Annotated in this window: 57 protein-coding genes and 1 pseudogene (1 of these 58 cut by a window edge); 27 read left to right on the top strand and 31 right to left on the bottom strand. The window is 70.9% G+C overall.

Annotation, left to right across the window (positions count from 1 at the left end; translation table 11 throughout):
- Positions 1–219 carry the start of a potassium-transporting ATPase subunit KdpA gene (gene kdpA / locus Msi02_RS37785; protein WP_204052575.1) on the bottom strand. 1,443 nt of this gene lie to the left of the window's left edge, so 219 of the gene's 1,662 nt are visible here — the first part of the coding sequence; its start codon is at positions 217–219; the stop codon falls past the left edge of the window.
- On the bottom strand, positions 219–308 hold the full coding sequence (locus Msi02_RS37780; protein WP_051762707.1) for a potassium-transporting ATPase subunit F: 90 nt from the start codon (positions 306–308) through the stop codon (positions 219–221). The genes kdpA (Msi02_RS37785) and Msi02_RS37780 overlap by 1 nt, the downstream gene beginning before the upstream one ends.
- A gap of 322 nt (positions 309–630) precedes the next feature.
- Here Msi02_RS37780 and Msi02_RS37775 point away from each other — a divergent pair, with 322 nt between their 5' ends.
- Both Msi02_RS37775 and Msi02_RS37770 read left to right on the top strand, forming a co-directional pair.
- Positions 631–1,077, top strand: a complete 447-nt coding sequence (locus tag Msi02_RS37775; protein ID WP_204052574.1) for a hypothetical protein — start codon at positions 631–633, stop codon at positions 1,075–1,077.
- Entirely contained in the window at positions 1,074–1,499 is a 426-nt protein-coding gene (locus Msi02_RS37770; protein WP_204052573.1) for a DUF3147 family protein, read from the top strand. Before Msi02_RS37775 ends, Msi02_RS37770 begins: the two co-directional genes overlap by 4 nt.
- A 9-nt stretch (positions 1,500–1,508) precedes the next feature.
- Here Msi02_RS37770 and Msi02_RS37765 read toward each other — a convergent pair whose 3' ends face one another.
- Positions 1,509–2,153, bottom strand: a complete 645-nt coding sequence (locus Msi02_RS37765) for an isochorismatase family protein (protein WP_204052572.1) — start codon at positions 2,151–2,153, stop codon at positions 1,509–1,511.
- A 94-nt stretch (positions 2,154–2,247) separates the two neighbouring features.
- On the opposite strand from Msi02_RS37765, the gene Msi02_RS37760 reads away from it, so the two are divergent.
- The 6 genes from Msi02_RS37760 (at position 2,248) to Msi02_RS37735 (ending at position 7,450) form a co-directional block, all read left to right on the top strand.
- Positions 2,248–2,880 (top strand): TetR/AcrR family transcriptional regulator, encoded by a 633-nt coding sequence (locus Msi02_RS37760; RefSeq protein WP_204052571.1) that lies wholly within the window; start codon positions 2,248–2,250, stop codon positions 2,878–2,880.
- A gap of 147 nt (positions 2,881–3,027) precedes the next feature.
- Entirely contained in the window at positions 3,028–4,302 is a 1,275-nt protein-coding gene (locus tag Msi02_RS37755; protein ID WP_204052570.1) for a cytochrome ubiquinol oxidase subunit I, read from the top strand.
- A 13-nt stretch (positions 4,303–4,315) separates the two neighbouring features.
- Complete coding sequence (gene cydB, locus Msi02_RS37750; RefSeq protein WP_204052569.1) at positions 4,316–5,329, top strand: cytochrome d ubiquinol oxidase subunit II; 1,014 nt, start codon at positions 4,316–4,318, stop codon at positions 5,327–5,329.
- A 104-nt stretch (positions 5,330–5,433) separates the two neighbouring features.
- A complete protein-coding gene (locus Msi02_RS37745) occupies positions 5,434–6,300 on the top strand; it encodes an MEDS domain-containing protein (RefSeq protein WP_204052568.1) in 867 nt (288 codons plus the stop codon).
- On the top strand, positions 6,293–7,096 hold the full coding sequence (locus tag Msi02_RS37740) for an ATP-binding protein (RefSeq protein WP_204052567.1): 804 nt from the start codon (positions 6,293–6,295) through the stop codon (positions 7,094–7,096). The genes Msi02_RS37745 and Msi02_RS37740 overlap by 8 nt, the downstream gene beginning before the upstream one ends.
- Before the next feature lie 111 nt (positions 7,097–7,207).
- Positions 7,208–7,450 carry a hypothetical protein gene (locus tag Msi02_RS37735; protein WP_204052566.1) on the top strand — a complete coding sequence of 81 codons (243 nt, stop codon included), beginning with the start codon at positions 7,208–7,210 and terminating at the stop codon, positions 7,448–7,450.
- A gap of 6 nt (positions 7,451–7,456) precedes the next feature.
- Here Msi02_RS37735 and Msi02_RS37730 read toward each other — a convergent pair whose 3' ends face one another.
- From Msi02_RS37730 to Msi02_RS37720, 3 genes are all read right to left on the bottom strand, one after another.
- Complete coding sequence (locus Msi02_RS37730) at positions 7,457–8,371, bottom strand: glucose 1-dehydrogenase (protein WP_308441851.1); 915 nt, start codon at positions 8,369–8,371, stop codon at positions 7,457–7,459.
- A gap of 130 nt (positions 8,372–8,501) precedes the next feature.
- On the bottom strand, positions 8,502–10,319 hold the full coding sequence (locus Msi02_RS37725) for a glycoside hydrolase family 15 protein (RefSeq protein ID WP_204052565.1): 1,818 nt from the start codon (positions 10,317–10,319) through the stop codon (positions 8,502–8,504).
- A 228-nt stretch (positions 10,320–10,547) separates the two neighbouring features.
- The gene (locus Msi02_RS37720) at positions 10,548–10,928 is read right to left on the bottom strand and encodes a winged helix-turn-helix transcriptional regulator (protein ID WP_204052564.1); all 381 of its coding nucleotides are present in this window, start codon (positions 10,926–10,928) and stop codon (positions 10,548–10,550) included.
- Positions 10,929–10,978: 50 nt separating this feature from the next.
- On the opposite strand from Msi02_RS37720, the gene Msi02_RS37715 reads away from it, so the two are divergent.
- On the top strand, positions 10,979–11,911 hold the full coding sequence (locus tag Msi02_RS37715; RefSeq protein WP_204052563.1) for an NAD(P)-dependent oxidoreductase: 933 nt from the start codon (positions 10,979–10,981) through the stop codon (positions 11,909–11,911).
- 134 nt (positions 11,912–12,045) lie between these two features.
- Here Msi02_RS37715 and argG read toward each other — a convergent pair whose 3' ends face one another.
- From argG to Msi02_RS37680, 7 genes are all read right to left on the bottom strand, one after another.
- Positions 12,046–13,494 (bottom strand): argininosuccinate synthase, encoded by a 1,449-nt coding sequence (gene argG, locus Msi02_RS37710; RefSeq protein WP_079317425.1) that lies wholly within the window; start codon positions 13,492–13,494, stop codon positions 12,046–12,048.
- A gap of 89 nt (positions 13,495–13,583) precedes the next feature.
- Entirely contained in the window at positions 13,584–14,669 is a 1,086-nt protein-coding gene (locus Msi02_RS37705; RefSeq protein WP_239109124.1) for an ROK family protein, read from the bottom strand.
- 301 nt (positions 14,670–14,970) lie between these two features.
- Positions 14,971–15,564, bottom strand: a complete 594-nt coding sequence (locus tag Msi02_RS37700; RefSeq protein ID WP_204052561.1) for a hypothetical protein — start codon at positions 15,562–15,564, stop codon at positions 14,971–14,973.
- A 150-nt stretch (positions 15,565–15,714) separates the two neighbouring features.
- Positions 15,715–18,108, bottom strand: a complete 2,394-nt coding sequence (locus tag Msi02_RS37695) for a ThuA domain-containing protein (RefSeq protein WP_204052560.1) — start codon at positions 18,106–18,108, stop codon at positions 15,715–15,717.
- Positions 18,109–18,361: 253 nt separating this feature from the next.
- Positions 18,362–19,018, bottom strand: a complete 657-nt coding sequence (locus tag Msi02_RS37690) for a phosphatase PAP2 family protein (RefSeq protein WP_204052559.1) — start codon at positions 19,016–19,018, stop codon at positions 18,362–18,364.
- Positions 19,015–20,070, bottom strand: coding sequence for a M56 family metallopeptidase (locus Msi02_RS37685; RefSeq protein WP_204052558.1), 1,056 nt, complete (start codon positions 20,068–20,070; stop codon positions 19,015–19,017). The genes Msi02_RS37690 and Msi02_RS37685 overlap by 4 nt, the downstream gene beginning before the upstream one ends.
- 1 nt (position 20,071) lies before the next feature.
- Positions 20,072–20,446: a BlaI/MecI/CopY family transcriptional regulator gene (locus Msi02_RS37680; protein ID WP_239109122.1), complete on the bottom strand. Its 375-nt coding sequence runs from the start codon at positions 20,444–20,446 to the stop codon at positions 20,072–20,074.
- 102 nt (positions 20,447–20,548) lie between these two features.
- Here Msi02_RS37680 and Msi02_RS37675 point away from each other — a divergent pair, with 102 nt between their 5' ends.
- Together Msi02_RS37675 and Msi02_RS37670 are read left to right on the top strand one after the other, a co-directional pair.
- Positions 20,549–21,001, top strand: a complete 453-nt coding sequence (locus Msi02_RS37675) for a hypothetical protein (RefSeq protein ID WP_204052557.1) — start codon at positions 20,549–20,551, stop codon at positions 20,999–21,001.
- The gene (locus tag Msi02_RS37670) at positions 20,998–22,161 is read left to right on the top strand and encodes a glycosyltransferase family 4 protein (RefSeq protein ID WP_204052556.1); all 1,164 of its coding nucleotides are present in this window, start codon (positions 20,998–21,000) and stop codon (positions 22,159–22,161) included. The genes Msi02_RS37675 and Msi02_RS37670 overlap by 4 nt, the downstream gene beginning before the upstream one ends.
- Before the next feature lie 91 nt (positions 22,162–22,252).
- On the opposite strand, the gene Msi02_RS37665 is transcribed toward Msi02_RS37670, so the two are convergent.
- Positions 22,253–23,080: an SDR family NAD(P)-dependent oxidoreductase gene (locus Msi02_RS37665; RefSeq protein WP_204052555.1), complete on the bottom strand. Its 828-nt coding sequence runs from the start codon at positions 23,078–23,080 to the stop codon at positions 22,253–22,255.
- 90 nt (positions 23,081–23,170) lie between these two features.
- On the opposite strand from Msi02_RS37665, the gene Msi02_RS37660 reads away from it, so the two are divergent.
- Positions 23,171–24,016: a helix-turn-helix domain-containing protein gene (locus Msi02_RS37660; protein WP_204052554.1), complete on the top strand. Its 846-nt coding sequence runs from the start codon at positions 23,171–23,173 to the stop codon at positions 24,014–24,016.
- 110 nt (positions 24,017–24,126) lie between these two features.
- Complete coding sequence (locus Msi02_RS37655; RefSeq protein ID WP_204052553.1) at positions 24,127–24,732, top strand: superoxide dismutase; 606 nt, start codon at positions 24,127–24,129, stop codon at positions 24,730–24,732.
- Between the two features lie 121 nt (positions 24,733–24,853).
- On the opposite strand, the gene Msi02_RS37650 is transcribed toward Msi02_RS37655, so the two are convergent.
- The 5 genes from Msi02_RS37650 to Msi02_RS37630 form a co-directional block, all read right to left on the bottom strand.
- Positions 24,854–25,483: a TetR/AcrR family transcriptional regulator gene (locus Msi02_RS37650; protein WP_239109121.1), complete on the bottom strand. Its 630-nt coding sequence runs from the start codon at positions 25,481–25,483 to the stop codon at positions 24,854–24,856.
- Positions 25,484–25,535: 52 nt separating this feature from the next.
- Positions 25,536–26,741: a cytochrome P450 gene (locus tag Msi02_RS37645; RefSeq protein WP_204052551.1), complete on the bottom strand. Its 1,206-nt coding sequence runs from the start codon at positions 26,739–26,741 to the stop codon at positions 25,536–25,538.
- A 152-nt stretch (positions 26,742–26,893) separates the two neighbouring features.
- Positions 26,894–27,196 carry an STAS domain-containing protein gene (locus tag Msi02_RS37640; protein WP_204052550.1) on the bottom strand — a complete coding sequence of 101 codons (303 nt, stop codon included), beginning with the start codon at positions 27,194–27,196 and terminating at the stop codon, positions 26,894–26,896.
- A complete protein-coding gene (locus tag Msi02_RS37635; protein ID WP_204052549.1) occupies positions 27,196–31,383 on the bottom strand; it encodes a SpoIIE family protein phosphatase in 4,188 nt (1,395 codons plus the stop codon). The genes Msi02_RS37640 and Msi02_RS37635 overlap by 1 nt, the downstream gene beginning before the upstream one ends.
- Before the next feature lie 178 nt (positions 31,384–31,561).
- Entirely contained in the window at positions 31,562–32,452 is an 891-nt protein-coding gene (locus Msi02_RS37630) for a helix-turn-helix transcriptional regulator (RefSeq protein WP_204052548.1), read from the bottom strand.
- A gap of 203 nt (positions 32,453–32,655) precedes the next feature.
- Here Msi02_RS37630 and Msi02_RS37625 point away from each other — a divergent pair, with 203 nt between their 5' ends.
- The 6 genes from Msi02_RS37625 (at position 32,656) to Msi02_RS37600 (ending at position 37,451) form a co-directional block, all read left to right on the top strand.
- On the top strand, positions 32,656–33,678 hold the full coding sequence (locus Msi02_RS37625; protein WP_204052547.1) for a zinc-dependent alcohol dehydrogenase family protein: 1,023 nt from the start codon (positions 32,656–32,658) through the stop codon (positions 33,676–33,678).
- Between the two features lie 167 nt (positions 33,679–33,845).
- Positions 33,846–34,253: a hypothetical protein gene (locus Msi02_RS37620; RefSeq protein ID WP_079317391.1), complete on the top strand. Its 408-nt coding sequence runs from the start codon at positions 33,846–33,848 to the stop codon at positions 34,251–34,253.
- 9 nt (positions 34,254–34,262) lie between these two features.
- The gene (locus Msi02_RS37615; RefSeq protein ID WP_079317389.1) at positions 34,263–34,481 is read left to right on the top strand and encodes a helix-turn-helix transcriptional regulator; all 219 of its coding nucleotides are present in this window, start codon (positions 34,263–34,265) and stop codon (positions 34,479–34,481) included.
- A gap of 436 nt (positions 34,482–34,917) precedes the next feature.
- Entirely contained in the window at positions 34,918–36,117 is a 1,200-nt protein-coding gene (locus Msi02_RS37610) for an RNA ligase RtcB family protein (protein ID WP_204052546.1), read from the top strand.
- Positions 36,114–36,809 carry a peptide chain release factor H gene (prfH, locus tag Msi02_RS37605; protein ID WP_204052545.1) on the top strand — a complete coding sequence of 232 codons (696 nt, stop codon included), beginning with the start codon at positions 36,114–36,116 and terminating at the stop codon, positions 36,807–36,809. Before Msi02_RS37610 ends, prfH begins: the two co-directional genes overlap by 4 nt.
- A gap of 9 nt (positions 36,810–36,818) precedes the next feature.
- A complete protein-coding gene (locus tag Msi02_RS37600; RefSeq protein ID WP_079317385.1) occupies positions 36,819–37,451 on the top strand; it encodes a LysE family translocator in 633 nt (210 codons plus the stop codon).
- Between the two features lie 192 nt (positions 37,452–37,643).
- On the opposite strand, the gene Msi02_RS37595 is transcribed toward Msi02_RS37600, so the two are convergent.
- On the bottom strand, positions 37,644–38,216 hold the full coding sequence (locus Msi02_RS37595) for a hypothetical protein (RefSeq protein ID WP_204052544.1): 573 nt from the start codon (positions 38,214–38,216) through the stop codon (positions 37,644–37,646).
- 238 nt (positions 38,217–38,454) lie between these two features.
- Between Msi02_RS37595 and Msi02_RS37590 the strand changes: the two genes are divergently transcribed.
- Complete coding sequence (locus tag Msi02_RS37590; RefSeq protein WP_204052543.1) at positions 38,455–39,417, top strand: GlxA family transcriptional regulator; 963 nt, start codon at positions 38,455–38,457, stop codon at positions 39,415–39,417.
- A 138-nt stretch (positions 39,418–39,555) separates the two neighbouring features.
- On the opposite strand, the gene Msi02_RS37585 is transcribed toward Msi02_RS37590, so the two are convergent.
- Both Msi02_RS37585 and Msi02_RS37580 read right to left on the bottom strand, forming a co-directional pair.
- The gene (locus Msi02_RS37585) at positions 39,556–40,653 is read right to left on the bottom strand and encodes a baeRF10 domain-containing protein (protein WP_204052542.1); all 1,098 of its coding nucleotides are present in this window, start codon (positions 40,651–40,653) and stop codon (positions 39,556–39,558) included.
- A gap of 7 nt (positions 40,654–40,660) precedes the next feature.
- A complete protein-coding gene (locus Msi02_RS37580; protein ID WP_204052541.1) occupies positions 40,661–41,623 on the bottom strand; it encodes a phosphoketolase family protein in 963 nt (320 codons plus the stop codon).
- A 155-nt stretch (positions 41,624–41,778) separates the two neighbouring features.
- Between Msi02_RS37580 and Msi02_RS37575 the strand changes: the two genes are divergently transcribed.
- The 3 genes and pseudogenes from Msi02_RS37575 (at position 41,779) to Msi02_RS43670 (ending at position 44,754) form a co-directional block, all read left to right on the top strand.
- A complete protein-coding gene (locus Msi02_RS37575) occupies positions 41,779–43,569 on the top strand; it encodes an AMP-dependent synthetase/ligase (RefSeq protein ID WP_204052540.1) in 1,791 nt (596 codons plus the stop codon).
- A gap of 65 nt (positions 43,570–43,634) precedes the next feature.
- Positions 43,635–44,396, top strand: a pseudogene (locus Msi02_RS44675) (acyltransferase family protein); the annotation flags it as partial.
- Between the two features lie 142 nt (positions 44,397–44,538).
- Positions 44,539–44,754 (top strand): hypothetical protein, encoded by a 216-nt coding sequence (locus Msi02_RS43670; RefSeq protein ID WP_239109119.1) that lies wholly within the window; start codon positions 44,539–44,541, stop codon positions 44,752–44,754.
- A 58-nt stretch (positions 44,755–44,812) separates the two neighbouring features.
- Here the strand turns inward: Msi02_RS43670 and Msi02_RS43665 are convergent, their stop codons facing one another.
- From Msi02_RS43665 to Msi02_RS37560, 3 genes are read right to left on the bottom strand one after another with little or no spacing between them, the layout of a single operon-like run.
- Positions 44,813–45,328: a hypothetical protein gene (locus Msi02_RS43665; protein ID WP_239109118.1), complete on the bottom strand. Its 516-nt coding sequence runs from the start codon at positions 45,326–45,328 to the stop codon at positions 44,813–44,815.
- Between the two features lie 6 nt (positions 45,329–45,334).
- The gene (gene lysA, locus Msi02_RS37565) at positions 45,335–46,663 is read right to left on the bottom strand and encodes a diaminopimelate decarboxylase (protein WP_204052538.1); all 1,329 of its coding nucleotides are present in this window, start codon (positions 46,661–46,663) and stop codon (positions 45,335–45,337) included.
- Positions 46,660–47,127, bottom strand: a complete 468-nt coding sequence (locus Msi02_RS37560) for an Lrp/AsnC family transcriptional regulator (RefSeq protein WP_204052537.1) — start codon at positions 47,125–47,127, stop codon at positions 46,660–46,662. The genes lysA and Msi02_RS37560 overlap by 4 nt, the downstream gene beginning before the upstream one ends.
- 306 nt (positions 47,128–47,433) lie before the next feature.
- Here Msi02_RS37560 and Msi02_RS37555 point away from each other — a divergent pair, with 306 nt between their 5' ends.
- The gene (locus tag Msi02_RS37555; protein WP_373308342.1) at positions 47,434–49,347 is read left to right on the top strand and encodes an APC family permease; all 1,914 of its coding nucleotides are present in this window, start codon (positions 47,434–47,436) and stop codon (positions 49,345–49,347) included.
- 30 nt (positions 49,348–49,377) lie between these two features.
- Here Msi02_RS37555 and Msi02_RS37550 read toward each other — a convergent pair whose 3' ends face one another.
- From Msi02_RS37550 to Msi02_RS37525, 6 genes are all read right to left on the bottom strand, one after another.
- A complete protein-coding gene (locus tag Msi02_RS37550) occupies positions 49,378–49,884 on the bottom strand; it encodes a DUF1707 SHOCT-like domain-containing protein (RefSeq protein WP_239109115.1) in 507 nt (168 codons plus the stop codon).
- Between the two features lie 8 nt (positions 49,885–49,892).
- Positions 49,893–50,696, bottom strand: a complete 804-nt coding sequence (locus tag Msi02_RS37545) for an ABC transporter permease (RefSeq protein ID WP_204052535.1) — start codon at positions 50,694–50,696, stop codon at positions 49,893–49,895.
- Positions 50,693–51,658, bottom strand: a complete 966-nt coding sequence (locus Msi02_RS37540) for an ATP-binding cassette domain-containing protein (RefSeq protein ID WP_204052534.1) — start codon at positions 51,656–51,658, stop codon at positions 50,693–50,695. Before Msi02_RS37540 ends, Msi02_RS37545 begins: the two co-directional genes overlap by 4 nt.
- A gap of 17 nt (positions 51,659–51,675) precedes the next feature.
- Complete coding sequence (locus tag Msi02_RS37535; protein WP_204052533.1) at positions 51,676–52,605, bottom strand: DUF4097 family beta strand repeat-containing protein; 930 nt, start codon at positions 52,603–52,605, stop codon at positions 51,676–51,678.
- Positions 52,605–53,138 carry a toxin-antitoxin system HicB family antitoxin gene (locus Msi02_RS37530; RefSeq protein WP_204052532.1) on the bottom strand — a complete coding sequence of 178 codons (534 nt, stop codon included), beginning with the start codon at positions 53,136–53,138 and terminating at the stop codon, positions 52,605–52,607. Before Msi02_RS37530 ends, Msi02_RS37535 begins: the two co-directional genes overlap by 1 nt.
- Before the next feature lie 213 nt (positions 53,139–53,351).
- A complete protein-coding gene (locus tag Msi02_RS37525; RefSeq protein WP_079317359.1) occupies positions 53,352–53,612 on the bottom strand; it encodes an SAV_915 family protein in 261 nt (86 codons plus the stop codon).
- Between the two features lie 397 nt (positions 53,613–54,009).
- Here Msi02_RS37525 and kdpF point away from each other — a divergent pair, with 397 nt between their 5' ends.
- From kdpF to Msi02_RS37510, 3 genes are all read left to right on the top strand, one after another.
- Positions 54,010–54,099, top strand: coding sequence for a K(+)-transporting ATPase subunit F (gene kdpF, locus Msi02_RS37520; protein ID WP_182876072.1), 90 nt, complete (start codon positions 54,010–54,012; stop codon positions 54,097–54,099).
- A complete protein-coding gene (gene kdpA / locus Msi02_RS37515) occupies positions 54,099–55,760 on the top strand; it encodes a potassium-transporting ATPase subunit KdpA (protein ID WP_204052531.1) in 1,662 nt (553 codons plus the stop codon). Before kdpF ends, kdpA (Msi02_RS37515) begins: the two co-directional genes overlap by 1 nt.
- Positions 55,760–55,975, top strand: a 216-nt coding sequence (locus Msi02_RS37510) for a hypothetical protein (RefSeq protein WP_204052530.1), incomplete at its 3' end; no start/stop codon positions are given. The genes kdpA (Msi02_RS37515) and Msi02_RS37510, both read left to right, overlap by 1 nt.

Below are 55,975 nucleotides of genomic sequence, written 5' to 3'. Positions count from 1 at the left end.
GGAGACCGCGGAGAAGGCCAGCAGGGCGCGTGCGTAGACCGCCCAGGGCTGCTCGGCGTCCGGCCGCACGCCGATCAGGCGGTAGACGAGGCGCTCGGCCGCGCTGTGGCGGGTGCCGGTGTAGACCCGGTAGAGGTAGTCGCCCAGCAGCAGGTAGACGACGGCGAGCACCGCGACGACGGACAGCACGAGCACGGCCCCTGCCGCTGCCGCGCCCATCAGAAGCGCTCCGGGAACAACAGGGCCGCGACCATGAAGACCAGCAGCGCCGCGGCCACGCCGAGACCGACGGCGTTGATCACGCTCACAGGCGCTCCACCGCCCTCACGACGAGCCCGAAAATCGTGAACACCGCGATCGTCAGAGCGACGAAGATGACGTCCGCCATCCTCACTCCTCGGTTGTGATTACGTCCGCAGGCCTACGGCGTCTCAGCACAAGCAAAGTCCGAGATCGGGGGCATTTGGCCGCTCTTGACGGGTTTCATACGGGTTCGAACCGAGTATTGACGGGCTCTGTACGCGGCCCACGCCGGGGGTTTCGGGCGTTCCCGCGCCGGAAATCAACGCGGTTCAACCGGCGAGCGGCGCCCCCCGAACATCTGTGTCGGTTCCGGGGAGGGGACGCGGCGTGGGCGAGGTGACCGACCAGATCGTGGAGGTCGTCCTGAAGGCGCTGGCCGGAGGCGTCTTCGTGCTGGCCTTCGCGGCGCTGGCCGAGATGCTGACGCCGAAACGGCTCGCCGGGGTGTTCTGCGCCGCCCCTTCTGTGGCCCTGGCCAGCCTCATCGTCACCGCGGGCATCGCGGGCGTCCCCGACGTCCTCGCCTCGGCCCGGGGCATGCAGATCGGCGCGGTCGGTTTCACCCTCTACTGCCTGATCGCCGTTCCCCTGCTGCGCAGGTGGGGCGCCTGGTGGGGGGCCTTGGCCGCGCTCGCCGTCTGGGGCGCCGCCGTGGCCGCCGGGTACGCGCTGGCGCCTCAGGGCCTGCTCAGCGTCCGGACCACGGCGGTCCCTGCTCCGCTCCCATGGCCGGCGGCTCCGGAACTCTCCCCGCCACCGGTGCACCCGTCATGAGCGCCCGTCGTGACGACGGCCCGGCTCCCGGCGACGGCCGGAAGGTGCGGCTGCGGCTCAGTGAGCTGAGGCGACCACCCCGGCGCGACTGGGCGGTCCGGTTCGCGTTCGGCATCGGAGTGTCGGCGCTCGCCGGGGTGGTGTCCGTGCTGGCCGGCCCGCGCGCGGGCGGGCTCTTCCTCGCGTTCCCGGCGATCCTGCTGGCGAGCGTCACCCTCGTCGCCAAGGAGGAGGGCGTGCGCCAGGCCGGACAGGACGTGGCGGGCGCGACCTTCGGCACCCTCGGCCTGATCGGCTTCGCCGTCGTCGTGGCGCTCACGGTGACCCTCTGGCCGCTGTGGCTGTCCCTCACGATCGCCACCCTGACCTGGGCGGCCCTCTCCCTGGCCCTGTACGCCGCCGTGACCCGGCTCCGCCGCTGAACGCCGTGTTCAGGCCGTCGTGGGCGCGAGCCGCCCCTGGTGCACACCGGCGAAGAACGTGCGGCCCGCCATCGTCATGGCCGGCTGGAACTCGGCCATCAACTGCGTGCGGTACGGCGCGTCGGCGAAGCGCGGCTCCAACTGGAACTCGGCGGCCAGCGACCACCAGGTGACCGGCACGACGCCGGACATCGTCATCCGCTGCACCGCCGCGTCGTGCGCCTCCCTGCTGAGGCTCGCCGTCGCGTCCACCACGACGTACGCCTCGTAGCCCTCGCGCAACGCGCCCAGCGCGGTCTGCAGCACGCAGCCGTCGGTGGCGATGCCGCCGATGACCAGCCTGCGGCGGCCGGTGGCACGGACGGCCTCGGCGAAGGCCGGGTCGAGGAAGGAGTTGAACGCCGTCGTGCGCTCGATGACCGGCCGGTCGCCGATGACCTCCAGCAGTTCCGGATAGAGCGGGCCCGAGGGTTTGGACGCCTCGCCGTTGGTCACGACCAGGCCGCTGCCGTACAACGTGGCGGTCTTGGCGAGGCCCACGACGTTGGCGATGTGCTCGCGCAGGTCGTGCGAGCGGAGCAGGTTGGCGAAACCGACGGCGTAGTCGACCAGGACCACGGTGGTGTCGTCGGGGGAAAGCGGGGCGAGGTTCATCGCGATCACTCCTGGTTTGCAAGGTCCCTAATGACCATTTGGTCATTAATCTACGCCTGCCTCGCCGCTACTGTCCACGTGTACAGTAAGCCGCATGGTGTCTGACGCGTCACAGCCGAACGCCGCGGAGCCGGCGCCCGGGAGGAAGCGGGTGCGCGACCCCGAGGCACGACGAGCCGCCATCCTCGCCGCGGCCCGCTCGGTCTTCGCCGAGCGCGGGTACGCGAAGGCGACCATCAGGGAGATCGCGCAGCGGGCCGGGGTGACCCACGGGCTCGTGGTGATGCACTTCTCGTCCAAAGAGCAACTGTTCCTCGCCGCCGTGCCGGGGACGCGGGACCTCGCCGACAGCGTCCGGGGGGACGCCGAGGGACTGGCCGAGCGGGTCGCCCGCGCCTACGTCGCCCGCATGGAGTCGGCCGACAGCGCCGATCCCTTCATCGCCCTCGTACGCAGCGCCGCCGGCGATCAGGAAGCCGCCAAGGCACTGCTGCGGGCCATGCGCGAGGAGAGCATCGCCGCCTACCGCACCGTGCTCACCGGCCCGGACGTCGCGCTGCGGGTCGACCTGCTCGGCGCGCACCTCATCGGGGTGACGTTCAGCCGGTACGTCCTGGCGGACGGTCCCATCGCGGCCATGTCCGCCGACGAACTGAGCCGCTACCTCACCATGACGCTCGACGGCATCCTGTTCGGCTCCGCCGGGACGAGCCCCACATCCTCCTGATCGGGCCGGCGGCCCCGATCACCTGCCGCGAGACGTGGTTGTGAGGATATGATCCGTCCACTCTTGCGGACTTTGCGAGGAAAGGGCTGATTTGTCGCTCCACCACGCGCTCCGGACCTCTCCTCGCGGGGTGACGGGCGGCCGCCGATGACGGACGAGACGCTGGCGCGCCTCCAGTTCGCGACGACGGCCGGTTTCCACTGGCTGTTCGTGATGCTCACCCTCGGCCTCGCCCCGCTGATCGCGGTGATGCACACCCGGCACGCCCTCGGCGGCGCACCGCTCATGGAGCGCATGACCCGGTTCTGGGGCCAGATCTACGTCGTGAACTACGTGCTGGGCACCGTCACCGGCCTGGTGATGGAGTTCCAGTTCGGGCTCGCCTGGAGCGGGCTGGCCGAGTACGCGGGCAACGTCTTCGGCGCCCCGCTCGCACTCGAGACGATCGTCGCCTTCTTCGCCGAGTCCACCTTCCTCGGCATGTGGATCTTCGGCTGGGGGAGGCTGCCGAAGGCCGTGCACGTCACGCTGATCTGGCTGGTCACCCTCACCGCCTACGCCTCGGCGTACTGGATCATGGTGGCCAACGGCTTCCTGCAGCACCCCGTGGGGCACGAGGTGCGCGGCGGCGTCGCCCACCTCACCGACTTCGGCGCCATGCTCACCAACCCCAACGCGATCAACGCGTTGGTGCACGCCGCCACCGCCGCGCTGATGACCGGCGGCGTATTCGTGGCCGGGGTGAGCTCCTACCACTTCCTCAAGCGCACGGCGGAGCGGGAGTTCTTCCGCGCGTCGCTGCGCCTCGGCCTGTTCACGGCCACGCCCGCGGCGTTCGTCGCGCTCTACTACGGCTTCGTGCAGATCCCGACGCTCGTGGACACCCAGCCGATGAAGGCGGCGACGTTGCGGGGCCACATCGACGACGTCGGCTCCCTGCGGGTCGAGGACGTGCAGGCGCAACTGGCGCAGCGGTTCGGCGCGGGCGACTACCGGCCACCCTCCTGGATCGCCACCGCCTTCGACGTCATGCAGGGCGTCGGGTATCTGATCTTCCTGCTGGTCGTCGTGGCCCTCGTCCTGCTGTACCGGGACTGGTACCTCCGGTTCCGCCCGGCGGCGTACCTGATGCTGGTCGCGGTTCCCCTGCCTTTCGTCGCCGCGTTCGGCGGGTGGCTGCTGCGCGAGGTGGGGCGCCAGCCGTGGGCGGTGTACGGCGAGCTCACGACGGCCGCCGCACGGTCGCCCGTCGGCTCGATGACGGCGTCCCTGGTCCTGTTCTGCGGGGTGTTCCTCGCTCTGGCGATCGCCGACTGGGCGCTGATCGCCCGGTACGCCCGCCGCGGCCCGGCCGACACCGACCTGGGCGGATCACCCGGCGACGGGCAGGCGGAGCGGCCCACCGCGTCGCTCGCCCTGTGAATGAGGAGCCCTCGTGACTCTCGAACTCGTGTGGCCGGCCCTGCTCGGGCTGCTGCTCGCCGGCTACTTCGTCCTGGCCGGTTTCGACTACGGCGTGCAGTTGCTCACCCCCTGGCTCGGCCGTGACGACGGCGAGCGGCGGGCGCTGCTCAACGCCTTCGGCCCGTTCTTCCTCGGCAACGAGGTCTGGCTGGTGGCCGCGGCCGGGGTGCTGTTCGGCGCCTTCCCCTTCCTGGAGGGGCGGCTGCTTTCCGGCATGTACTTCCTGTTCGCGGCGATCCTGGCGGGGATCGTCGTCGGCAACGCCGCCGTACAGTTGCGCAGCCGCCACCGGGGCGCCCCGGCGCGCCGGCTCTGGGATGGGTTGATCTTCCTGGGCGGGCTGGTGCCCGCCGTGGGATGGGGGCTGGTGACCGGCCGTCTCCTCGCCGGGGTGCCGCTGGACGCCCGGAACGCCTTCTCGCTCGGAACGGCCGATCTGCTCGATCCCTTCGTGCTGCTGTGCGGCGCCACGACCACCGCGGTGTTCCTCGCGCACGGGGCGTCCTTCCTGGCGTGGCGGACCGGCGGCGAGCCCAGCGCGCGGGCGGCGAGGGCCGGCCGTCGCGCCCTGCTCGTGGCGGCCGTGGCGGCGGCCGCCGTCCTCGTCACCGGCTTCCTGTCCTCGGCGCGGCACGCCCTCGTCAACCCCTGGCCCGCCCTCGCGGCCGGTGCGGCCCTGGTGGTCGCGCTCCTCGCCGGGGCGGCTCTGCTGCGCGCGGGCCGTACGGGCCGTGCCTTCGCCGCGACCTCGTGCGCGGCCGCCCTGCCCGTCGCCGCCCTCGGCGCCGGCCTGCACCCCTTCGTACTGGTCTCCTCCAGCGCTCCGGGCACCGGCCTGCGGCTGGCGGAGGCGATGGCGGAGCCGGGCACCCTGCGGCTTCTGGCGGGCTTCGCCGCGGTCATGGTGCCGCTGATGGCGCTCTCCCAGATCTGGAACTGGTGGATGTTCCGCGACCGGGCCAGCCGTACGCCAACGTACCTGTAGCTCCTCCCGCCCAGCCGAGACCCGTTCTTGACGAATGCCCGTCACTAGGATGGGTAGCCAGATGAGGCGGTGGGCGGCGGGGATCGCCTGGGGATGGTGGCGTGGTGACCGTCAGTGCTGAAGTGCAGATCACGGATCTGGCGATCAACGATCACGCGTGCCTGACCTTCGGCGAGCCGGAAGAGCTGCTCGACCTCACCGCCGCGTACGTACGGGACGGGCTGGCGGGAGGGCTGCGCGTCGTCTGGCTGTGCGAGGAGCCGCAGGGAGCGCTGGCCGAGCTGAGCCGCCGCGGGATCGCCGTGCAGTCCGCCACCGCGAGCGGCCGGATGGACGTCGTCGCATCTCAGGAGGGCCTGCTGTCCGGGCAGGCCTTCAACGTGGATCACGCGATGGGGTGGCTGAGCTCCCAGATGGAGCTGACCTCGCACGAGGGCTACGCGGGACTGCGGGTGGCCCTCGACATGGGCTGGGCGCTGCGGCCGGTCCACGGTGTGGAGCAACTGCCCGCCTTCGAGGAGAAGATCGCGACGATCCTGTCGGACAGCAGCGTGTCGGTGTTGTGCCAGTACGACCGGGAACGCTTCGACCCGGTCACCCTCGCGTCGGTCTCCCCGTTCCACACGCGGGCGGTCGCCGCGGCCACCTACTACGACGACCCGTTGCTGCGGATCTGCCGCCAGTACGCGCCGCCCGGCATCCGGATGGCGGGACAGATCGACCGGGCGGCCGAGGACGCCCTGGCCCTGGCGCTGACCGAGGCGATCAGGACGGACGGCCCGCTCACGATCAATATGGCCGAGCTGTCCTTCATCGACCTCTCCTGCACCCGGACGATCATCGACGTGGCGCGGAGCCTGGCGCCGGCCCGTACGGTCGTCCTGCGATGCAACCCCGCCATCGCGCCGCGATTCGTGCTGCTCGGCGCTCAGGGCATCCCCGGGATCAGCCTGGTGACCGCGCATGAGTGATGACGGAACCAACGATGCCACGCACGTCGCCCCGGGCTCCGGCAGCGGGAGGCGGACCGCCGCGACGCCGGTGCTGATCCTCGACCAGCCGTTCGACCGCGGCTCGCTCTACGCCCTGCGGGAGACGCTGGAAGCACACGCCGTCCACGCCGGGCTTCCCCACGGCCGGGCCGTGGACCTGGTGCTCACCGTCCACGAACTCGCCACCAACGCGATCTTCCACGGCTCGGGAACCGGACAGGCGAGGATCTGGCAGTTCGACGGCGTGCTGCGGTGCGAGGTCGCCGACCCCGGCTCGTCCCGGCACGACGCCGCCGGATGGCCGGTCAGGCACGGGCACGGGCTGTGGCTCGCACGCTACCTGTCCGACCGGTTCACGATCGACTCCGGTCCCGACGGCACCGTCGCCACGGCCCATTTCACCCTCCCCGGGCCCGCGTCGCGCCGGTCCGCCACTCCACGGCTGCGCCGTCTCGAATCGCACACCGTTCTGGAGCTGGACGGCGCCCTCGACGAGCAGGCGGCCCCGCAGATCATCGCGACGGTCGGCGAGCTCGTCTCGGGCACACCGGCGCCGGGGCTGGTGATCGACCTCTCGGCGGTGACCCACTGGGACAGCACCGGCATCACCGCTCTGATCACGGCGCAGCAGCGCGTATCGGAGACCCCGGCGGGGATGCTGGTCCTGACCGGACTCGCGGCCGAGTTCGCCGAGCGCCTCGACGCTCTCAGCCCGGTTCCGTTCACGATCCGCGAAACACCCGACAAGGCGGTCCACCTGTTTCCACCGCCCTGAAGCGGGCGCATGTGCTGAACATGTGCCGATGGATCGGACGAGGCAGGCGATGGGTGAGATGCTCGGGCCGTCGTCTGGGCCCTGCTCGGCCGGTTCCGGTACGCGCTCCCGGTGCTGGCCCTGGCCGCGGCCGCCGCACTCGCCGGCTACGGGTCAGCCGACGACCTGCTGTCCGGGACCTTCCTGGCCAGGGTGCCGATCCCCGTCTGGTACGGCCTGCACCTCCTGGCGGCGCTCGCCGTGGGCGCCGTTCTGGTGATCTCCTCCCGCCGGGAGGCCGCCCGGCAGCCCAGGACGGGCGGCTTCGTGGCGGTGACCCTCGGCCTCACCGCCATGCTGATCTTCTTGCTATGAGAAGCGTCACAGCTCGACGACGACCTTGACGTCCTCCGGCCCGGCGGTGAAGGCGTCGCGGAACGACTCCAGCGGCACCCTGCGGGTGATCAGCCGGTTCAGCCAGGCGAGATCGGCCTTGGCCAGGGCGTCGGCCGCGGCGGCGTAGTGGCCGAGGTTGGCGTTGACCGAGCCGATGAGCACGTCGTTCTCCAGCACGATCTCGCGATTCAGGCTGCCCGCGTCGAGCGTGATCCGGCGCCCGGCCGAGGAGACGCCGGTGAGGCAGACGATGCCGTACGGCGCGGTGTTGGCGGCCACGGCGAAGATGACCGGTCCGGCGCCGGTCGCCTCGATGACCACGTCGGGGCGCACCTTCGCGGCGACCTCGCCGGCGTCCTCGGCGTGGTAGACCGCGCCGAGGTCCCGCACGAGAGCCGGTTTGGGGCCGTCGGTGACCCGGTCGAGGACGTGCACCTCCAGCCCGCGCTGCACCCCGAGCAACGCGGCGAGCAGTCCGATCGGCCCGGCACCGGTGACCAGCGCGGTCTTCGGCGCGAACCAGGCCCGGGCGCCGACCTTCTCGACCTCGTCCCAGGCCTTGGCGACGACGCTGGTGGGTTCGAGGAGCATCCCGACGTCGGCCAGTCCGGGGTCCAGCCTGACGGCGTAATCGGGCTCGACCACCCAGCTCTGGCCGGCGTATCCGTCCAGTTCCTTGATGCCGCGCTCGGTGTAGCGGCCGTTGCGGCACATGTCGAACTGGCCGTGCGCGCAGGCGCCGCACGGCACCGGGTCGGGCCGCCGGACCACCCCGACGACCAGGTCACCGGGGGCGAAGCCGCTGCCGGAAGGCGCCTGCCGCACCCTGCCCAGCGATTCGTGGCCGATGACCAGGCGGTCGCGTCCGGGCGGGGCCCAGCCGTACTCCCCGGCAGCGATCTCCTTGTCGGTGCCGCAGACGCCGACGGCGAGAGCGTCGATTAGCAGGTCCCCTCGCCCGGCTGGGGATCGGGGACCTCGGTGACGGCCAGGGAGTCCTTCCGCAGCGGAATGACGGTGAGAGCGCGCATCAGCGCTCACCTCCAACGTGCTCGTGGCCGTGCGCGACGTGCTCGGCCGGCCGGGTGCCGGACAGGTGACGGGCGGCGTTCACCAGCCCGACGTGGCTGAACGCCTGCGGGGTGTTGCCGAGTTGCCGCCCCGTGACGGGGTCGTACTCCTCGCTCAACAGGCCGAGGTCGTTGCGCAGGCTCAGCAGCCGTTCGAACAGCTCGTACGCCTCGCGGTGGCGGCCGATGCCGTACAGGGCGTCGGCGAGCCAGAACGTGCAGGTGATGAAGGCCCCCTCGGTGCCGGGAAGGCCGTCCACGTTGCCGTCGGCCTGTGGCCGGTAACGCAGCAGGAACCCGTCGGAGCACAGCTCACATCGCACCGCCTCGACGGTGCCGGCCACCCGGGGGTCGTCCCACGGCAGGAACCCCACCCGGGGGATCAGCAGCAGGGCGGCGTCCAGCCCCTTCGAGCCGTAGAACTGGGTGAACGTGCCCCGCTCGGGGTCGTAGCCGCGGTCGCACACCTCCGCGTGGATCTTGTCGCGGGTGGCGCGCCACCGGTCCACGGGCCCGTCCAGGCCGAAGCGTTCGACGGCCTGCACGGCCCGGTCCAGGCCCGCCCACGCCATGACCTTGGAATGCACGAAGTGGCGGCGGTCGCCGCGCACCTCCCACAGCCCGTTGTCCGGGTCGTCCCAGTGGCCCTCCAGGAAGTCCAGCAACGCCCGTTGCAGGTCCCAGGCCGGCTCGTCGGCGTGGATGCCGGCCGTCCTGGCCAGGTGGAGCCCGTCGAGGACCTCGCCCCACACGTCGAGCTGGAACTGCCCCGACGCCGCGTTGCCCACCCGCACCGGAGCCGAGCCCTCGTAGCCGGCCAGCCAGTCGAGTGTGTATTCCGGCAGGCGGCGCGTGCCGTCGATGCCGTACATGATCTGCAGGTCGGCCGGGTCCCCGGCCGCGGCCCGCAGCAGCCACTCCCGCCAGGCTTTGGCCTCGGCGACGAAACCGGTGCCCAGCAGCGCCTGCAACGTGAACGTCGCGTCACGCGGCCAGCAGAACCGGTAGTCCCAGTTGCGCGGCCCGCCCGGTTGTTCCGGCAGCGAGGTGGTGACCGCGGCCACGATGCCGCCGGTCGGCGCGTAGGTCAGCGCCTTCAGTACGACCAGCGATCGGCGCACGGCCTCCTCCCATCGGCCCTCATACCGGAAGCCGCGCATCCACGACGTCCAGAACGCCTCCGTGTCGGCGAGGGCCTTCTCCGCGTCCACCGGACGGGGCATGCGCTCGTGCGAGGGCCGGTAGGTCAGCACGAACGGCACCCGCTGCCCGGCGACCACCTCGAATTCAGCGTAGGTGGTCATGTCCTCGCTGCGGAGCGGCACCGGTGTCTTCAGCCAGGCGGCGTCCGGCCCGGCGACCGCCGCGAGCCGTCCGTCCTGGTGCCGCACCCAGGGCACGATGTGCCCGTAGTCGAACCGCAGTCGCAGCGCCATCCGCATCGGCACCCGTCCGCTGACGCCTTCCACCACCCGCACCACGTCGGCCGCCTCGCCGCGTGGCGGCATCGCGTCGATCACACGTACGGATTCCTCGGGGGTCTCCCACTCCGTCTCCAGGACGAGGGAGTCGCCGCGATAGCGGCGGCGCGTGCAGAGCCCTCCGGCCGCGGGGGCCAGGCGCCAGAACCCCGCCCGCTCGTCGCCCAGCAGGGCGGCAAAACACGCGGGGGCGTCGAACCTGGGCAGACACAACCAGTCGATAGACCCGTCGCGCCCCACCAGCGCGGCCGTGTGCAGGTCGCCGAGCAGCCCGTAGTCCTCGATCCGCAGTGCCACCGCGCCTCCCCCTCCGGCGGTCGATCTCGCGAAACAAGGCCGCGCTACCCGAGCAAAGGGAACGTATGCACTGTGCAAATAAACCGTGCGAAGAAGCCGTCGGCAGGCTTCGCGGCTACCCACCTTTTTGTGGGTACTTGTCCGCCGGGCCGGAGCGGCGTGAAGCTTGGTTCCGGGCGGCCGGAAGGGCGCCGGATTCCAGGCGGGAACGGGGGTGACGGCGGTGTGTCAGGAGACCGGCAGGGACCCTGCCTGCGCCTCTCCCGTCGGCGTCTCCCGGGCCAGCTTCTCCAGGCGGCGATGTCCCCAGTCGGACAGCGGCGCCAGCGCCTCGGAGAGCTCACGGCCGAAATCGGTCAGTGAGTACACGGTCTTCAGCGGACGGCCGTCGTGCACCTCACGGTGCACCAGCCCGTCGGCCTCCATCTCCCGGAGCGTCTGAGTCAGCACCTTCTCGGTGAGGCCCGGCAGCCGCCGGACCAGCTCGCCGGGACGACGCGGAGCGGATTCCAGGAGCCAGAGCAGGATCGTCTTCCACTTGCCGTCGATCACGGCGATCGCGGCGGTGACCCCGCAGACGTTCAGGTCTCTGGCGCGGCTGCGCGTCACTTTTCCATCCCGTTCAGCGCCATCGCTGTCATGCACGCAGGAGTTGAGATATGAGCCGGCACGTCCACCAGTCTGCCGTCACGGTGCTCGGCCTGGGGCCGATGGGCCGGGCCCTGGCCGGGGCCTTCCTGGACGCCGGCGTCCGGACCACGGTCTGGAACCGGACGCCGGGCAGAGACCGCCAGTTGGCCGAGCGCGGCGCGTACGTCGCCCCCACGCCGGAGGCGGCGGTCGCCGCGAGCGAGCTGACCGTGATCTGCGTGGTGAACTACGACGCGGCGGACGCCGTCGTGCGGCGCGACGCGGTCGCCGCCGCGCTCCGGGGACGCACGCTCGTGAACCTGACCGCCGACACGCCCGACCGCGCCCGGAGCACCGCGGCCTGGGCGGCAGAGCACGGCATCGGATATCTCGACGGCGCGATCATGACGCCGACCACGACCATCGGCACCCCGGCCGCGGTGTTCCTGCACAGCGGCCCGGAGGAGCTCTACCGGCGGCACCGGCCGGTGCTGGACGCCCTCGGCGGCACGCACACCCATCTCGGGGAGGACTCCGGCCGGGCCGCGGCCTACGACATCGCGTTGCTCGACGTCTTCTGGACCGCGATGGCGGGCTACGCGCACGCGCTGGCGGTGGCGCGGGCCGAGGGGGTGACCGCGCGGGAACTGGCGCCGTTCGCCAAGGGCATCGGCGCGATCCTGCCGCCCATCTTCGAGGCGGCGGCGGAGGAGGTGGACGGCGGCGGGTTCTCGGGCGAGGGCAACCCGATCACCTCGGCGGCCTCGTCCATGGCCCACATCGTCCACACCTCCGAGACCCACGGCATCGACGCGAGCGTGATGCGCGCGGCCGAAGGCTGGGCCCGCCGCGTCATCGAGCAGGGCCACGGCGCCGACGGGTTCATCCGGATCACCGAGCTCCTGACTCCCCGCGCCCACGTCCGACCTACCGAGGTCGCCGCCGATAGCCGCTCTTCATGATCGGCCTCGATCAGAGCGGTGGGCAGGGCCGTGGTCGCGACCGCCGGTTCGCGCGCCCGGCCCGCGGCTCGCGCCCTCGCCCGTGTCGCACGTGCCGGGACGCTCGGCAACAGCGGGCGCCCCGGTCGTGGCCGTCAGTCGGTGCCGAGCTCCATGGCGGCCTGGTCGAGGAGCTCCTCCTCGGTGGAGGCCTCGCCGCGAGAGGCGATCGCCTCTGCCCCACCCTCGGGCATCGCGCCGATCAGCCCGGTCGAGGCCGCCTGGGCGGCGCCGATCAACGCCGGCTGCTGGCTGCCGACCATGCCGAGCCTGGCGTACTGCTCCAGCTTGGCGCGAGAGTCGGCGATGTCGAGGTTGCGCATCGTCAGCTGCCCGATACGGTCCACGGGGCCGAAGGCGGAGTCCTCGGTGCGCTCCATGGAGAGCTTGTCCGGGTGGTAGCTGAACGCCGGTCCGGACGTGTCCAGCACGGAGTAGTCCTCGCCACGCCGCAACCGCAGGGTCACCTGTCCGGTCACCGCCATGCCGACCCAGCGCTGCAGCGACTCGCGCAGCATCAGCGCCTGCGGGTCCAGCCAGCGGCCCTCGTAGAGCAGCCTGCCGAGCCGCCGCCCCTCGATGTGGTAGCTGGCGAGGGTGTCCTCGTTGTGGATCGCGTTGACCAGCCGCTCGTAGGCCGCGTGCAGCAGCGCCATGCCCGGCGCCTCGTAGATGCCCCGGCTCTTGGCCTCGATGATCCGGTTCTCGATCTGGTCGGACATGCCCAGGCCGTGGCGGCCGCCGATGGCGTTGGCCTCCAGCACCAGATCGACTGCGGAGGGGAACTCCTTGCCGTTGATCGACACCGGGCGTCCCTGCTCGAAGCCGATCGTGACGTCCTCGGTGACGATCTCGACGGCCGGGTCCCAGAAGCGCACGCCCATGATGGGATCGACGATCTCGATGCCCGTGTCGAGGTGCTCGAGCGACTTGGCCTCGTGCGTCGCGCCCCAGATGTTCGCGTCGGTGGAGTAGGCCTTCTCCACACTGTCGCGGTAGGGCAGCCCGTGGGCGAGCAGCCACTCGGACATCTCCTTGCGCCCGCCGAGCTCGTTGACGAAGTCGGCGTCCAGCCACGGCTTGTAGATCCGCAGCGAGGGGTTGGCGAGCAGGCCGTAGCGGTAGAACCGCTCGATGTCGTTGCCCTTGAAGGTGGAGCCGTCTCCCCAGATCTGCACGCCGTCCTCGAGCATCGCGCGCACCAGCAGGGTGCCGGTGACGGCCCGCCCGAGCGGGGTGGTGTTGAAGTACGTGCGGCCGCCGGACCTGATGTGGAACGCCCCGCAGGCCAGGGCCGCGAGCCCCTCCTCGACCAGGGCCGCCCGGCAGTCGACCAGCCGGGAGATCTCCGCGCCGTACGCGGTGGCACGCCCCGGCACCGAGGCGATGTCAGGTTCGTCGTACTGGCCGATTTCGGCGGTGTAGGTGCACGGCACTGCACCCTTCTCCCGCATCCACGCGACCGCTACCGAAGTGTCGAGGCCGCCGGAGAAGGCGATCCCGACACGCTCGCCGACAGGCAGAGAAGTGAGCACCTTGGACACGAGTAGAATATATACACGGGAATGCATGATCATGCAATCCCGTGCGGCCGGATGTCCACGCCGGTGAGCCGTCCGGATGCGAGCGCCGATCACCCGGGGAAGTCGTAGACCTCCTCGCTCACGAGCCTGGCGGCGCCGATGACGCCGGACTGCGGGCCGAGGTCGCTCATCATGATCGGCAGATTCCTGGTGGCGAGAGGCAGCGAGCGGCGGTAGATCGCGCCGCGGATCTCGGCGAGCAGGACGTGGCCCAGCAGCGTGAGCCCACCGCCCAGCACGATGAGGCTCGGGTTGAAGAACGACACCAGGCCCGCCAGCACCTCCCCCACGCGTCGTCCGCCGTCGCGCACCATCTGGACGGACGCCGCGTCACCGGCGGCGACCGCCTCGCCCACCTGCGCGGCGGTCAGCGTGCCGTCGCGTTCGAGGAGTTCCCCGAGCAGGGGCGAGCGCCCCGAGCGGGCCACGGCGAGCGCGTCGCGAGCCAGCGCCTCGCCGCCGAAGGTCGCCTCCAGGCAGCCCGTGTTGCCACAGGCGCAGATCTCGCCGGAGTCGGCGACCGGTATGTGCCCGATATCCCCCGCACACCCGTCCATGCCGCGATAGAGCTCGCCCTTGGCGACGATTCCGCAGCCGATGCCCGTGCCGACCTTGACGAACAGGAAGTTCTCGACCGTGCTCGCCGCACCCGCGTGTTGTTCGCCCAGGGCCATTACATTGACATCGTTGTCCAGTACGACCGGACAATCGAACTGCCCGCCGAGGACATCGCGGACCGGATAACCGTCCCACCCCGGCATGATCGGTGGCGACACCGGGATACCGCGGGAGAAGTCCACCGGGCCGGGCACACCGACGCCGACTCCCATCGGCTTGTCCACTCCCAATTTCAGGAGCAGCCGGCGGCTCTGTTCCATGGCGAGTTCGATCACGGGCTCGGGGCCCTGGCGTAGGTCGCATTCCGTGCGTTCGAACGCGAGAACCCGCAGCCTGCCGTCGGTGACCGCCGTGGAGACCGAGGTAGCGCCGACGGCGATGCCGACGAACCGAACCCGGCCGGCGAGATCGATGACGGTCGACCGGCGGCCTCCGCGAGACGCGGCCGGGCCGATTTCCTCGACGAGTTCAAGCGCCTTGAGCCGGCCGAGTTCCGCCCCGATCGTCGTACGTGACACTTCGAAGTGTTCCGACAGCTGAATGCGAGATTGCGGACCACCGTCACGCAATCGCGTAAGTATTTTGGCCTGGAGCCGCGTTTCGGCTCGCCCTGGCACCGAAGTCTCCATCTCCCAAGTTTCTCACCGGGGGACGCCCGATCCGTCATCCTTACGAACCCCGGCACCGGCCGGAATTTCGCCGCGACCGCTCATCGGAGAAGGATTTGTGAGGAAGCCCGGCCGGATCCGGGCACCGCCCGGTAATGAAACTTTCATTGACAACTCGGCCGAACTCCGCGGCCCGCGGAAGACACGGGGATCACTTTTCGTCGGTGTCGCCGTGTTCGGTCACCCGGCCGAAGGTTCTCGTCCCGGCCAGCGCCGAGAGCCGGATCGTGTCCACGCCGTCACACGTGAGCTCTGTCGAGGCAGTCGCGGCACGCAGGGCCGGTTCGCGTCCGCCCGGCACGGCCACCGTCGCGGTCTGCAGATACGTCCACTCGCGAAGCGCCTGGATCGACGCCTCCGGCAGGCGCGGCGAGTACTCGATCACTACGGCGTTGTCACTGACCAGCAGGTGTTCCAGGCTGGCCCTCGTCGGCCTGTCCTTGTCGGACGGGCCGTAGAAGGACTGGGCCGGATGCGTCCACGGACCGGCCTCGCCGGCGGGCGCGCGCGGCCCGGTGCGGCAGTCGACCGGCGACGACACCGTCCCGGCCGAGCCCGACGCAGGGCCCGACGCCGAGCCCGACGCGAGGCCCGACGCAGGGGCCGGGAGCGACGGCATCTCCGATGACACCGCCGCCTGCGGTGAGCCGTCCGGCCGGGAGCCGAGCGCGGCGGACGTCGCACCGCACGCGCCGCAGCACACGAGCGACGTCAGGGCGAGTGCGGCTGCGAGGGCGTGACGCATCGATCCACTCCTGTCCGGTCGGCGGGCGGCACCCCGCCCGGGCTCACTCGGCGGCTCGGGACGGCCTTCCGTGGCCGACTCGGGCCGGCGGAACCGCCGTCGCGGCGGCCCGGGCGCCGATCACGCCCGGGCCACCGCGACCGGTCCTGGTCAGCGGCCGCTGACCTTGAGGGACGCCGAGCGGGACAACAGCTCGCCGGTCGGGTCGGACACGCGGACCCGATACTCGGAGCCGGAGAGCTCGGGCGTCGCCGTGACGACGATCGCGAAGGACGTCTGCCCGGCCACGTCGGTCCACTCCGCCGAGCCCGGCGACTTCACCTGCCACTGGTAGGCGACGTTCCGGCCCTCCGCGGGAGCGGAGAACACCGCGTCCTCGCCGGCGCCGACGGCCCTCGACTTCGGCTGGGACGTGAACCGCAGCGTCGCGCCCTTGTCGTCGAGCACCTTCATCCACGAGACCAGCTCGTCGGCTCGCGTGCGGAGCGTGGCCTGGCCCGGCCCGTGGAGGTTGGCGTCGACCAGATGGCGGAAGGTCTTCGCCTGCGCGAGGGCGCCGGCGTAGTCCTTGACGAGGTACGCGTCGTACGACGCGCCGAGCGCCTGGCTCAGCCCGGAGGCCAGGTCGGCGCCGACGGACCCGTCCGCCGCACCGGCGGCGACGAGCTTGCGCAGCTCGTCATGGGTGACGCAGTTCGCCTCGGTCTGACCGGCCGCCCACTTGACGCCCTCCAGGATGTTCTGCTGGAACAGCGGGTCGAGGGTGTTCTCCCAGTTGTGCAGGAGCGCCTGGGTGAACGAGCGCCCGCCGTCGTAGTTCTGACACCACGAGATCGGGTGGTCGGCGCCCTCGATCCGGCCGGCGCCGGCCCCGATGCTGCCGACGTAGGTCGACTCGTTCAGCGTCTGCAGGACGTGCACCTTCTCGCGCGGCAGGAAGGTCCAGTTGTACAGCTCGTCGACGATCTTCAACTTCTCCGGGAACTGCCGGGTGGCCGGGTTGGTGCCGTCCTCGGTCACCAGCTCACCGATGTTGCAGGCTCCGCAGGTGTTCTGGATGCCGCCGCCGTTGGACCCGTGGTTGTCGAACTCGCCGCCGGCCAGGCCCTTGTACCAGTCCCACTGGTGCATGGAGTCGGTGGCGCCGTGCAGGGCGACGAAGCCGCCGCCGTTGTTGATGTACTGCTTGAGGACGGCCTGCTCGTTCACCTTGACGTTCGGGTCGGCCCCCGAGGGACGCGCCGTGGAGAACGTGTCGTTGCCGACGCTGGAGACGCCCACGATCGCGTCGTACTGCGACAGGCGCTCGATGCTCTCGAAGGGGTTCGGGACCGACACGTCGGGGCTCAGGTAGTCGTACACGTCGACGTCGAAGTTGTTGGCCCGGCCCATGTCCTGGATCACGGACATGGTCAGCGGGATGTGCTCGTGCCGGAAGGCGCCGGGCTTCGGCCCGAAGAGAAGGATCTTGAACTTCGGCTTCGCGTTGCGCACCGGCTCGGCCGGGACCCGGAACGGATACCGGGCCATGCCCTGTCCCTCGCTCACCGTGACGCCGGTGGCGATGTCGGGGTGCTTGACTCCCCGGAGCTCCTCCACCAGGTAGGCGGCGTCCTTCACGAGGGAGTCGCGCATGTGGCCCTCGGGCACGACCTCGCCGGCGAGCCGGCCGAAGCGCGTCAGCGCGGCTTGGGCGTCGCCGCCGTCCGCCTCGGCGAGCAGGGCCAGCAGGCGGTCGCCGTTCGGCGAGGAGACCTTGCCCGCAGCGACGTAGCGCTGGACCAGGGCACGCAGGTCCGCGACCGAGGTGGTGATCTGGAAGGTCAGGGTGTATTTGGCCCCGTTGCCGGCGGAGTCGCCGAGGTTGACCGCCCACGTGTGCCCGCCGACGGACAGAGTGGCCGGGTCCAGCGGCAGGGGGTAGGTCCACGTGCCGTCGATCCACATGTCCCGCACCGCGGCGCCGCCCGAGCCCGGGGTGGGGTCGGTACGCGTCGGCGTGATGGAGGAGGCGAGCGCGCTGTGGGGCACCTTGCCGTTCGCGACGCCGGGCCAGGCGGCGACCGGCGGCTTGGTGTCGATCCTCACCGTGACCGTCTTGGCGGCCGACACGTTGCCGGCCGCGTCGACGGCGCTGTAGCGGACGGTGCTGTTGCGGTCGCCCTTGATGACGTAGTCGGCCGTGCCGCGCGCGCCGTTCCGTACGGCCGGCACCTCCACGGCGGGGTCCGACCCGACCGTCACCCGGAAGGACGCGACGGTGTCGTCGTCCGTCGCGGACAGACGCAACGTCACCTCGCCGCCGGTGAACCAGCCGTTGGTCCCGGTCGTGCTCGACGGCGTGTACGCGGTGGTGGTCGCGCCGTTGTAGTTCAGCACCTCGGCGACCGGCGACAGCGTGGCCGTGTCGAGGACGGGCGCCGCTCCGGACTCCGCGGCGAGGGCCACACCCGGCGCGCCGAGCAACAGGGCCGGCACCGTGAGCACGGCGGAGGCCAGGGCGGAACGAGATCGCGGCCTGGGACGTGGTCGAGAGGATGGCATGTCACTCCTCTTGTCGGTCGGACAGAAGCCCATCGCGCTGCGACGCCGACCCACGAGCCCCATCCCAGCCCAACGCGATGACTCAGGGAAGTGTGAGCTCCACCTCAGAACTTTGTCAACGATCAGTCCGACTTTCCCTCTGAACCGACAAAAGCGGCCGACAGCGCGAAATTACTGCTTCCGCTTTCGGTAAAAGTCGCGTACCTTCGCAGCCAGAGCTGCCCGTACGGAAGGACGAAGATCGCGGCGGCATTCACCGGTGGTCGCGAGCGCCCCGTCCGGAGAGGAAGGGAAGGCGGTCGGCAACGCTGCCGACAGGCCTCCGCAGAGCGATGACGGCCGTGGTGCCCGCGGTGGCCGACAGCAGGGAGCCGACCACGTCGGTGGGGTAATGGACCCCGAGGTACATGCGGGCGAACGCCTGCGCCACGACCAGAACGCCTCCGGCGCACACCACGAGGGCGAACCAGCGCGTACGGACGGCGAGGAAGGCGGCGGCGACCGCCAGGGACAGCGTGAGCGCGACATGCCCGCTGGGAAAGCTGTCGTGGCCGGTCTCCAGCAGAAGCTGGTCCGCGAGCGGTGGCCGGGGCCGGGCGATGATCTGCTTGAAGATCGCGCTGGTGGTCCAGCCGGCCGCGACCACCAGGGTCGCCATAACGGCCGCGCGCACCCGTCCCGTGAGGGCGAGCGTGGCCGCGAGAAGCGCGACGATCAGGACACCGGCGACCGGCCCGAAGACGACGTCGAGGATGCCGGCGACCCGGGTCAGGTCGGGCGTGCGCAGCGCCTCCACCGCCAGGTCGGCGTTCAGGTCCACGTCCGTCACCGTGGCGGTCCTCGCGGCGGCTCCCAGCAGACCGGTGGCGACGACGAGCAGGACGGGCAGGCGAAGGCGCCTGAGGATCACGGAACTCCCTTGATCAGTGAAACGCACGGACGTCCGGCCGGGCATCCCGTCCGAAGCGGCGCGCCACGCAGGACCGGCACCCCCGCCGCGCCCGCGTGGTGCCCGCCGGCGACCACGTGCACGACCGGCGGAGAAGTCTCCGCCTTTTCGAACAAGGACTCCGTGTCGGCGCGGGACTCGTTGGTCGCGACGAGACAGGCGGCCACGGCCACGATCAGTGCGGCCGCCGTCAAAGGTCGGCGGCGCGGCGGCGCGGTCAGCAGATGGTTGATCCGGGGGAGCACGTCGCCATGGCCGAAGGCGAGGGCGGCGAGGCCCGCCCGCCGCTGACGCTCCCCACCGGCCAGCGCCGCCTTGACGATGGCGCGGGCCGCGACCTTCCGATCGCCCACCTCCTCGGCCGCCCGCTCGTCGGCCCAGCGCTCGGTGGTGTACTCCACCGCCCGTGGCAGGGACGCCAGCAGCGGGTTCAGTGCGGCGGCCACGGCGGCCACCGTCCGGTAGAGGTGATGGCGGTGGCGCAGATGAGCGCGCTCGTGGGCGAGCAGGACCCTTCGCTCCTCCGCGCCGAGGGCACGCAGGATCCCGGTCGTCACCACGACACGGCCGGGATCGCCGAAGCCCCCGGGCACGGCGTACGCGTGCGGAACCGGGTCGTCGACGACCACCAGGCCGCCGGAGGCGGCGGGCGCGCGGCGGCAGGTCCGCGACGCGCGCCGCAGCGCGAGGGCCTGCCGCGCCGCGGTCCTGACCGCCAGAGCCCCCACGACCGCGAGCGCCAGCAACGCGAGCTGCGCGGCGGGCCGCGGCACCGGATCGAGCGCTTCGAACAGGCCGGCGGACCAGTCGCCGAAGGAAGCGACGAGCGGCACCTGACCGAGGTAGGTGCTGGCCAGGAAGACGAGTGCGAGGACCGAACTGGCGGCGCACGCCACGCCGGCCGCGACCAGGAGCCGGGTGGCGGTGGCCGGCGCGAGCCGGCGCCCGCACCGCGGAATCGCGAGACCCAGCAGCGCCGACACGACGAACGGCAGGTAGACGATGGTGTGCATGTCAGTCGTCCATCTCCCGGAGCAGCTTCTGCAGGATCTGCTCGTCGTCCGCGCTGAGCCGTGACACGAACTGGGCGAGCACCGCCGCCCTGTCGCTTCTGCGGGCGAGCAGTTCGTTCATGGCCTCCGCGGTGTGCGACGCCTCGTCCACCGCGGGGGCGTAGACGAACCCCCGGCCCGAGCGCCGCCGGCTGGCCAGGCCCTTGCGCTCCAGACGCGCGAGCGTGGTCATGATCGTGGTGTACGCCAGGGAGCCGCCGAGCTCGGCCTGCACCTCGGCCGGGCTCACGGGCGCCGTCTTCGACCACAACACCGCGAGCACCTCGTCTTCCAGCATGCCCGCGGGGCGTCTGTCGCCATGTCCCGTGTCGGTCAATCCAGCCTCCCTGAGCACGAACTACTATCAGAATAGTAGTTACTATCGAGCTAGTAGGTCGAGGCTACCCCGCGAAAGCGGAACGCACAGGAAGCAGGGCCGATGACATCAAGGCACGCCGAGGTGGAGCAGGTCTGGCCGCGAGACGGAAGAGTCCTGGTGATGGGCCGCATCGTCGGCGCGGCCCCCGCTCCGCCCCCGGGGACGACCGCGATCCTCACCCTCACCAACCGGGACCGGCCCGGTCTCGTGCTGAGCTGCCCGGCGACGGTGGACGGCGACCGGTTCGAGGCGGCCTTCCCCGTCGAACTGGTCGTCTCGGCCGTGGCATCCCGCCGAATCGACGGCCGCCAGGTCTGGGATCTCCATCTCACGCTGCCCGGCGATCCGGAGCCGCTTCGGCTGGGACGCCACCTGGACGACATCTCCGACAAGAAGAAGGTCATGACCTTCCCGGCACAGACGGGCGAGGCGCCGACGGGCGCCGTCAGCGTCAAGCCGTACTACACCGTGATGCAGAACCTGTCGCTGATCTCCAGGCCGGTCCACGCATGAAGCTCCGTTACCTCATCATGAACGCCTACGGGGTCGGCGGCACCATCCGCACCGTGATCAACCAGGTCAACGTCATGGCCGCCACCGATCACGACGTGGAGCTGATCAGCGTCTTCCAGACCAGGGACCGGCCCAGGTTCCCCGTCGATCCCCGGGTCCGCATGCGCACCCTGGCGGACCTTCGCGGCCCGCGCTGGCGGCATCCCGCCCGCCACTGGCTCCGGCGCCGGCCGAGCCTGCTCGTTCCGCCCACCGAGGTGCGGTACGCCACCTTCAACCGGCTGAGCGACCAGAAGATCGTGAGATTTCTGCGCTCGCTCGACGGCGGGGTGCTGGTCACGACCCGCCCCGCGCTCAACCTGCTGTCCGCCCGCTACGCCCCGGAGAACGTCGTACGGGTCGGCCAGGAACACATGTATCTGCGCTCCCACAAGCCCGAGCTCGTCGCCGAGATCGCCCGCTGGTACCCGCGGCTGGACGCCGTGGTCAGTCTCACCGACGCCGACCTGGGCGAGTACGCGGCGCTGCTCGACGGCGCGCGGACCCGCCTTGCGACCATCCCCAACGGCCTGACGCCCGCCGACCGGCCTCCCGCCGCGCTCGACGGCAGGATCATCGTGGCGGCGGGGCGGCTCACCCGGCAGAAGGGGTTCGACCTGCTGATCAAGGCGTTCGCCGAGGTCGTCGCGGAACACCCCGACTGGCGGCTGCGCATCTACGGCGACGGCAGGGAGCACGGCAGCCTACGGCGCCTGATCCACCGCCTGCATCTCTACAACCACGCCTTCCTGATGGGCGGCACGACCAGCCTCGAACAGGAGCTGGCCAAGGGGGCGATGTTCGTCCTCAGCTCGCGATACGAGGGCTTCGGCATGGTGCTCATCGAGGCGATGGCCCACGGGCTGCCCGTCGTGAGCTTCGACTGCCCCCACGGGCCCGCGGACATCGTCACGCACGGCCGGGACGGGCTGCTGGTTCCCCCCGAAGACGTCGGCGCGCTCACCGCCGCCATGAAAGTGCTGATCGGCGACCCGTCTCTACGGCACGCGCTGGGCGAGGCGGCCAGGACGTCGGTCAGGCGGTACGACATGGACGGGATACGCCTGGCCTGGGAGCGGTTGTTCACCGAACTCCACGCCGGAGCGGCCAGAGCCGGGTAGCCGTCGGCTCAGCCGTCCTCGCGGCGGTCCTCCCGGAGGCGTACGCGGTGATCGCGAGCAGCGCCGGCGGACCGTGGTGAGCCGCCGAGGGTCAGCCGTCGGCGGACTCGGCGAGGGAGCGCCACTCCCGCCAGGTGTCCAGGCGTTCGGTGTAGACCCGCTCCGCGATCGGCAGGCAGTAGCCGCCCAGGAACAGGCGCAGCGGGGGCCGTTCCGCGTCCACCAGCGCGAGGACCGCCTCGGCCGTGACCTCGGGATCGATCGGGACCCTCCCCGCCGCGGCGGCCCGGCGGGCCTCCCGGACGTGCTCGTACGCGGGAAGCGGCTCGGCGTGGACGGCCGACGATCCGCTCCAGTCGGTGCCGTACGGGCCGGGCTCGATGATGGTCACCTTGATCCCGTGCGGGGCGACCTCCTGGGCGAGCGACTCGCTGAACGCCTCAAGGCCCCACTTCGACGCGTTGTAGAGCCCCAGCATGGGGAACGCGGCGACGCCGCCGATGCTCGACACCTGGAGGATGTGACCCCGCCCGCGCTCCCGCATGCCGGGCAGCACGGCCTGGGTGACCCAGAGCGCGCCGAGCAGGTTGGTCTCCAGCTGAGCTCTCGCCTGCGCCTCGGTGACCTCCTCCACCGCGCCGAACAGGCCGTACCCCGCGTTGTTGACGGCGACGTCGATCCCGCCGAAGCGTTCGGCCGCCCGGGCCACCGCGGTGAAGGCGGCCTCCCGGTCGGTCACGTCGAGCGTCAGCGGGAGGACGGCGTCGCCGAACTCGTCGGCGAGCGGCTTCAGCGTGGAAACGTCCCGGGCCGTCGCGACGACCCGGTCGCCGCGCCGCAGCGCCGCCCGCGTCCACACGTTCCCGAAGCCGCGGGATGCTCCGGTGACGAACCAGGTGCGTGTGTGTTCGGTACTCATACCGATCACCCTGCCCGACGCGGGACGGAACAGCCATCACCGTGACAGGGTCACCATCGCCGGCGGGCCCTGCCTACAGTGGCGGGTGACATGGCCGGCAACAACGCTCTCGGCGACTTCCTCAAGGCCCGCCGCGCGCTCGTACGCCCGAAGGACGCCGGGCTTCCCGAGATCGGGCGGCGCCGGGTGGCCGGGCTGCGCCGCGACGAGCTCGCCGCGCTCGCGGGCGTCAGCCTCGCCTACCTGACCCGGCTCGAGCAGGGTCGCGACCGCAACCCCTCCGAGCAGGTGCTCGACGCACTCGCCGCCGCCCTGCGCCTCGACGCCGACCTCACGGCCCACCTGCACGCCCTCGCCCGTGAAGCGCCGAGACGGAGCGGCGAGCCACCCCAGCGGCCGGAGGAACGACCGGCCCCGGGCACCCAGCGGCTCCTCGACACGTGGGTGGGCACGCCCGCCTACCTGCGGGGATGCCGCTTCGACGTGCTGGCCGCCAACGCGACGGCGATCGCCCTGGCGCCCATGTATCGGCCCGGCCGCAACCTCGTCAGAGACGTCTTCCTCGACCCCGGCGCGCGGGCGCTGTTCCCCACGTGGGACGCCGTCGCGGCCGACTCGGTCGCCGCGCTGCGGGCCGTGGCCGGCGCCGACCTCGACGACCCGGCCCTCCGCGAGCTGGTCGGGGAGCTGTCGGCGGCCTCGGACGACTTCCGCCGCCTGTGGGAACGCCACGACGTCCGCCCGACGCGCGACGAGACGAAGGAGTTCTGCCATCCCGTCGTCGGGCCGCTCGTCCTGCGGCGTCACAGCCTGACGGTCGGCGGGGCGGACGGCCAGGTCGTCATCGCCTACCAGGCCGAGCCGGACACCCCCTCGGCCGCCGCCCTCGCCAGGCTCACCGCGTCCGCGTCCGATCGCGGCGGAGCTTCCGGCTGACGTAGGCGGCCCGCCGGCCTCCCCGACCACAAGAGCCGGGCACCCTTGCGCGGCCGCAATCGGTTGCATCAAACTCGTAGTTGCGAATTATTTGCAATAAGGAGCGTCTGATGACTCAGTACACGCTGCCGGACATGCCCTACGACTACGCGGCACTCGAGCCGGCGATCACGGGCGAGATCCTGGAGTTGCACCATGCCAAGCACCACGCGGCGTACGTGAAGGGCGCCAACGACACCCTCGAACGGCTCGCCGAGGCCAGGGACAAGGGCGAGTTCGGTGGCCTGGTCGGGCTGGAGAAGACGTTCGCCTTCAACCTGTCCGGCCACGTCCTGCACTCGATCTTCTGGCAGAACCTGTCGCCGGACGGCGGTGACCGGCCCGACGGCGCGCTGGGCGAGGCCATCGACGAGCACTTCGGCTCGTTCGAGGCATTCCAGAAGCAGCTCACCACGGCGACGAGCACGGTGCAGGGCTCGGGGTGGGGTGTGCTGGCATGGGAGCCGCTCGGCCGGCGCCTGGTGGTCGAGCAGGTGTACGACCACCACGGCAACGTCGGCATGAACACCACACCGCTGCTGGTGTTCGACGCCTGGGAGCACGCGTACTACCTGCAGTACCGCAACGTCCGGCCGGACTACGTCGAGAAGTTGTGGAGCCTGGTCGACTGGAACGACGTCATCGCCCGGTTCGAGGCCGCCCGCGCCGCGGCCTGAACCACCGGCCCCCGGCGGGGGCCGTCCGTGACCGGCGACGGCCTGTGGGTACCCGGAGTCCTTCCGAGCACTGTTCCGACACAGGCCGTCGCTCACGCACCCTACGCCCGCGCCCGAGGCGTCACACGGGCCACCCGCCCCGTTTGCGCGGTGACCTGAGCGGCACGGCGGCCGGCAGCGGGGAAGCCGTGTCAGGTGACAGGGCGTCGAGGACGAGCGCGAGGTAGCGCCGCCAGCCGTCGCTGCCGGGATCCATCGTCCACAGCACGCCCATCAGCATGACCATGATCCTGGGCAGGTCGTCGGGGACGAGGTCGGCGCGGATGAGCCCGGCCTGCTGCCCGCGCCGGGCCAGCAGGGTCAGCGACTCGATGAACGGACTGCTGGCCTCCGCGGTGACGGCGCCGGAGTTCCGGGCGGCGGCCAGGGTGTTGTGCTCACGGGCCGCCGTGGACATCGCCGCCTCGAGCACGGTGGCCAGACCGCGCCGGGGATCGTCGTCGCCGAGCGCCCGTTCGATGGCGGGGGCGATGTCCTCGGCGAAGCTCTGGTCGAGGGCCGCCCTGACCAGGCCCGCCTTGTCGGGGAAGTGACGGTAGAGCGTCGCGATGCCGACCCCGGCGCGGCGGGCGATGTCTTCGAGCAGCGCGTCGGGCCCCTGCTCCGCCCAGACCTCCCGGGCCGCGCGCAGAATCCTGCTGGAGTTGCGTGCGGCGTCGGCGCGCAGCCGCCGCGAGGTCTCGGTGGTCACCACCACAGGATAACCAAGTGATAGGTGACTATCGATTAGCTCCGGACGCCCGTCAGGGCTGGTCCCAGGTGACAAGCATGTGCTCGGGCCCCCGGGTGGACAACCCCGTCTTCCACACGACGTCGTCCTGCGAGCCGGCGAGACGGAGTCCCGGCAGCCGTGTGAGCAGTGTACGCAGGGCGACCTGCAGCTCCATCCGGGCGAGCGGCGCGCCGAGGCAGTGGTGCGCCCCGTGCCCGAACCCCACGTGCGAGGCCTGCTGACGGTCGAATTCGAGGTCGTCGGGGTTCGTGTAGACCGACTCGTCGCGGTTGGCCGACACCAGGCTCACGACCACCGGCTCCCCGGCGCGCACCGTGACGCCGCCCAACTCGACGTCCTCCAGCGCGTAGCGGGCGATGGAAGCGCCGCTCCCGAGCGGGACGAAGCGCATCAGCTCCTCGACCGCCCTGGGGATCAGGTCGAGGTCCGCGCGCAGCGCCGCGAGCTGCTCGGGGTGGGTGAGCAGCACGTAGACGAAGTTCGGGATCTGCGTGGCCGTGGTCTCGTGACCGGCGACCAGCAGCGCCTCGGCCAGCGACAGCATCTCCTCCTCCGACAGCCGCTCCTCGTTGTCGCGGGCCGCGACGAGCGCGCTGAGCAGGTCGTCCTTCGGGGCCTGCCGGCGCTGGGCGATGAGCCCCGCCATGTACTCCCGTAGCAGGCCCATGCAGTGCACCACCTGCTCCGGGGTGAACCGCGTGGTGGACAGCAGCGCGTCCGACCAGGTGCGGAAGTCGACCCGGTCCTCGACGGGCACCCCCAGCAACTCGCAGATGACCGTGATCGGCAGCGGCAGCCCGAAGTCCTCGACGAGGTCGGCCGGGGCGCCCTTGGCCAGCATCGCGCCGACGAGACCGTCGGCGATCTCCTGCGTCCGTGGCCGCAGCAGTTCGATCCGCCGTACGGTGAACGCCTTCGACACCAGCCTGCGCAGCCTGCTGTGCTCGGGCGGGTCGAAGCTGAGGATGCTCCCGGAGCGGGACTGGTGGGGCCGCATCCGCGGCTCGTCGCGGCCGATCGCCGCGGCCCGGCTGAACCGCGCGTCGCCCAGCACGACCTTGACGTCCTCATATCGGGTCGCGAGCCAGGCGGGTTCACCGTAGGGCAGCCGGACCCGGCACAGCGGTTCCTCCTGCCGCAACCGGGAGAAGAGCGGGTCCACCTCCAGCCGCTCCACCTGACCGAAGGGGAAGGTCCGGGGTTCGACAGTGGTCATGATGCCTCCAGAGCGGATCGTCGTTCACCACGAGCCGTCGAGTCGCCACTTGATAGTCAACTATCACATGACTCGTGTAAAGAGATCAACGCAAGCGAGAGCAAAATCTCACTTGAGGCGATGGAACCGCAAAGAAGGCCGAAACGCCTGCCCTAACGGACGTCGGGGCCGCCCTCGTGGACGGTGGCGAGGTCCGCGAGACCGGAGATGGTCAGGACGGGGGTCAGCAGCGGGTTGGCGATGAGGGTGATGCGGTCGGCGTGGGCGAACAGGACGCTCAGGCCCGCGCTGTCGAGGTATTCGACGGAGGTCAGGTCGATGACGACGGGCCCCGGGGTGCTCTCGAGAGCGGCCGCGAGGGTGTCGGTGTTGCTCATGTCGATCTCACCGGCCGCGGTCAGGAGAGCGACGCCGTCCGGGCGAACCCCAGGAGTGAGGGTCAGGGGCGTGGTCATCAGGCGATCCTCATCTGCATGTCGACGGTGGTGCCGTACGGGCCGGGGGTGATGGTGACCTGCTGCATCATGGCGCGCATGAGCGCGACCCCGCGCCCGCGGTGGGCGTTGGCCTCGGGCTCGGGGGACTTCCAGCGGCCGCTGTCGGCGACGGTGAGGCGCAGGTTGTCGACCGACGCCTCGGCCCGCAGGCGGACGATGTCGCCCGGGGTGTGGCGATGGCCGTGTTCGATGGCGTTCGCGCACGCCTCACCGGCGGCGACCAGGATGTTCTGGACGATCTGGGTCGGCAGGTCGCACTGGCCGAGCCAGCCCCGCAGCGCCTTGCGGACGGGGGCCAGCTGGGACGACTCGGCGGGGAAGGTCATCTCCAGCGGGGCCGGGTGCCGGTAGAGCAGCAGAGCGACGTCGTCGTCGTAGCCGTCGGCGGGCGCCAGGCGGATCATCACCTGGGTCGCGAGGTCGTCGACGGCCACGTTCCTGCCGTCCTGTACGGCCTGGCTTGCCTGGTCGATGCCCGAATACAGCGGACGGCGGCGGCGCTCGACCAGGCCGTCCGTGTACAGCATGAGCGTGGCGCGCGCCGGGATGACGGTCTCGCTCTCCGGGCGGGTCGCGCCCGGGCGTACGGCCAGGGGAACGGAACGTCCGCCGTCGAGCAGGCCCGTGCTGCCGTCGGGGTGGGCGAGGATCCCCGGCGGGTGCCCGGCGCTGGAGTAGGACAGGCGCCCGGTTTCCGGGTCGAGTACGGCGCAGAAGACGGTGGTGCACTTGGCGCCGGGGACGCCGGCGGCGAACTGGTCCAGGGCCATGAGCACGCGGGCCGGGCTGTCGTCCTGCAGCAGCAGCGCGCGGCACGCGCTGCGCAGTTGTCCCATGACGGCGGCGGCCTCCACCCCGCGCCCGACGCAGTCGCCGACGACGATGCCGATGCGTCCCCCCGGCAGGGCGACCGTGTCGTACCAGTCGCCGCCGACCTCCAGGGGCCGGGTGGCGGGCTCGTAGCGTACGGCGAACCCTTCGGGCAGCTGGGCGGGGCCGAGGATGGCGCGCTGCAGCGCGATGGCGGTCTCGCGCTGCTGGTCGATCTGGTGGGCGCGCACCAGTCCCTGGGCGAGCCGCCCGGCCAGCAGCGACAGCAGCACCTGGTCCTCACCGGTGAAAGGCCGGTGGCCGCCCAGGTCGACCCACAGGGCAAGCTGGCCCTCGGGGTGCTCCAGCATGATGCCGACCCCGTCGTCGCCGGCGACCGGGGTGAGCAGAGGCCGCTGCAGCAGATCGGTGAGCGTACGGCGGCGTTCTTCGGGCAGCCCGTGCCAGTCCACCGGCTCACCGGTGGCGGTCACGGTCGGCTCGTCGCCCTGGTCGAAGACGGCGGCCAGCACGGACCGGGCGCGCCACAGGCTCTGCAGTTCCCGCAGGGCGCCGGTCAGCGCGTCGGAGAGGCTCCCGGCCTGGGACAGGCTGGTGCTCAGCGAGGCGAGGGCGCTCTCGCGCTGGATGGCGTAATGCTCGGCGGTGACGTCGCGGAGGGTGCCGACGACGACCCGGCGCCCGGTGTCGGGATCCTGCGCGTGGTTGAAGGTGACGCTGACCCACATCCGGTGCCCGTCACGATGCGTGACGGGGATGGTGTAGCTGCCCTGGCCCGGGCCGAGAAGGCCGCCGAAGGCGTCGGCGACCTGCCGGTGTGCCTCGGGATCGGTGGCGGCGTCCGGCCACCACGGGTGGATCGGCGTGTAGGGCAGGTTCTCGGGACCGTAGCCGAGGATGTCGGTGAAGGCGCTGTTGATCTCGACGACGGCGCCCCGCTCGTCGCAGACGAAGAACGCCTCCTGCAGCGAGTCCACCAAAGCGGTGCGCCAGCGCGCCTGGTGCTGGCGCAGCCGCGCCATGTCCATGTTCGCCCGCACCCGCGCGAGCAACTCCGCAGCGGTGAAGGGCTTGACCAGATAGTCGTCGGCTCCGGCCTGCAGGCCCTCGATGGACGCCTCCTGGCCCGCCCGGGCCGACAGCAGCACCACGGGCACGGCGGCGGTGCGCGGATCGGACCGCAGCGCCGCGACCAGGGACAGGCCGTCCAGTCGCGGCATCATCACGTCGCTGACCACGAGGTCGGGGGCGTCCGCGCGGACGGCGTCCAGGGCCTCCATCCCGTCGCCTACGGTGCTGACCTGGTAGCCGGCGCCCTTGAGGAGACGCACGAGATACTCGCGCATGTCGGCGTTATCGTCGGCGACCAGCACACGCGCCGGCGCGGCCGAGCCGCCGGACCGGGCGGCGGAGCCCTCGCGGGACGACATGCCCATCGTGTCCCCGGCGGGCTCGCCGCCGTCGTCCGCGGGCAGCCAGCGCAGCGCCTCTTCGACGTACGGGTCCGCGGCGGTGGCGCCCGCGCCGGTTCCGGCCGCCGTGATCGCCTCGGCGGGCAGGTGCGCGGAGCCGTACGGCAGGCGGATGGTGAAGCGGGTGCCCTCGCCCTCGGTGCTGTCGGCGGTGATGGTGCCGCCGTGCAGGCCGACCAGCTCCTGCACGAGGGCCAGCCCGATGCCGCTTCCCTCGTTCGACCGCGAGCGCGCGTTCTCGATCCGGTGGAACCGCTCGAACAGCCGCGGCACCTCGTCGGCCGGGACGCCGATGCCCGTGTCGGTGACGGTCACCACCGCGTGGTCGTCCTCCCCGCGCACGGTGACGCCGATCGAGCCCTCGAAGGTGAACTTCAGCGCGTTGCTGAGCAGGTTGAGCACCACCTTCTCCCACATGCCGCGGTCGATGTAGACCGGCTCGTCCATGGGAGGGCAGTCGACCCGGAAGGCCAGGCCCGCCTTGTCGATGGCGGAGCGGAAGAGGCTGGCCAGCTCGGCGGTGACCTCGGCCAGATCGACCGGCTCGTAGCTGGCCTGCATGCGGCCGGCTTCGATGCGGGAGAAGTCCAGCAGGGTGTTGACCAGCTTGCCCAGCCGCAACCCGTTGCGGCGGATGACCTCCAGCTCCTCCCGCACCTGCGCGTCGGCTCCCTGCAGGCGGCCGCGCAGTTCCTCCACCGGCCCCATGATCAGGGTCAGCGGGGTGCGGAACTCGTGACTGATGTTGGAGAAGAAGACGGTCTTCGCACGGTCGAGCTCGGCCAGTTCCTCCGCCCGCCGCTGCTGGGCCTGGTAGCTGCGGGCGCTCGCGACGCCCGCCGCGACGTGCCCCGCGGCCAGCTCGACGAACCCGCGGTACGCCTCGTCCAGCGCGCGGTATCGGTTGAGCGCGGCCACCAGGAACCCGTACGGCGCGCTGCCCTGCTGGAGCAGCGGCACCACCAGCGCCTGCGTGGGCGGCTCCGGCCAGTCTCCGGCCGGGAGACCGGCGAACGGGGCCCGGTCGTCAGGGACAGGGTCGAGCGGCACGACCACCGACTCTCCCCGAGCGAGCGCCGCCGCGGGCCACACCGCGTCCCGGTCGTCGGCCGGCAGCGTGAGAGGTGCGGCAGGATGCCCGGCCGAGATTCCGGTCACCCCTGCCAGCCGTGCGCCGCCGCCGTCCTGGTACAGGTAGGTCAACGTGAACGGAAGGTCGCGCAGGTTGCGGCCGAGCTGCCGGCAGGCGAAGGCGAGCATCTCCTGCTCGGTGCGGACCACACTGGGATCGGAGCCGAGATCCCGCAGGGTCGCCATGCGCCGCTCGCCGATGACCCGCTCGGTCTCCTCGCTGACGACGCACAACATGCCGACCACGGTGCCGGAGTCGTCCCGGAGGGGGCTGTAGGAGAACGTGTGGTAGGTCTCCTCCGGGTAGCCGGCCCGTTCGAGGAACAGCAGGAGCGCCTCGTCCCAGGTCGCCTTACCCGTGGCCAGCACGGTGTCGATCCGCGGGCCGATGTCGTCCCAGATCTCCGCCCAGACCTCGCTGGCCGGCCGGCCCAGCGCCCACGGGTATTTCCGGCCCAGCGTGTCGCGGCGGTAGGCGGCGTTGCAGAAGAAGGTCAGCTCCGGCCCCCACGCCATCCACATGGAGAACCGGGACGACAGCAGGATGCTCACCGCCGTCTGAAGGCTCTGCGGCCACTCCTCCGGCGGCCCGAGCGGGGTCGCCCGCCAGTCCACCAGCGCCAGATCCCGGCCGACCTCGTCGTCGGCGGCGAACACCCCGGATCCGGCCGCCGTCAGCGGCCCCTGCTCAGGGTCCTCACAGCGCGCCACTTGACACCCTTTCGTTCACGCCGAGCCCAGCCCACCCGCGCCGGACTCCGTACCGTGCGTTGCCACCCGCGGGTCCCGAGAGGTGCGGGGGAAGGTCGGTGACACGTGCGCAGCAGGATACTCCGCCCGGCGAACCCGGATAAATCGTACGGCGTGGGTGTCCGGCGGCTCCTGACCGTCAGCCGGTCGAGAGCTGCTGCGTGCGGGAGCCGGCTTCCTGGGTGGCGGCCCAGGAGGCGAGCAGGCGCAGGCCTTCCTCCGAGGGCGAGCCCGGTTCCGCGGTGTAGACGGTGAGGGTGAGGCCGGGAGCGGCGGCCATCTCCAGGCCCTCGTAGGCGAGGGTCAGGTCGCCCACAACAGGGTGGTGGAACCTCTTCACGCCGGTGCCGTGGCGGCGGACGTTGTGGGCGCCCCACCGGACGCGGAACGCGTCGCTGCGGGTGGACAATTCGCCGACCAGGTCGTGGAGCTCCTTGTCGTGGGGGTCGCGGCCGGCCTCGGTGCGGAGGATGGCGACGGTCATGTCGGCGGCCTGGTCCCAGTCGAGGTAGAAGCGGCGGGACGCCGGGTCCAGGAAGGTGAAGCGGGCGAGGTTCGGCGGCCGCTGACCGGTGGCGTAGAAGTCGCAGTAGAAGGCACGCGCGAGCCGGTTGGCGGCCAGCAGGTCCATGCGGCCGTTGCGGACGAACGCCGGCCCGGCGGTGACCGCGTCCAGGGTCCACTGCAGGCTCCGGTGCGGCGCCCACTGCCTGGTGGCGCGCTGCCGGGGCCTCGCGAGCGCGTCGAAGCCGTCGGCCGCGTGCGCGAGGTTGAGCAGGTGGGCCCGCTCGGCGTCGTCGAGCTGGAGCGCGCGGGCGACGGCCTCGAGAACGCCGGGGGACACGCCGGCGAGGTTGCCGCGCTCGAGTTTGGCGTAGTACTCGACGCTGACGTCGGCCAGCGCCGCGACCTCGCTCCTGCGCAGCCCGGGAACGCGGCGCCTGGTGCCGGCGGGCAGCCCGGCCCGCTCGGGGGTTATCTTGGCGCGCCGCGAGACGAGGAACTCGCGGACTTCTTCGCGGTTGTCCACTCTTCGACGGTACGCGCTCGCGCCCGGTGGAAGGGATGTACTGCCGGTACACCCCTCACCAGGCACTCCCTGGGCAGGCGGGAAGCCGGTTACCTGGATGGCGTGGCACTTCCCTCCCTGCCGTGACCGCAGTGCGGAGGGGTGCCCCTATCCGGTCCGTCCGTGACGGACTCGTACGACCCCGACACGTAAGGAGCAATCGAATGCGTGGTGTCGTGATGCACGCCCCCGGCGATGTCCGGGTGGAGCAGCGCGAGGACCCGAGGATCGTCGCACCGACCGACGCGGTCATCCGCCTGTCCGCGACCTGTGTCTGCGGTTCCGACCTGTGGCCGTATCGCGGGATCGACGCCGTCGGCGGCCCGTCCCCGATGGGCCACGAGTACGCGGGCATCGTGGAGGAGGTCGGCAGCGAGGTGACCTCGGTCAGGCCCGGACAGTTCGTGGTCGGGTCGTTCTTCGCCTCGGACAACACCTGCGAGATCTGCCGGGCCGGCTACCAGACCTCCTGCATCCGGCGCGAACTCATGGGGCCGCTCGGCGCCCAGGCGGAGCGGCTGCGCGTCCCGCTCGCCGACGGCACGCTCGTCGCGACGCCGGAGGTCCCCGGCGACGACCTGATCCCGAGCTTCCTGGCCGCGTCCGACGTGCTCGGCACCGGCTGGTTCGGCGCGGTGGCAGCCCAGGCCGGCCCCGGCAAGACGGTGGCGGTCGTCGGCGACGGCGCCGTCGGCCTGCTCGCGGTGCTGGCGGCCAGGCAACTCGGCGCGGAGCGGATCATCGCCATGAGCCGCCACGAGCCGCGGCAGAAGCTCGCGTTGGAGTTCGGGGCGACCGACATCGTCACCGAGCGCGGCGACGACGGCGTGGCGAGGATCAAGGAGCTGACCGGCGGGCTGGGCGCGCACTCGGTCGTCGAGGCGGTCGGCACCCAGGAGTCGATGCTCCAGGCCATCCGCGCCACCCGCCCGGGCGGGCACGTCGGCTACGTGGGAGTGGCCCACGGTGTCCGGCTGGACGGCACGGAGCTGTTCTTCTCCCACGTCCACCTGCACGGCGGCCCGGCCCCGGTGCGCCGGTACCTGCCCGAGCTGATCGACCTGATCTGGAACCGCCGGATCGACCCCGGCAAGGTCTTCGACCTCCGCCTCCCGCTCGACCAGGCCGCGGACGCCTACAAGGCCATGGACGAGCGCCGCGCCGTCAAGGCCCTGCTGCGCGTGTGATCGCGCCCTGTACGCCGGGGCGGTCATACCGACCGGTGCCCGGAGGCGACCGCCGGACGGGGCATGGCCTGCGGGTTCTACGCTGAGTTGGGCTCAAAATGTAAGGTTTCCCTTCCACCGCGTCAACGGTGCTTTACTTTATGGAAGGGAAACCTTACATTCAACGCATGACAAAGCAGGTGCAGCAGGACCAGGTGACACGTGCGGCCCGCCGCGCTGTGCTCATCGACGGCATACCCGTGTCTACTTTGGGGGTAATAGCCCTGGCGCTGGGCAGCACCCCCGATCAGAGCACCGCCCAGAAGGCCTGGTGGATCGCGACCACCACCGTGTTCACCCTCGCGGTGGCCTGGGTGCTGCTGCGGGCATTCCGGCGCGCAGACGAATACCTGCGCAGGATTCAGTTGGAGAGCATGGCCATTGCGTTCGCCGCAGTCCTCGTGGGGCTGCAGGTGGCCACCCTGCTCGATGCCGCAGGCATCATCCGGCTCCACCAGCTCGCGCAGTTGATCCTCCTCGGTGGCGTGGCGATCTGGCTGCTGATCGCGGACCTGCGTACCCGCCTGCACCGGTGAGGGCGCAATATGAAGAACCGACTACGCGAACTGCGTGCAGCTCGCCGATGGAGCCAAGCCGACCTGGCCGATCGATGCCACGTCTCCCGGCAGGCCATCAACGCCATCGAAACCGAGCGGTACGACCCCAGCCTGCCTCTGGCGTTCACCATCGCCGACGTCTTCGGCCTGACCATCGAGGAGATCTTCCGACCTGACCGGGCGGAGGATACGAGCAACCCGGCCTGACATCAAGGAGGGTGGCCGGCACGATTGCGGTGGCGCGACGTCGGCGGAACCGCAATCGTGCACTCGCCCCGGCCGTGTACGGACGCACCGCAGCCGCCTCCGCCAAGTCCGCCATTGCACAGCCGACCCTGAGCGAACTTCGCGACAAGGCCGACGAAGACGTCCGCGCACTCTGGACCCTGCTCGCACAGCGGCTGACGAGGAGGGACGGCTGCCTCAGCGTGTCGACCACGGCGCACCCGCATGTCGTTGAGTGAGGGTGTGCAGGCGTGCAAGTCCGTACGGCCGAAAATCGCTTGCCTCGCGCGGAGGGCTCAGGAAACGTTGTGTCCATGATGCTCTGATGGACAGCACCCCGCTGCTTTTCGAGATGCCACGGCGCCGACTCCCGCCGTAACGCCGCCAGCCCAGAACCTGTTCAGCGAAGAGAGCGTCTTTGTCTCAGCAACACTCCCGGCAGGAGTTTCCGCCGCCGTCCATCCCGGCCACGGGGTCGGCCACCGTCGCCGTGTTCGCCTCCCCCACCAGTTGGATCGAGTCCGATGCCGTCGCGCAGTGCCACCAGGTGGCCGCCCTCGACGGCATGATGCACGTCGCCGCCATGCCGGACCTGCACCCCGGCAAGGGCGCCCCCATCGGCGCCGCCATGGCGTCGACCAGGCTGTACCCGTTCCTGGTGGGCTCCGACATCGGTTGCGGCATCGCCGTGTTCCCCGTCAAGCTCAAGCGCGCCGTACCCGAGAAGCTCGCCGCCCGGTTCCCCGATCTCGATCGCGCGCTGCATCCTGAGCAGGATGCGGATGACCCGGCCTGGGCCGTCGTGAAGGGCGATATTCCCGCCGGTCACCTCGAAGGCCTCGGGACGGTCGGCCGAGGCAACCACTTCGTCGAGCTGGCGCGCATCGGAACCGTCTTCGAGCCGGGCCACGCGAGCCGTCTCGGACTCGCCGCCGACGACACGGTCCTGATCGTCCACAGCGGTTCCCGAGGGCTGGGCGAACAGATCCTGCGAGCACACACTGAGCTCCACGGCGCGGGCCACGCCCCTGACCCCGGCGCCTACCTGGCGATGCATGACGACGCCGTACGCTGGGGATCACTCAACCGGCGGCTGCTGGCCGCCCGGGTCGCCCACGCGCTGGGGACCGAGCCCACCGAGCCGATCCTCGACCAGTGCCACAACCTGGTCGAGGTCCGCGACGGGATCTACCTGCACCGCAAGGGGGCGGCGCCGGGCGACGGCCGCGACGTGCTCGTCGCCGGTACGCGAGGCACCCCTTCCTACCTCGTGGCCGGCCACGCCGGGCCGCACGCCAACCATTCCGTTGCGCACGGCGCGGGCCGCAAGATGTCCCGTGCGGACGCCCTGCGCCGGGGCCGGGCCAAGCACACGGTCGAAGAGCTGCGCCGCACACCGATGGGGTCGCTGGTGGTGTGCGGCGACCGCCAACTCCTCTTCGAGGAGGCACCGACGGCCTACAAGCGCATCGAGCAGGTCATCGCCGACCTCGTCGACCATGACCTGGCCACGCCCGTGGCCACCACCATCCCTCTGGTCACCTACAAGACGCCCGACCTCGGGTCCACACCCCAAAAGGACCACCGGGACCACCGCCGCAAGCGAGGCAGGCCGTGAGCGTCCACCTGCTCCTGTCAGCCGGGCGTGGCCCACAGGAGTGCGCCTGGGCGCTGGCCCAGTTGCTGCACCGCCTCGAAGCCGACGCCACCCGGCACAATCTGGAGACCCATCGGGTCCGAACCGTCCCCGGTGACCGGGCCGGCACCTACCGATCGGTCCTCATCCAGATCACAGGAGACGGCGCCGAGGCATTCGCCGCCTCGTGGACCGGAACCCTGTGCTGGCAGGCCCCCAGCCCATACCGGGCCGGCACCGGCCGGAAGAACTGGTACGTCATCGCGCAACCGTGCCAGGTCGACACCCCGCGCACGACGTTCGCGGAAGCAGACGTCGACATCGTCGCGTGCCGCACCGGCGGCCCCGGCGGTCAACATCGCAACAAGGCCAGCACGGCGGTACGGGCGACCCACCGGCCCACGGGGATCGTCGTCGTTGTCGACGCCGAGCGGCAGTTCAGCCTCAATCGCCGCATCGCCATACGGCTGCTGCGACAGGCCATCGAGCGCGGCGACGAGGCGGCGGAACGCGCCGCCGTCACCGGCCGCTGGCGCGTCCACGACGACCTCGTACGCGGCAACCCCACCCGCATCGAACGTCCGGAACCGCCGAAGCAGGAGCCGGCCCCGCAGAAGCGGACGCGCCGACGTCCCCGGCCTCACCCTCGAGGAGCTCATGGAGCCGAGCACTAGGGTCGACCTATGATTGTCGATCCCCACATCGTCGTCACGTTCTGCCTGGCAGCCCTCGTCGTCTCCATCGTGCCCGGCCCCGACATGCTGTTCATCGCCGCCACCGGCCTGGCATCAGGGCCCCGGGCGGGCGTGCTCGCGGCGGTCGGCATGTCCACGGGACTGGCCGTGCACACCACACTGGCGGCGCTGGGCCTGGGGGCGCTGTTGAGCGCCTTTCCCACGGTCTTCGACGTCATCCGCGTCGCCGGAGCCGCGTACCTGGTCTACCTGGCCGTCACGTCGTTCCTCGCCGCCCGCCGCGACCAGGACGTCCCCGGGCAGGAGCCCAGGGCGCCGCTGGGACGCGTGTACGGCAAGGCCGTGCTGACGAACCTCGCCAACCCCAAGGTGATCGCCTTCTACCTGGCGTTCTTCCCGCAGTTCGTCGACCCGGCCCGGGGCAGCGTGACCGCGCAGTTCTTCTTCCTCGGCGCGCTGTTCATCGTCGTGGGCCTGTCGGTCGACGCCTCCGCCGGATTGCTGGCCGGCCGCCTGGGCGACCTCGTCCGCGGGCGCCCGGCCGTCCAGAGATGGCTCCACCGGATCTCCGGCACCGTCTTCGCCGCGCTGGCGGTGCGCCTGGCGACGGACAGCCGATAGCCCGCACGCACAACCACGTCCTCCGGGGCCCATTCCCGGGACGAGCGGAAACACCGGCTGCCGAGGTCCGCCGCGAAGCGAACAAAGGCAGCCGGCGTTCGCCTGCGCCCGATGTCCTCACCGGTCGCGATTCCGCCAGGAGCGCCGCTCACGGCCGGAAGCTCACCCGGTCGAGCCCGGACGATCGTCGGCTCATCCTGCCGAACCCGTGTAGCTGTACGTCGCGTTGCCGTGGACCGTGATACGCGACCACGGCTTCATGCTGGCATAGCATCCGTACTTCACCACGCAGTACTCCAGATGGCGTTGCAGATGCGACCATGCCGATGTCGTCCCGATTCCGCCTGCTTGGTTCACCTGCAACTCTCGCATGTAAACAATGCTCTGAGCGTCGCTCAGGTAGTCGTAGCGATTCTGCCAGGAGGTCACCCGAGAGCCGTCGCGGCAGTAGACGACGCGGTGATGCCACACGTATATGGTCGACCCGAGCAGGCTCCGCTTACGGAACCAGACGTCCGCGTACGCACCGCAAATGGCGTGCGTGCTCGCGTCGTCGTTCGTGGTTGTACTGGACTCATCGGGTTTCGTGGGGTCCGGGACCTGCGCGGCGATCTCCGGATCGGATTTGAGCAACTCCAGATCCTCGTTCGTGTAGGTCCCGTCCGCCACTCGGGCGAGCGCATCCGCGATCGGGTCGCCCTGCGCCGCGGCAGCAGGAGGGCCGCTGAGGAGTACGGCCAGACCCAGCGCGGCGGCGACACTCAAACGAAGAGCGCGACGTGCGGATCCAGTGCTTTTGTGGAATCGTGGCTCGGCTGACATTCCGGTCCTTTCTCGGAGGGTTTTGGAATATCCCGTTCCATAGCCCCGGCACCAGGGCGCGTATTGAGCTCCGTCCGAGGCCTGGCTCAACTGTCCCGGCGGTGTGAGAAAGCGCCAACGAGGGGGCCGGAAACAGGTCCGGAAACCTTGGCTGTGTGTCTTCCCGACGTAGAGTCGTGCCATGACTCAACGACGTGTGGTCGTGCTCGGATACCATGCGGCGGAGTTGCTGGACATTTCATGCGTGACGTCCAGCCTGATAATGGCGAACCTGCATGGCGCCGTGCCGCTCTACGACGTGTGCCTGGCCACCCCGTCAGGCCTGCCCATCACCTGCGCGAGCGGGTTGACGCTGCAGGGACAGCAGGCCCTCGAGCACATCACCGGACCGCTGGACACACTCGTGGTGTCGGGGGGAATCGGGCACGAGGACGCCGCCGCCAGCCAAGTGATCGTCGGCCACGTCCGCCGTCTGGCCCGGGAGAGTCGCCGCGTCGCCTCGGTGTGCACGGGCGCGGCGGTGCTGGCCGCCGCCGGCCTGCTCGACGGGCGCCGGGCCACCACTCACTGGAAGTACGGGTACGTACTCGCCACCCGTCACCCGGAGATCACCGTCGACGCCGAGCCGATTTTCATCCGCGACGGCAACGTCGCCACGGCCGCCGGGGTCACGAGCGCCCTCGACCTCACGCTCGCCTTCATCGAAGAGGATCACGGGGCCCCGCTCGCCCGGGAGGTGGCCCGCTACCTGGTGGCCTACCTGCAGCGACCCGGCAACCAGGCCCAGATGAGCATGTTCACGGAAAGCCCGCCGCCGAGCGACAGCCTGGTCAAGCGCGTCGTCGACCACATCACGGGCCACCTGGACGGCGACCTGACCACGGCCTCCCTGGCGGCCGACGCGGGCGTGAGCGAGCGGCATCTCACCCGCCTGTTCCTCAAGCACCTGGGCCAGAGCCCAGGCCGGTTCGTACGCCGGGCCCGCACCGAGGCCGCCGCCCATCTCCTCGTCTCCACATCCCTGCCCATGGCCGCCATCGCGGCCCGTTGCGGCTTCGGCACGACTGAAAGCCTCCGGCAGAGCTTCCTCGATCGGTACGGCATCCCGCCCGCGCGCTACCGCCTGACCAAGACCATGCGGTAGCGACGAAAGTGATCGCCGCAGCAACCGGAACCCGCAGTCCCGTACCCCACCCGCCTGCATCGAAAGGACAGCAACGAGGCGGGACCTGGGGGCAGCGCTACCGGCACGACGCGCGAACCGGCGTCGACATGGGTGGGCTCACCAGCGCAGCATCGCGGCCACTCCGCCCGCCTCGGCGAGCTCCTCCGCCGCTCCGGTCTCCAGCACGGTGACGTCGCCTCCGTACTCGTAGGTGAGCTCGATCATCTCCTCCTCCAGCTCCTCGGGGGTGACGCCCATGGGCTCGGCGTTCCACTGGCCCGCCTCGTCGAGCAGCAGGTGCTCGACCCGGCCCTGCCGCAGCAGGGAGAGGATGTCGTCGAGGCCGACCGCGCCGTTACCGCCCGACAGGGCCAGGTCCCGGGCGCGTACGGCCAGGGCGGCGTCATTCCTGGCCCGCACCTCGTCGAGAGTGGGGCGGACGAACTCCAGCACCTCCGACGGCGACAGGGCGGGATCGAGCACGGCGTCCACCTGGACGATCTCCGGGCCGACCGGCAGCGCCTCGCCCAGCACGGAGGTGTCGCGGGGGTCGCCCACCAGCAGCAGCGTCTCCCAGTCCAGCCGCCGGGCCTGCTCGGCCACGTGCGGGGCCGACTCGCGTAGGAACTTGGTCAGGTGCTCCTCGACGCGCTGGTCGAAGCGGCTGGGGTGGATGTCCCGCTGGGAGAGCCCGGGCAGCGTCGTCGGCTCCTCTCCGGACGAGCCCGCGGTCGCCAGGTCGAAGGTGACCGGCTCCAGCTCCTCGGCCAGGCCGTACCGGCAGTCGAACAGCCGCACGCCGTCACGCCCCACCCTGGCCACCCCGGCGGGCTTGTCGGCCTGTACGGCGGTGACGAGCGGCAGCAGGTAAGCGTGCTCCTTGAGGATGGCGAGGTCACCCACCGGGAGCTGAAGCCACTCGGTGCGTACCTCGTCACCGGCCACCTGCGCGAACAGGGCACGCCCGAGGCCGGGACCGGCCGGGTCGAGCAGCTCGGTGATCTGCGGCTCCAACAGGTCGAGGCGGAGGCCTACGAGCCTGGCCAGATCCTGGTCGGGGCCTGCGGCCAGCTCCTGGCGCAGCGCGGCGATCTCGTTGCGCAGCCGGGTCCGCCCGGCCTGCGTGCCCGGCTCCATCGTGGTGTAGAGCGACAGCACACCGACCTCGTCGCCGAAGGTCGCCAGCTCGTATAGATCTGTCTGGTCGAACACCATGACGCGCTCACCTCCGTAGGCAGGAGCCCTTTGCGCGGGCCCCGACGGTAGGGACGACCCCATTTCGACGAGCCGCCTGTCTTCCCTGGTCAGCGGCCTTCGGGAGCGCCCTCATCCCTGCTCTGCCCAGTCGCCCAGTGACCAGTCCCGCACCTCCGGCAGTGGTGCGCGCCGCCTGGATCGCCTTGATCGACGCCCACGCCCGCGTCAGCGCGTCGGCGAACCGATAGTGCATGCCGGGCAGGTCGTCACCGTCGACCTCGATCACCTCATACCCGTGCCCGGTCAGCAGGGACCGGACCTCGTCGCGGTCCTTCCGGGCCAGCAGGGTCGGCCCGGCGATCTTCGCGCCGTTCAGGTGGAGGACCGGCAGCACCGCGCCGTCGCGAACCGGGTTCAGGAAGGAGATCCCGTTCCACGACCCCGCCAGCGGACCGGTCTCCGCCTCCCCGTCGCCGACCACCGCCAGGGCGATGAAATCCGGGTTGTCCATCACCGCGCCGAACGCGTGCAGCAGCACGTAGCCGAGCTCACCTCCCTCGTGGATCGAGCCCGGGGTCGGCACCGACGCATGGCTGGGGATTCCGCCGGGCGCGGAGAACTGGCGGAACAGCCGCAGCAGCCCCACCTCGTCCAGGGTGATGTTCGGGTAGATCTCCGTGTACGCGCCCTCCAGGTAGCCGGCCGCGACCAGCGTCGGGCCGCCGTGCCCGGGACCGGCCAGGTAGATCATCTGTGCCCCGGTGTGCCGGATCAGCCGGGACGCGTGCGCATACACCAGCGCCAGGCCAGGGCTGGTGCCCCAGTGTCCGAGCAGCCGTGGCTTGATGTGCTCGCCGGCCAGCGGCTCGCGTAGCAGTGGGTTGGCCATCAGGTAGATCTGGCCGACGGTCAGATAGTTGTTGGCACGCCACCACGCGTCTACCGCAGCGATGTCGGCGTCGGTGGGACGGGCGAGCCGGTTCACCACGTCCGCGGTGACGGTGCGGCGCCGTCGTGCGGCCTTCCACGTTTGTGCCTGATGACGTGCGGAAACCAACACAATTGACGGCTTCTCGCAGCAGTACACGCGGCGCCCGGTGTCGCAGTCCGCCTGGTTGGCCTTTCCTCACAGGAGGATGGACGATGCGTGTCCATATGGCCCCGCCCTCGGTGACCGTCGCCCCAGACGCCCAGCTCGCCGACGTGGTGTTCGCCGACGACCGGGTGGACGGCGACATGGTTCTGTTCCAGCGCCGGTCGGCCGCCAGTTGGCGTCCGGTGTCGGCCAGGCAGTTCGCGGCCGACGTTCGCAGCCTGGCTGCCGGCTTCCTCGCCGCCGGGATCCAGCCGGGCGATCGGATCGCCCTGCTGGCCGCCACCAGCTACGAGTGGACGGTGGTGGACTATGCCCTGTGGACGGTGGGAGCGCTGCCGGTCCCGATCTATGAGACCTCCTCGGCCGAGCAGGTCCGCTGGGTGTTGGAGGACGCCGGGCCGGTCGCCGCGGTGGTCGAGCGCGAGTCGCATCGCCGCTTGATCGAGGACGTGGCCGCGAGCCTGTCCGGGCCGCTGCGGGTGTGGCAGATCGACGGCGGCGGGCTGGACCGTCTCCGCGAGGACGGGCGAGACATGGACGACGCCCGGCTACTTGAGCGCCGCCGGGCGGTGTCGGCCGACGACCTGGCGACGATCATCTACACCTCCGGCACCACCGGCCGCCCGAAGGGCTGCATGCTGAGCCACGGCAACCTGCTGTACGAGGTTCGCATCGCAATCGACGGACTGGGGCGGATCTTCGGCCAGAACGCCTCGACCCTGCTGTTCCTGCCGCTGGCGCACGTGTTCGCGCGGGTGATCCAGGTGGCCTGCGTGGAGCAGGGGATCTGCCTGGCGCACAGCGCCGACCAGTCCAGGCTGACCGAGGACCTGGCCGCTGTTGAACCGTCGTTCCTGCTGGCGGTGCCCAGGGTGTTCGAGCGGGTCTACAACGATGCTCAGCAGCGGGCCCGGGCCGAGGGCAAGGGCAGGATCTTCGCCTGGGCCGACCGGACCGCCGTGGCCTACAGCCAGGCGCTGGACGACGGGCGGCCAAGCCGGCGGTTGCGCCTGGCACATCGCCTGTCCGACCGGCTGGTGTATCGGAGGCTGCGGGCCGCGCTCGGCGGCCGAGTCCGCTACGCGATCTCCGGCGGAGCACCGCTGGGCACACGGCTGTGCCACTTCTTCCGGGGAATCGGCGTCACCGTGCTGGAGGGCTACGGGCTGACCGAGACCAGCGCCGCCGCGACCGTGAACCTGCCCCACGCGATGAAGATCGGCACGGTGGGGCCACCCCTGCCCGGGGTCGAGATCCGGATCGCCGGCGACGGCGAAATCCTGATCAAGGGCCCGATCCTGTTCCAGGGCTACTGGCGCAACGAGCAGGCGACCAGGGAGAGCCGGACCGCCGACGGCTGGCTGCGCACCGGCGACGTCGGCGCTCTGGACGAGGACGGGTTCCTGACGATCTCAGGCCGCAAGAAGGAGATCATCGTCACCGCCGGCGGCAAGAACCTCGCCCCCGAGCCGCTCGAGGACCGCCTGCGCACCCATCCGCTCATCAGCCAGGCGGTGGTCGTCGGCGACCGGCGGCCGTACACCGCCGCGCTGATCACCCTGGACACCGAGGCGCTGGCGTCATGGAAGCGGGCCGTCGGCAGGCCCGAGCAGGCCGGCCCGGCCGAGCTTCGCGACGATCCGGATCTGCTGGCCACGCTGCAGACGGCCGTGGACGAGGCCAACACGGCGGTGAGCCGGGCTGAGTCGATCCGCAGGTTCCGGATCCTTCCCGTCGACCTGACCGAACAGAACGGTTATCTGACCCCGACCCTGAAGGTCAAGCGCGCCTTGGTCCACAAGGACTTCGCAGCCGACATCGAGGAGCTGTACCGCTGAGCCCCAGGCGCCAAGACCGGCAGACCCGCCGGGTCGCGGACAAGCGGTCGACGCTGGACCGGCTGGTGGCGGCCACGCCGGCGTCCCGCGACCGGGTGGTCGACGCCGCCCGCGCGCTGTGCATCGTGGTGGTCACCCTCTGGCACTGGACATTTTCGGTCACCCACCGCACCGCCGACGGCAGCCTCACCATGCCCAACCCCATCCATGCCGTGCCTGGTGGCTGGCTGGCCACCTGGGTGTTGCAGATCATGCCGGTGTTCTTCCTCGTCGGTGGGTACGCCAACCTGGTCGGCTGGCGACGGGCCCAGACGCGCGGGACGACCGCCGGTCAGTTCGTCCGAGACCGGCTGCGCCGGCTGCTTTGGCCGACTGCGATCTGGGCTCTGGTCTGGCTCGCCGGCGAGCTGATCGCGGCCGCCCTGCCCGGCCCGCACCGGTGGATGTGGGAGTGGTTCCCCGGCTACCTGACGCCGCTGTGGTTTCTGGGCGTGTACGGCCTGCTGATCGCCGCAGTGCCGATCACCACGAGCCTGCACGCCCGCTACGGAGCCTGGGTCCTGGTAGCGCTCGTGCTGCTGATCGCCCTCGGCAGCGTGGCGCACCGCGGCGCCGGCCTGGACTGGGCGGGCTGGGCGACCGCCGCGCTGGTGTGGCTGTTCTGCCATCAACTCGGCTATGCGTGGCGCAGCTGGGAGCTGGGGCGGCGTCCGCCGGCGCAGCGGCTGGCGGTTGCCGGGGCCGGACTGGCCGCGCTGGTCGCGCTGACGGTGGGAGCGGGCTACCCCCGCTCGATGGTGAGCACCGTCGGCACCGAATCCAATCTCTTCCCCACCAACGCCGCCATCGCCGCCCTGGCCGTCTTTCAACTCGGGCTGCTGATCCTGGTCACGCCGGCCGCCGGCCGCCGAGCGCCTGCTGCGCCGGCCGGCTGTCTGGAAGCCGGTGGTGGCACTCAACGTGGGCGCGTTGACCATCTTTCTCTGGCACATGACCGCTTACCTGGTGGTGCTCTGGGCCTACGAAGGGCTGGGTGGCACCCTGCCGGCGCAGCCAACCGCCGGCTGGTGGGCGCAGCGCTGGCTGTGGCTCGTGGCCCCGTCGGTCGTGCTGGTCGTGCTGGCCGTCCTGTTCGTCCGAGTCGAGCTGGCCGCCCGCCGACCCAGGAGAGGGGCAGGTCGCTGAGACCGCAGTTCTCTACATGGTGTTCAAGAGGCGGGGATGGCTGTGACCGTCGCCGCTCTCAGCGTCCTCTGGCCGTGATGGTCCGCCATTCACCTTCCCACCCGGCCACGGCACGCCGCGCGGTCCACGCCCGGCGCCCCGACCGCACGAGGTGGCCTGCGGTCCAGAGGCCGCCGGCCGCGGCCGGTCCCGCCAGCAGAGCGACCACGACGACCACGGCGGTCGGCGAGGGGCCGGGGGCCGGTTCCTCCCCGGCGTCGACCCACAGGGCCAGCCGGTCCCCCGCCTGATGCCCGGAGGTCGTCACCGTTCTGCCCGTGTGGGAACGGCCGTCCCGGCCGGTCCAGACGACCTCCACCACCGTAGCGGGCAGAGGAGCGGACCGGGCCGCGGCGACGGGGGTCCGGAGCACCCGTACGACCTGGGCGGTCACCCGCCGATGGCCGTCGGCGTAGGCGTCCGCGTCGCGGGTCAGGAGCGCGCTGACGATCACGCTGGTCGCACAGGCGACGATCACCAGGAGCGCGGCCGTCAGGACGCGCTCCGCCGACGAGACGTGCACGATCTTCCCCATGCGTTCTCAGAGGCCGACGTCGCGGCGCAGCAGGTCGTCGAGGCCCTCGCGGCGGACGACGAGGCGCGCCTTGCCCCGGCTCACGGCGACGACCGGCGGGCGCCCGGTCATGTTGTACGTGGAGGCCATCGAGTGGTTGTAGGCGCCGGTGGCGGCGACGGCGAGCACGTCTCCGGGGCGGATGTCGGCGGGCAGCGCGACGGCCTCGGCCAGCGTGTCCCCGCTCTCGCAGTGGTGGCCGACCACCGTGAAGTCGCGCTCGCCCTCGTGCGTCGCCCGGCCGATCATGCGCATCTCGTACCGCGAGCCGTACATCGCGGGCCGGGGATTGTCGCTCATGCCTCCGTCGACCGCGACGTACGTACGGCGCAGCCCCTTCTTGACCGCGATCACCCGATAGAGCGTCACGCCGGCGGGCCCGGCGATGGCCCGTCCGGGTTCGACGGTCAGCCGCGGCACCGGCAGGCCGATCCCGGCGCAGCGCCTCTCGACGGTCGCCGCCAGTGAGCCGAGCCGTGCGGGAGCCAGGCCGGCCTGCCCGCTCGTGTACGCGATCGCGTGACCGCCGCCGAGGTCGAGCTGGGGCAGCGTCACTCCGTGCGCGTCGCGGATCCGCGCGAGCTGCTCCACCAGCACACGCGCGCTCTGCTCGTACGGCTCGGCGGCGACGATCTGGGATCCCAGGTGGCAGTGCAGGCCGACCAGCTCCAGGCGCGGCTGGCGGAGGATCCGGTTGACCGCCTCCCTCGCCACACCGGCCGCGATCGACAGCCCGAACTTGTGGTCCTCCCCGCCCGTGCGGATGGCGGCGTGCGCCCCGGCTTCGATGTCGGGAATCACCCGCACCAGCACCTTCTGCCGCATCCCGGCGGGGACGAGCGCGGCGAGGCGGTTGATCTCGGTGAGGTCGTCGACGACGATGCGGCCGACGCGCTCGTCCACCGCGGCGCGCAACTCCGCCGGGGTCTTGGCGTTGCCGTGGAAGATGATCTTTTCTGCCGGGAAGCCTGCGGCCCTCGCCACGGCCAGCTCACCGGCCGAGCACACGTCGAGGGCGAGCCCCTCGGACCGGATCCAGGCGGCCATGGCCCGGCACCAGAACGCCTTGGCGGCGTACGCGATCTCGGCCCGGGGCAGCGCGGCGCGGTAGGCACGGCAGCGCAGACGCACGTCCGCCTCGTCCATGACGTAAGCCGGGGTGCCGAAGCGCCCGGCCACCTTCGTCAGGTCGACGCCGCCGACCTCCGCATGCCCGTCGGCGCCGAACCGCGCGCCGGCCGGCCAGGGGCCGTCGGCCGTCTCCGTCGCAGGCGAAGGTGTGATCAGCAGGCTCATTTCGTTCTCTTCTCCGCCAGGAGCGCCTGGCCGAGTCCGGTGACCGTACGGGTCACGATCTGGGTGCAGGTGGTGTCGGCGCCCGCCTCGCGGAGCGTCGCCACCGCCACTTCGAGGTCGTCCATGCTCCGGCAGGCCAGCCGTACCTCGACGTCGGCGTCGCCGAGCAGGACCAGCGCGCTGAGCACCGCGGGCATCTCACGCAGCCGCCGCTCGTAGGTTCCGCACGTCACGTCGTGGCGCAGCCGGACACGTACGACGGCCTGGATCGGGCGGCCGAACGCCGCCGGGTCCACCTCGACGCGGACGGCGGCCAGCGCTCCGCTGTCGCGCAGCCTGCGCAACCGGACGGAGACGGTGCTGTCGCCGAGCGCGAGGTCGCGGGCGAGGGCCCGCACCGGAGCGCGGCCGTCCCGCGCCAGCGCCTGGAGCAGCGACCTGTCGACGTCGTCGAGAGATGTCACCGCACATCGCCTCCTGAACGGCCTGGCCGCACTGAACGGGCAGACAACCCGAAAATGGGACATACGACACGCTAAGCACGGGTCGGCCGATGGGAGGGCGATCCTGACGCGATTCCTACGGCGAGCCCGCCGAATCTGACGCCCGGCTGACATTCCTCGAACGTCGAAACCGGGAGCGCCCTGCCGTCACGCTTTGTGATCGAACGACTTCCGCTCTTGACGTCTTCTTGACGCCCTGTCCCCGCTGATGCCGGCGAATGCGCCAGTAGTGTGCATCCGTTGCTTTACGCGTCCTTGATGCCGGAGGTGGCCAGGTTGGCACGTTCTGTCGCCACGCCGGCGGGTCCGGTGCGCGCCTGGTTGCTGGAGGGTCTCCAGACCGATCGCAAGGAGATCGAGCACGGGCCGCACACGAAGCACCCGTGGTGGCGGGTGATGTGCCTGACGGGTGTGGACTACTTCTCCACGCTCGGTTACCAGCCGGGGATCGCGGCGCTCGCGGCCGGGTTCCTGTCTCCGCTCGCCACGGTCTTCCTGGTCGCGCTCACGCTGCTGGGCGCGCTGCCGGTCTACCGCCGGGTGGCCGCCGAGAGTCCGTACGGCCAGGGCTCGATCGCGATGCTGGAGAAGCTGGCGCCGCAGTGGTGGGGCAAGCTGTTCGTCCTGGCCCTGCTCGGGTTCGCGGCCACCGACTTCGTCATCACCATGACGCTGTCGGCCGCCGACGCCACCGCGCACATCCTGGAGAACCCGTTCGCGCCACACTGGCTCGAGGGGCAGCGGGTGCCCGTCACGCTGTTCCTGCTGGCCCTGCTCGGCGGGGTGTTCCTGATGGGCTTCACCGAGGCGATCGGTATCGCGGTGATCCTCGTCCTCGTCTACCTCGGGCTCAACGCCGTCGTCGTGGTCACCTCGATCATCCACGTGCTCCAGGCGCCCCAGGTGGTCGTCGACTGGACGCACACGCTGGACGCCGGCTACAGCGGTCCGCTGGCCATGATCGGTCTGTCGCTGCTGGTGATGCCGAAGCTCGCGCTGGGAATGTCGGGCTTCGAGACGGGCGTGGCCGTGATGCCGGTCGTCAGGGGCGACGTACGAGAGCGGATCAAGGGCACCAAGCGGCTGCTCACCGTGGCCGCGCTCGTCATGAGCGTCTTCCTGATCTTCTCCAGCTTCGTCACGACCATGCTGATCCCGCACGAGGAGTTCGGGGAGGGCGGCAAGGCGAGCGGCCGTGCGCTGGCCTATCTGGCGCACAGGTTCCTCGGCGAGTGGTTCGGCAGTGTGTACGACGTCTCCACGATCGCGATCCTGTGGTTCGCGGGCGCCTCGGCGATGGCGGGCCTGATCAATCTGGTGCCGCGCTACCTTCCCCGGTACGGCATGGCGCCCGAATGGACCGGTGCGGTGCGGCCCCTGGTGCTCGTCTTCTCGGCGATCGCGTTCGCCATCACGATCATCTTCGACGCCGACGTGGACGCCCAGGGCGGCGCGTACGCCACAGGGGTGCTGGTGCTGATGCTGTCGGCGGCGGTCGCGGTGACGCTGTCGGCGTTCAGGAAGGGCCAGACGGCCGCCTCGATCGGCTTCGGGCTGATCGCGGCGGTCCTCGCCTACACGCTGGTGGACAACGTGGTCGAGCGGCCGGACGGCGTGAAGATCGCCTCCTTCTTCATCGCCGCGATCATCATCACCTCGGTGATCTCCCGGGCCACCCGCTCCACGGAACTACGGGTCACCGAGGTCGACCTGGACCCGTTGGCCGAGCAGTGGGTGAACGGGGCCGGCGGCCTGATCCACCTGATCGCCAACGAGCCCCATCAACGTGACCAGGACGAGTACAACGACAAGCTCCGTGAGCAGTGGATCAACCACCGGCTGCGCAGCGACGAGCCGGTGATGTTCGTCGAGGTCACCGTGCCGGACGCCTCGGAGTTCGAGACGGAACTGCACGTCCGGGGCGAGGAGCGCTACGGGCACAGGATCCTGCGGATCGAGAGCTCCGCCGTGCCGAACTCTCTGGCCGCGCTCCTGCTCCACCTCCGCGACCGCACCGGTGCGGTGCCGCACATCTACTTCCACTGGGCCGAGGGGAACCCGGTGCTCGCCATGCTGCGCTACCTGGTGTTCGGCGGCGGCGACGTGCCCCCGCTCACCCGCGAGGTGCTGCGCAAGGCGGAGCCGGACCTCGAGCGCAGGCCCCACGTCCACGTCGGCTAGCAGTGCTTCGCGTCGGCGGGGCCTGCCGAGTCACCTTCGCGCGGTGCGGATGGTGAGGCGGCCGTAGGGGAGCTCGCCGGTGATCTGGACGTGCAGCTTGCCGGGATATTGGCGGCCCGCCGCCTTGCAGGTCATCTTGCCCCAGCCGATGCGCACCCCGTCGGCGTTCGCGCTCGCGCCGGGGGGCAGGGTGATCGTGGCTCCGCCGTACGCGAGCCACAGCTCGATGTCGATCCGCGTATACGGGATGTGGGCCTGGGACAGGTCGAGCCGCACTCGGCCGTACTCGGACTCGATGCGCAGCCGGCGCGGGACGTGCCAGTCGCCCGTCCGGGTGATGCGCCCGCCGGTGGCGGCGATGCGGACCACCTCGTCCGGCAGGTCGGCGACGACCGGCTCCAGCTCGTGGGAGGAGGCGGCGGTGAGCGCCAGTTCGAGCCGCTGCTCCAGCTCGGCGGGGCCGAGCCGGCCGTCCGCGTACGCCTGCTGGACCAGCTCCACCGCCCTGTCACGCTCCCGGTCGGGGACGTGTCCCATCGCGTGGCTCATTGACTGACGGCTCTCTTGTACAGCCGCGTGGCCAGCGGCACGAATACGACCAGGAGCAGGACCGACCACAGCAGCGACACCGGCACCGCATGCCGCAGTGGCCAGGCGCCGGGCACCGGGAGGGCCGGGCTGGTGTTGCCGAACAGTTCGCGGGCGGCCTGGACGAGTGTGGAGACCGGGTTCCATTCGGCGATCGGCTTCAGCGGCCCCGGCAGCCGCGTGCTGTCGACGAAGGCGTTGGACAGGAAGACCAGCGGGAACGACAGGATGGTGGCGATGTTGTTGAAGACCTCGGGCGTGCGCAGGGCCAGCGCGACCGTGGCCGTCACCCAGGAGAAGGCGTACGCGAACAGCAGCAGCATCAGGAACCCGAGGGCGGCCTCGAAGGGCGAGCTGTGGATGCGCCATCCGACGAGCAGCCCGACGATCGCCATGGTGGCGATGCTGGTGAAGTTCATGATCACGTCGCTGACGGTCTGGCCGGTCAGCACCGCCGAGGGCGACATCGGCAGGGTACGGAACCGGTCGAAGATGCCCCTCTGCAGGTCCTGGGTCAGTGTGTAGCCGGTGATCTGGGCGCTGGTGACGATCGTCATGACGAAGATCCCGGGCAGCAGGTACTCCCCGTACGACATGCCGGGCAGGCTGATCATGCTGCCGAAGACATAGGTGAACAGCAGCACGAACACGATCGGGAGCATGACCACGCCGCCCAGCAGGTCGGGGGCTCGCCGGATCTTCAGGGCGTTGCGCTTGGTGATCGTCACGCCGTCGGCGACGGCCAGCCGCAGGGTGTTCATCGGACGGTCTCCTTGGTGTTCTCGTCGGCCTGGTGTCCCGTGAGGCTCAGGAACACGTCGTCCAGAGTCGGTCTGCGCAGGCCGGCATCGCGTACGGTGATCCGCTCGGCGGCCAGGTGGCCGAGTGCCTCGGTCAGCGTGGCCGCGCCGCCGGCCACCGGAATCGTCACCTGCAAGGCGGCGGCGTCGATCTGCATGTCCCCGACGGCCAGCGGCGCCAGCGTCCTGGCGGCGCTCTCCAGGTTCGCCGTGCTCGTCACCGACAGGTGAATCCGGTCGCCGCCGACCTGGTCCTTCAGCTCGTCGGCCGTGCCGAGCGCGATCACGCGCCCGTGGTCGACCACCGCGATGCGGTCGGCGAGCCGGTCGGCCTCCTCCAGGTACTGGGTGGTGAGCAGCACCGTCGTGCCGCCCGCGACGAGCTCGGCGATGACGTCCCACAGCCCGATCCTGGCCCGGGGGTCCAGGCCGGTGGTGGGCTCGTCGAGGAACAGCACGGGCGGGTTGGCGACCAGCGCGCCGGCCAGGTCGAGCCGGCGTCGCATGCCGCCCGAGTAGCCTCGCACCGGCCGGTCGGCCGCGTCGGCCAGGTCGAAGCGTTCCAGCAGCTCGCGGGCGCGCTGCCTGCTGCTCCTGGTGCCCAGGTGGTAGAGGCGGCCGACCATCTCCAGGTTCTCCGCGCCGGTGAGGTGGTCGTCCACGGCGGCGTACTGGCCGGAGGCGCCGATGTGCGCACGCAGCCGGTGGGCGTCACGGACGACGTCGAACCCGGCCACCGTGGCGCGACCGGCGTCCGGCTTGAGCAGCGTGGTGAGGATTCGCACCGTGGTGGTCTTGCCGGCACCGTTCGGGCCGAGCAGCCCGAACACCGTTCCCTCGGGGACGGTCAGCTCCATTCCGTCGAGGGCGGCCACGTCGCCGTATTTCTTGACCAAGCCCTCGGCCACGATCGCGTCTGGCATGGGATTCTCCTCGGTTGTCAGGAACGATGGATGACGACGTCGCCATAGGTGGTGTGGGTCCGCACCTCGACGATCCGGTCCGTCTGGCCGGGGGCGTCGCTGGGGTCGAGGGAGACGTCCACGGTGCCGTACGTGGAGCTCACGTCCAGCCAGGCGGCGGTGCCCTCCCGGATCCCGAGATCCAGGCCGCCGCCCGTCGTCTCCATGACGACCGAGCCGGACACCACCTCGCCGATCCGCACGCTGGCGTACGCGGTCTTGGCGGCGACGCCGGCCAGGGCGCGGTCGACGGTGATGTCGCCGTGGGCGCTGTTCAGCCGTAGTTCGCCGGTCACCTCGCGGATGCGGACGGCGCCGTGGGAGGTCTTGACCGCGGCGGTGCCGTCGACCTCGCCTATGTGGATGCCGCCGTGGGTCGTGGTGACCTCGGCGTGCCCGGACGCGCGGCTGACCGAGATCTCGCCGTGGGTGCTCTTCACCCGTAGCCGACCGGCCTGTTCGATCCGGATGTCGCCATAGGAGGTGGTGAGCGTCACCTCGCCGAGCGGTCCCCGGCACAGGATGGTCCCCGCCGTCTTGGCGTCGAGGCGGGAGCCGGCCGGCAGGTCGATCGTCACGTCGGCCGAGCCCGGGCCGAGCAGCAGCGAACGCGCCCAGTTCGTGGGCGATTCGACGAGCTTGCCGAGCGAAAGGCCCCAGCCGGAGGCGGAGCCCGCGTGCTCCTTGTCGGTCCGCACGAGGAGCCTGCCATCGGCGTAGTCCACCTGGATGTGCCGGGCGGCCTCGACGTCGGCGTCGTTGAATTCGTCGCTCGGGCGGACTTCGACGACGGTGTCGGTGCGGTCGCTCGCGTTGATCCGGACGGTGGCGGTCGCCAAGTCGAGGACGGCGAGGATGGGGCGTGCCGTCTCGAAGGTCCACACTCCGGCTTTCTTGTCGCCGGCCATCAGCGCACCCAACCGCTGTAGCGGTTGCCGGTCTGCTGCGCCGGCCGCCGCCCGGAACGGCGGGCCGCGTTGCCGGAGTCGAGCGCGGCGGCGACGGCGCGGACCAGCCAGGCGTTGACCGACAGCCCCTCGCGTGTGGCCGCCTCCTCGATGCGCGGCTTGAGGTGTTCGGGGATCCGCAACGAGATCCGGGACGTCCCGCCCTCGTCGGCGTCCGGGGGTGGTGGCGGGGCGGACGGTCTCTCGACCTGCCCGATCTCCCCCTCCCCCTCGTACGAGCGGGCGCCCTGGGGTGGTGGCGTCACGACGAAACCGGGATCGCGCCCGCGTAGGCGCACCTCGACCGAGCCGGGTGCGAGGTCCTGGGTGATCTCGTCCGCTGCGGCGGACAGAGCCTCCAACAGCGCGAGCCGGGTGGCCGATTCGAGCGTCGCGGCGAGGCGCTCGGCCAGAGCACGGGCTTCCTCGCCGCCGGCCCCGGCGACCATCGCGAGTTCGCGCCGGAGGTGATCGACATAAGGCGCTAGATCCATGACGCCATCATGACATCATGATGGCGTCATATCAATCCCGAACTGTGCACCTGTACGACGTCATGGCGGCGTCACCAGCTTTCCGCTCGGGGAACGCGCAGGTGAGCGCCGGGATCCCCGTGATCTTCTCTTCGCCGGAGAGCGGGTTCCCGGCCGTCGGCAGCTGCCCGAACCGGTCATCCTGGTCGGTGAGGTTCTGCTGGAGGATGCACATCACGCGGTCCTGGAGATCGGCCGGCTCGTCGTGCCGGCGGGGTCGATCACGATGCCGATTCCGCTGAGGTCATTGATCATGCTCCGCAGCGCGGGCTCGCTCAGACGGATCCAGTCCTGGTCGCCGCCCAGCACCTTCTTCAGCCGGAGCGGCGAGGTGAAGGCCACCGCCGTCCGCTTGCCCGCGGCCGTCCGGAACAGGCGCAGCGCCAGGGAGAACGTACTGCGGCGAACCGGCACATATAACGGATCTTCGAGCATGTCATGCCTTCCAGAGGACTTCTACGAAGGCGACGCTAGAACCCGCGCGACCAGCGGGAACGCCATCGCTACGGAATCTCGACGCCGGACCGCGGAAAGCTGACGCGGCGTTGATGGAGCGCCGCCAGCCGGGTCGTGTCTTCGGGACAGCGCGACCCCTCTTGGTCCCAGAACGGCCGCGTAGAGACGGCGTAAATGTTCCGGCACCCGTCGTATGGGAGGCATCAAGAGCATCAACACTTCTTGAATCCGGCGCTTTGCTGATTCATGGCCGTCTATCCGGCGGTCAGGCAAGCATCCGGATTTGAGGAAGTGAGATGGCTGACGTCATCTTCGTCGCCCTGACGGTCGCGATATTCGCGATCTGCGGGCTGGTGGTGAAGGCGGTGGAGCGCCTGTGAGCGCTGTCAACGCCGTGGGTCTGGTCGTGGCCGCCGGCCTGGTGATCTTCATGATCGCGGCCCTGCTGTTCCCGGAGCGTTTCTGATGTCGCCGACCACGGCCGGGATCGTGTTCATCGGATCCCTCGTCGTCGCCCTGGTGCTGACGCACAGGCCGCTCGGCGACTACATGTACCGCGTTTACAGCGGCACGCGGCACCTGGCCGTCGAGCGAGTGCTCTACCGTCTCGTCGGTGTCCGGCCGGACGCCGAGCAGCGGTGGAACGTCTACGCCCGCGGCGTGCTCGCCTTCTCGGCCGTCTCGATCCTGTTCCTCTACGCCTTCCAGCGCCTGCAGGACAAACTGCTGCTGAGCCTCGGCTTTCCCGGAGTGACGGACCACGTCGCATGGAACACCGCGGTCAGCTTCGTGACGAACACCAACTGGCAGGCGTACTCGGGTGAGTCCACGATGGGCCACCTGGTGCAGATGGCCGGCCTGGCGGTGCAGAACTTCGTGTCGGCGGCGGTCGGCATGTCCGTGGCGATCGCCCTGGTGCGCGGCTTCGCCCGCAACCAGACCGAGAACCTCGGCAACTTCTGGGTGGACCTGGTCCGCGGCACTATCCGCATCCTGCTGCCGATCGCCTTCGTGGGCGCGTTGACCCTGGTGGCCGGGGGCGTGGTGCAGAACTTCGCCGCGCCGCACGAGGTGACGACGCTGACCGGCGGCACCCAGGCGATCACCGGGGGCCCGGTGGCGAGCCAGGAGGCCATCAAGCTGCTGGGCACCAACGGCGGCGGCTTCTACAACGCCAACTCCGCCCATCCGTTCGAGAACGCCACCGCGTGGACGAACTGGGTGGAGATCGTCCTGATCCTGGTGATCCCGTTCGCGCTGCCGCGCACCTTCGGCCGGATGGCGGGCCAGGTGCGCCAGGGCTACGCGATCGTCGCCGTCATGGCCGTGCTGGCGCTGGCCAGTGTGGCGCTGACCAACACGTTCGAGATCGCCGGGCACGCGACCGTCCCGCAGGCGGTGGGCGCGGCGTTGGAGGGCAAGGAGGTCCGGCTGGGGGTGTCCGACTCCGCCACGTTCGCCACCGCGACGACGCTGACCTCGACCGGCGCCGTGGACTCCTTCCACGATTCCTTCACACCGCTCGGCGGCATGATGACGATGGTCAACATGATGCTGGGCGAGGTGGCGCCCGGCGGCGTCGGTTCCGGCCTGTACGGCATGCTCGTGCTGGCGGTGATCACCGTCTTCGTGGCCGGTCTGATGGTGGGTCGTACGCCGGAATACCTGGGCAAGAGGATCGGCTCGCGCGAGATCAAGCTGGCCTCGCTGTACTTCCTGACCACGCCCGCGCTCGTGCTCGTGGGCACCGCGCTGGCCATGGCCTCGCCCGAGCAGCGGGCGAGCATGCTCAACTCCGGGCCGCACGGCCTCTCCGAGGTGCTCTACGCGTTCACCAGCGCCTCCAACAACAACGGGTCGGCGTTCGCCGGCATCACCGTGAACACCCCTTGGTACGACACCGCGCTCGGGCTGTGCATGGCCTTCGGCCGGTTCCTGCCGATCGTCTTCGTGCTCGGCCTCGCCGGGTCGCTGGCCAGGCAGGCCCCCGTGCCGGCCTCGGCGGGCACGCTGCCCACCCACCGCCCGCAGTTCGTCGGCATGGTCGTCGGCGTGACGATCATCGTGGTGGCGCTGACCTTCCTCCCCGCTCTGGCACTCGGCCCCCTCGCAGAAGGAATCCAGTGATGACAGTGCTCCAGGCGCCGGAAGCTCCGGGCCGCGCACCCGCTCCCGGGAAGGGCGGCAAGGTGGGCGGTGGTCTGCTCGATCCCCGGCAGCTCGTGAGGTCGTTGCCTGAGGCGTTGCGGAAGCTGAATCCGGTGACGTTGTGGCGTAATCCGGTGATGTTCGTGGTCGAGGTCGGCGCGTTCCTCACCACGGGCCTGGCGATCGTTGATTCC

The sequence above is a fragment of the Microbispora siamensis genome, from assembly GCF_016863095.1.
Classification (GTDB): Bacteria; Actinomycetota; Actinomycetes; order Streptosporangiales; family Streptosporangiaceae; genus Microbispora; species Microbispora siamensis.
Note: the sequence above shows the minus strand (reverse complement) of the source record. Positions and strands in the feature narration are given on the sequence as shown.

Bases quoted from the DNA above. Each gene is read 5' to 3' on its own strand.
- lysA (WP_204052538.1), bottom strand. From the start codon at position 46,663: ATGAGCCTGCTGATCACACCTTCGCCTGCGACGGAGACGGCCGACGGC.
- Msi02_RS37755 (WP_204052570.1), top strand. From the start codon at position 3,028: ATGACGGACGAGACGCTGGCGCGCCTCCAGTTCGCGACGACGGCCGGT.
- Msi02_RS37695 (WP_204052560.1), bottom strand. From the start codon at position 18,108: ATGCCATCCTCTCGACCACGTCCCAGGCCGCGATCTCGTTCCGCCCTG.
- Msi02_RS37540 (WP_204052534.1), bottom strand. From the start codon at position 51,658: ATGCCAGACGCGATCGTGGCCGAGGGCTTGGTCAAGAAATACGGCGAC.
- Msi02_RS43665 (WP_239109118.1), bottom strand. From the start codon at position 45,328: ATGGGGAAGATCGTGCACGTCTCGTCGGCGGAGCGCGTCCTGACGGCC.
- kdpA (WP_204052531.1), top strand. From the start codon at position 54,099: ATGTCGCCGACCACGGCCGGGATCGTGTTCATCGGATCCCTCGTCGTC.
- Msi02_RS37770 (WP_204052573.1), top strand. From the start codon at position 1,074: ATGAGCGCCCGTCGTGACGACGGCCCGGCTCCCGGCGACGGCCGGAAG.
- Msi02_RS37660 (WP_204052554.1), top strand. From the start codon at position 23,171: ATGGCCGGCAACAACGCTCTCGGCGACTTCCTCAAGGCCCGCCGCGCG.
- Msi02_RS37700 (WP_204052561.1), bottom strand. From the start codon at position 15,564: ATGCGTCACGCCCTCGCAGCCGCACTCGCCCTGACGTCGCTCGTGTGC.
- Msi02_RS37620 (WP_079317391.1), top strand. From the start codon at position 33,846: ATGACAAAGCAGGTGCAGCAGGACCAGGTGACACGTGCGGCCCGCCGC.
- Msi02_RS37760 (WP_204052571.1), top strand. From the start codon at position 2,248: ATGGTGTCTGACGCGTCACAGCCGAACGCCGCGGAGCCGGCGCCCGGG.
- Msi02_RS37590 (WP_204052543.1), top strand. From the start codon at position 38,455: ATGACTCAACGACGTGTGGTCGTGCTCGGATACCATGCGGCGGAGTTG.
- Msi02_RS37675 (WP_204052557.1), top strand. From the start codon at position 20,549: ATGACATCAAGGCACGCCGAGGTGGAGCAGGTCTGGCCGCGAGACGGA.
- Msi02_RS37685 (WP_204052558.1), bottom strand. From the start codon at position 20,070: ATGCACACCATCGTCTACCTGCCGTTCGTCGTGTCGGCGCTGCTGGGT.
- Msi02_RS37645 (WP_204052551.1), bottom strand. From the start codon at position 26,741: ATGACCACTGTCGAACCCCGGACCTTCCCCTTCGGTCAGGTGGAGCGG.
- Msi02_RS37535 (WP_204052533.1), bottom strand. From the start codon at position 52,605: ATGGCCGGCGACAAGAAAGCCGGAGTGTGGACCTTCGAGACGGCACGC.
- Msi02_RS37575 (WP_204052540.1), top strand. From the start codon at position 41,779: ATGCGTGTCCATATGGCCCCGCCCTCGGTGACCGTCGCCCCAGACGCC.
- Msi02_RS37550 (WP_239109115.1), bottom strand. From the start codon at position 49,884: ATGGGACACGTCCCCGACCGGGAGCGTGACAGGGCGGTGGAGCTGGTC.
- Msi02_RS37615 (WP_079317389.1), top strand. From the start codon at position 34,263: ATGAAGAACCGACTACGCGAACTGCGTGCAGCTCGCCGATGGAGCCAA.
- Msi02_RS37585 (WP_204052542.1), bottom strand. From the start codon at position 40,653: ATGGTGTTCGACCAGACAGATCTATACGAGCTGGCGACCTTCGGCGAC.
- Msi02_RS37600 (WP_079317385.1), top strand. From the start codon at position 36,819: ATGATTGTCGATCCCCACATCGTCGTCACGTTCTGCCTGGCAGCCCTC.
- Msi02_RS37530 (WP_204052532.1), bottom strand. From the start codon at position 53,138: ATGGATCTAGCGCCTTATGTCGATCACCTCCGGCGCGAACTCGCGATG.
- Msi02_RS37655 (WP_204052553.1), top strand. From the start codon at position 24,127: ATGACTCAGTACACGCTGCCGGACATGCCCTACGACTACGCGGCACTC.
- Msi02_RS37640 (WP_204052550.1), bottom strand. From the start codon at position 27,196: ATGACCACGCCCCTGACCCTCACTCCTGGGGTTCGCCCGGACGGCGTC.
- Msi02_RS37665 (WP_204052555.1), bottom strand. From the start codon at position 23,080: ATGAGTACCGAACACACACGCACCTGGTTCGTCACCGGAGCATCCCGC.
- Msi02_RS37525 (WP_079317359.1), bottom strand. From the start codon at position 53,612: ATGCTCGAAGATCCGTTATATGTGCCGGTTCGCCGCAGTACGTTCTCC.
- Msi02_RS37545 (WP_204052535.1), bottom strand. From the start codon at position 50,696: ATGAACACCCTGCGGCTGGCCGTCGCCGACGGCGTGACGATCACCAAG.
- Msi02_RS37715 (WP_204052563.1), top strand. From the start codon at position 10,979: ATGAGCCGGCACGTCCACCAGTCTGCCGTCACGGTGCTCGGCCTGGGG.
- Msi02_RS37740 (WP_204052567.1), top strand. From the start codon at position 6,293: ATGAGTGATGACGGAACCAACGATGCCACGCACGTCGCCCCGGGCTCC.
- Msi02_RS37625 (WP_204052547.1), top strand. From the start codon at position 32,656: ATGCGTGGTGTCGTGATGCACGCCCCCGGCGATGTCCGGGTGGAGCAG.
- Msi02_RS37670 (WP_204052556.1), top strand. From the start codon at position 20,998: ATGAAGCTCCGTTACCTCATCATGAACGCCTACGGGGTCGGCGGCACC.
- Msi02_RS37765 (WP_204052572.1), bottom strand. From the start codon at position 2,153: ATGAACCTCGCCCCGCTTTCCCCCGACGACACCACCGTGGTCCTGGTC.